Source organism: Acidocella aquatica (genome assembly GCF_030160635.1).
GTDB lineage: Bacteria > Pseudomonadota > Alphaproteobacteria > Acetobacterales > Acetobacteraceae > Acidocella > Acidocella aquatica.
Map to the genome: position 1 here is coordinate 1 of NZ_BSOS01000094.1, position 57,671 is coordinate 57,671.

Genomic DNA, 57,671 nt, shown 5'->3' on the forward strand with positions numbered 1-57,671 from the left:
GCTTATCCCGGCTTCGTGACATTGAAATTGGCGCAAAAATCGTAGAAGGATATGGGTAAAAGAAAGCAGCCCGCAACGGTTACAATACTTCACCGCACGATGCACGATAGCAAATTTGCCCGAATTGCCCTGAATTTACCCCCGGGCGCTTACCTATTGCTTACCCGCAATTTGGCGAGAGCTGGATTGTTCTCATAACCTATTGATTTTATGGCGGACCCGACGCGATTCGAACGCGTGACCTTTGCCTTCGGAGCGGTATCGGAACGAATTTCCGGGGGTATCCGATACTACGATATTGCACTCTAAAGCACTGAATTAACATTAAAAATCTTGATTTCTTTCCGAAATTCCTATCCTCTCATACGCCATGATTTTCCCTCAACTGCTTCCGTGGTGCTTCCGTGGAAAGCGTAACGATTTAGGGCTTTAGGCGGATGAGCAGGCTATCTAATCGTACTATCGCAGCCGTTGAACCGCAATCAAAGGACTATTTTCTTTGGGACGATGATTTGCCCGGTTTTGGCCTTCGCGTGTTCCCTACGGGCAAGCGCAGCTTTCTGGTTCAATATCGAGCGGGCGGACGCACGCGCCGCTATACAATAGGCCCTCATGGGGTCTGGACACCCGAAGCCGCGCGTAAGCAAGCGCAGATTCTGCTCGCTGAGATTGCTCACGGCGAAAACCCAGCCGAACAACGCCTGCTCGATATCAAGGCGATTACTTTAAAGGAGCTTTGCGAGCGCTATCTACAGGATGCGGACAGCGGGCTCATCCAAGGCAAAGGGCGGAGACCTAAGAAGGCGTCGACCATAGTATGCGACAAAAGCCGAATTAACCGGCACATTGTCCCGCTGCTTGGTACCAGGCGGGTGAGAGACGTGACGTCTTCCGAGGTCACGCAGTTCCTCCGTGATGTTGCCCGCGGCAAGACGAAACTGGACGTGAAAACGAAGCGTCGGGGGCGATCCATCGTGCGCGGTGGAATAGGTGCTGCAACACGCACTGTTAGCTTGCTTGGCGGGATTTTTACCTATGCTTTGCAACTCGGCATCATTGACCGCAATCCCGTCCACGGAGTTCGGAAATTCGCTGATCAGAAAAAAAGCCGCCGGCTTAGCGAGGGTGACTACCGGCTGCTCGGCGAGATCATCCGTAAAGCCGCTGAGAAGGAACAACACCAAACCGCCGTGGACATGATTCGCGCCATTGCCTGCACGGGCTGCCGGTTAGGAGAAATTGTAACGTTAAAATGGGCGGATATCGATGTCGAGAATAGTTGCATAAGATTTGGGGATAGCAAGGAAGGTGCCTCCACTCGTCCAGTCGGGCTTCCTGTAATGGACTTCTTCGATCGCTTGCGTCCAGATCGACAGGGCATCTACGTGTTTCCCGGCACACAATCGGGCAAACCGCTCATTGGCTTTCCGAAATACTGGATCGCAATTCTGAAGGACACGGAGCTGTCCAGCATTACGCCGCATGTGCTCCGGCACAGTTTCGCGAGCATCGCCAATGACCTGGGCCTTACAGAGGTTACCATTGCGGCTTTGCTGGGACACTCCCGCGGAACAATCACGAGCCGTTATATTCATAGCGTTGACTCGGCCTTGATCATGGCAGCCGATACGGTAGCGGGCTATATTCAAGGGCTCCTTGATGGCGTGGAGTTCAAACGTCATTCCTATGCCTTTGATCGCGCTTCGCGGCAGGCCGTGCTGGATCGGCTGTTTGACCAACCCAAGAAGGGACAGACGAACGAGGATAGACTGCCCGTTGAGCCAGGGGCAGCGTGAAGGTGATAGACAGTCCTGCCTTTTCAGGTTGGCAGCGGATCTGTGCCGCGATCAAGCAGGGCTAGGTAATCCGAGTAGGCGTAGATTCGACCGCGCTGCCGTCCCGTAGTCTCACGCACGACATCGATCCTGGCGAGATTTTCCAATGCTGTGCTGGCCGTTGGAAAGGAGACGGCGAGCTTCTCGGAGACGGTCTGGATGGTGACGATCGGGCTGGCTTGCATCAATTCGTGGACCCGGAGCGCCGACGGCGCCGCGCGGCCGAGGCCGGCGATCGTCTGGCGATGGGCGTCGAACATGGCGATCAGATCGCGCGCGGTCGCGGCAGCCTGTTCGGCGGTCTCCGCGACGCCGGTCAGGAAGAACTCCATCCAGGTCTCCCACGTCCCGGCCTGCCGGACCTCCTGCAGGAGCCGGTAATAATCGTCGCGTCGGGATTTCAAGAACAGGCTGAGATAGAGGATCGGCTCGCGCAGTACCCCCGCCTCGCACAGGATCAGCGTGATGAGCAGCCTGCCCAGGCGCCCGTTGCCGTCGAGGAAGGGGTGGATGGTCTCGAACTGGACATGGGCCAGGCCCGCCCGGATGAGCGGGGGCAGTGCCGCATCCTCGCTGTGCAGGAAGCGCTCGAGTGCATCGAGGCATTCGTCCAGCCGGTTCGGCGGCGGCGGCACGAACAGGGCGTTGCCGGGCCGGGTTCCGCCGATCCAGTTCTGCGAGCGGCGGAATTCGCCCGGTTGCTTCGCGGCGCCCCGTCCCGATTTGAGCAGGATGGCATGCATTTCGCGGATCAGCCGGAGCGACAGGGGAAATCCGCCCCGCATCCGGGAGACGCCATGCTCGATCGCCGCGACGTAATTCGAGACCTCGGTCACGTCGTCGAGTTCGACCGACGGCGCCTCGTGATTTTCGAATAGCAGCAGGTCTGACAGCGACGATTGCGTCCCCTCGATCTGCGAGGACAGGAGGGCTTCCTTGCGGACGTACATGTAGAGGAACAAAGGCGTCGAGGGCAGGATCGTCGTCACGCCGTCGAGGCGCCCTACCGCGGCGATGGCGCGCTCATAGACCTGCATGAACCGCCCGAGTTCGAGCGGCGGATTCGGCGGCAGCGGGGCAGGTACGTAGGCGCGCACGCGCTCGCCTCCCGCGCTCGTTTCGACATAGGCGCCGAGCCTTTGGTTTTCTCCGTTCGTCACGTGCGATCCTTTAATTAGCGCCACACGTTATTAAAGCATAGCGCCATATATCTTAATAGCGTGCGCCGCTAATTCAAGGCTCCGCAGCGGTCACTTCGCGGTCTAGGATCGCATAGAACGTCTCTGTGACCTCGGGTACCCGGCAATGCTCGACAAGGGCGCCCGACTCAAGCTCGTCGCGGACAACAATTGGAGGCACTACGCGACGCGGGCAAAATGAGAGATCAACTATGGACTATTAAATTAAAATATTGATCTAAATAGGTCATATTTGCCCCATTTTGAAAACACTGAGGAACTGCGGCTGGAGCTTGGTCAAGCCATTCGTGCACGGCGGATCGGACGCGGCTGGTCCCAGGAGAAAGCGGCCTTGTGCGCCGGCATGGGGCTTAGCACCTGGAAGCGGATGGAGGCGCGCGGGCCGAGTCTCGCGGAGAATCTGATCAACGCCGCCCTCGCCCTGCGGTGCGAGGAAGGGCTTGCCCAGCTCTTTCCGGCACCGGCCGCCGCCAACCTCGATGAGCTTTTGCAGCGCCAGGCGGCTACTGCGGGTAAGCCCCGCCAGCGGGCGCCGCGGCGTAAGGCGACGCCGTGAAGCTGGCGCCCGGCAAGCCCCTTTCAGTCGCGCTCGCTTTTGAGCCAAGCGGGGAAACGCTCAGAGCCGCCCGGCTGGCAATGGATGGATGGTATTAACGCCTGAAGGCTGTGGCCCGCTCGGTCACGATCGTGATCACCTTATTTCGCATAGACTTGGCCGAATCAGAACGCCCAACAAAATCCGGCAGAAGCAGCGAGGCCGCGCACTCCAATAATCGAGCTGCAACTTCCGTCAGCGCCGCCTCAGCTTTGCCAGCAGGCAGGCCGATCGAGCGTGCCAGGGCCAGGAAGTCCTGCGGGCTTAACCGGTCGTCCTTGCCATTGAGCTTCAGCGCCATATGGTCGCCGCCAACTCCGGGGAAAACGCGCGTGGTGACGGCATCATAAAGTGGCGCGAACCGAACCGACGTAAATTCCTTGGCTCCTGCGGCCACCGCCTTGAGCATGGCGAGGTTCTTCAGGTGCATGTCGCCGTCGGCGATGAGCCAGGCAAAGAGGGCGCGACGGAACAGGATATCGAGATCCGCCTCAGGCTCGGTGGAGAGCGGCCGCAAGCCCTTGGCCATGCGTTCGATGGTGCCATCATATTTCGCTGTTGCCGGCAGGTCGAGGATTGAGCAGAAATCCTCCAGAGCAAGTCGGCGTTGGTCGTCCGCACCACGCCGGATATCGAAGCGTTCGACAACCAGTGCGGGTGGCATGCCGTTGGGCATTTCAATGAGCGCCGCCGCCGGAACGTCGAAACCCACGGCGCGTCCAAACTCAAGGCAGAGCCATTCCACGATCGGTAGCGCCTCGAACCCTGCGGTACCAGTTGGCTTGAGGATGTGTGTGAATGGCTGGTCGATGGCCGCAACGAGAGTGCCGTCAGCGCCGAGGCTCATTGGCGCCTTGATCTGAACACCCGAGAGGCGAGGCGTCTCCGCATGCGTAAACATACGCGCAAGGTTCTGCTCGAGGGTCTCTTCAATGTCCCCGCGCGCCGGTCCGGCATAGCGTCCTGTAAAGCGGCCTGCATCGGTGAATGCCGCCAGTGGCGTGATGAGGATATCGACCGGCAAGGCCGCCAATTCCTCGAGGCTTTCGACGATGGCGATGTTCGACATATAACGCCGGCCCCGGCGCAACGCATCGCGCTCGTCGCGTTCGTGCAGCACCTTCGCGAGCCAGCCTTCCGGCAGGAGTGATTCGATGAAGGCTGGAAGCTTTCCCGGCGTGGTCTCTCGTACCAGCACCGGCGCGGAGCGCCTTTGCGGCTCCCAACGCCATTCGAAGCCGTCATGCCGCAGCCGGCCAAGTACATCGCCATGCCAGGCAACAAGAAGGCTGAACGCCGCCTTGTTGACCTGAGGTCTGGATAATCCTGGCTGGGCCAGGAGGAAACGCTCCGCCGCCTCGCCTTCGCGGTACCATTCATTTTCGCGTGCGAGCGTCCAGACCGCGTCTGCCACAGCCTGCGGAGAGCCATGCTCTTCAACCAGGCGCACCATCATCTGTGTTCGCATTTCTGTGGTGACAGCGCTGGCATGCTCGCTCCTTAGCCTGAACGCCTCCAGGAAACGTTGACGTGGCGATGAGACATCGACGCGCAACTCACCTAAATCGTCGCCGATAACTGCGCTGGCCGTCGCCGGATGCGGTGGCGCCTGGTTCTGGACGATCTCCAGACTGCGTAGCCGGGTACGTTGATTGCGTTTGCCGCTGATAAAGAGACGTCCATCCGGCGTAGGGGCCAGGAGGACTGCACTGGCGGATGAAAGGTAGGCTGTCGGATAAAGATAATGGGCAATACGGACTGCATGACCAAGGATCGCGGCCTCAGCATTCGCATCGTGATTTACATAGACCCCGCGGACAAGCTGTACCAACTCGCCCGTTTGGGCCAGAAGATGCGCCCGCTTTGCATCGATAGTCTCGCCTACAAGGTGGATGGCCATGGGATTATCTCGCATTTTAGATGCGTGTTAATCCTACCTAAGGCGAGAACAGTCAAGAATTATCGCGCACCTGAAATGCGTGATAATTCTCGCGGCCGGGGGCTCGCGCTCCCAGTGTCGACTTCCCGCCGCATTTGGCACGCCAATCTGGGCGGCTATGGATTAAGGTCTTATATAAACGACCATAAGGCGTTTATGATCGTCAACACGAGACTTTATCATGCGATCAACCGTCACTGACACGCTGCCACCGAGGGTCAAACGTGCGCTCACGAAACTGGGCGCGGACGTCGCGCTCGCCCGCAAGAAGCGCAGTTTGACGGCCGTGATGATGGCCGAACGGATTGGCGTCGTGAAGAGCACCTATCTCAAAGTCGAGAAGGGTGATCCCTCGGTAGCGTTGGGAACCTACGCCATGACCTTCTTCGTTCTGGGCCTTGGCGATGTCCTGGGCGAAATCCTCGACGCGCGGCGTGACGACCAGGGGCTTCTCCTCGACGTCGCGCGTATGCCGAAAAGAGTGCGCCCGCCCAAACCGCCGAGGGCATTATGAAGGACGATCTGCTTCCATATCGGGATGAGGCTCTCGGTCGATACACGGCGCGATGATCAGCAAGCCGGCCTGCTATTTGCGGGAGTTGGGTACAAACACAATTTTTGTACCCAAAAAATTCAGTTGACTTGAGTTGGCTACAAATCATAAGTTTGTACCCAACGGAGCAAAGTCATGGAGCTTCAGAAGCTTTCCACCACACATCAGGTTATGTTTTCGGACCTAATCTCAAAGTCGCTCGACGCCGATTTTGAGGAACGGCTCCCTCTGGGTGGCAGTTTTCAAAAGAAGACGGTCAAGGACCGCGACTATTGGTATTATGTTTCGCCCATGACAAATGGACAGCGGACCAAGAAATACATTGGACCTGTGTCCGATGAGGAAATTTCGTCAAGGGTAAAAAAGTTCAATGAACTGAAAAGTGACTACGGTCAGCGCAGGGATATCGTTCGATCGCTGATAGCTGCCGGCCTTCCATCGCCATCCAGGATCGCGGGTGATTTAGTAGAGGTGCTGGCACAGGCCGGCATTTTCAGGCTTCGAAGCGTATTGGTTGGAAGCGTGGCTTTTCAGACATATTCAGGCTACCTGGGGGTCAAAATCAAAGAGGCATTGTTGACGACAATCGATGTCGACTTCGCCCAATTTCACGCAATCTCCGTAGAGATCGATGATAAGATGCCGCCCATCCTTGAGACCCTCAAGAATGTCGATGAGACCTTTAAGGCCATCCCACATTTGAACGATGCCGGCACGACAAAATACAGAAATGGGGAAGGGATCGATGTCGAGTTCCTGACGCCGAATACCGGATCGGACAAGCACCAGGGCAAGGCAACAGCTATGCCGGCGCTCGGTGGAGTCAGTGCAGAGCCGCTGCGGTTCCTTGACTTCTTGATCCACAAACCAATCCGTTCTGTTCTGCTGCATAGGGCAGGAATTGCCGTAACGGTGCCCGCGCCGGACCGGTACGCCGTACACAAACTCATAGTCTCGGTTTCGAGGCAAAATGATCATGCCGGCGCAGAGAAATCATACAAGGACACCCAACAGGCGTCCGCACTCATCCTCGCACTTGATATGGGGAGGCGATCGGACGAGCTGGGCGAGGCGTGGATGGAAGCCTGGAAGCGTGGCCCAAATTGGCGTGATCGTTTGGAGAAAGGCGTATCGCGTCTTGATCAGGACACCAAAATCATCCTGAAAAAGGCAATTGACAAAGCCTGTGCATTGGAAAGGGTCAACGCAGAGGATTATTATGGGCCAAATACCTTTTTGGCCGCGTGAAGCAGCCGAGCGAATTCAAAGCCGATATACACACAGGCTGTTCCACCCCAACAATTCTCCGCGGAAATCAAGGCCCCAGCCGCCATTTATCCTTTTGTAAATATCAATTATGAACTATTATCTTGAGTATTTTCACATAAAATGTCATAAATGAACCATGTTAAAGACACCAGAGGAACTGCTGTTGGAGCTGGGCCAGGCCATCCGTGCTCGTCGGCTAGGGCGCGGCTGGTCACAAGAGGAAGCCGCGACGCGCGCCGGCATGGGGCTCAGCACCTGGAAGCGCATGGAGGCTCACGGGCCGAGCCTCGTCGAGAACATGATCAACGCCGCCTTTGCCCTGAGCTGTGAGGACGGCCTCAGTCAACTCTTTCCGGCCCCGGCTGCGTCCAATCTTGATGAACTCCTTCAGCGCCAAGCCGCCGCAGTGCGCAAACCCCGCCAACGGGCGCCCAGACGGAAGCCGACGCCATGAAGCTGGCGCCGGGCACGCCTCTTTCCATCGCTCTTGCCTTCGAGCCAGCGAGCAACCCTTTGGCTGCGGGCCGCCTCGCGATGGATGGCGGCCTCGCTCAGCTCGAATGGTCCAGAGAGGTCATTGCCCGCACACTACCGGTATCACCACTCTACCATCCACCCGAACCCGGCCTGATAGCGGCTCGGACCCGATCCTTTGATGGACTGCACGGATTTTTGGCTGATAGCCTTCCCGATGGCTGGGGCTATCTTTTGATGCGCAAACGCCTGGCGAAACTGGGCATTGATATTGCCGCCCTCACGCCCCTAGAGCGCCTGGCGCTCGTCGGAGATCACGGCCGTGGTGCTCTGGTGTTCAAGCCAGCCACGACGCCCGCCGATGATGTTGAAACCCTTGATCTTGACGCCCTGGCGCACGACGCTACCGCGTTGCTGATGGGCGAAGAGAGCCGGTTGGCCGATACCCTGGCAGGTTTGGCGGGTGGCTCCGGCGGTGCCAAGCCCAAGGTGCATGTGGGCTTCGACGGCCAGGGCCACATCTCGGTAGGTCAGGCGGCAATGCCCGCAGGCTACGCCGCCTGGCTGGTGAAATTTCGGGCGCCATCAGACCCCGTCGATATCGGTCCCATTGAGGAAGCGTACGCCTGCATGGCGGAGGCGGCCGGTTTGAGTGTCAGTGCCCACCGTTTGTTGCCGGCCAAATCCGGCCCGGGCTATTTCGCGACAAGGCGGTTCGATCGTCCGGATGGTGGCGCGCGGCTGCACATGGTGTCCTTGGCCGGCGCCATTGAGGCGCCGTCCGACGCGCCATCAAGTTACGACCTCTTTTTGCGCGCGACGCGCGCCATTACGCGGCGGGCGGATGACGTCGCCGCCGCATTCCGGCGGATGGTTTTCAACGTGCTCGCCTGCAATCGTGACGACCATACTCGCCAGCATGCCTACCTCATGGGACTGGCGGGCGAGTGGCGCTTGGCGCCGGCATTCGACCTCACTTACGCGCCGGGCCCTGGCGGCGAGCACTACCTCGACATCGAGGGCGAAGGCCGCCGCCCGACGCGCGCTCAAGTCAAAAGCCTTGGCAAAAGGCATGCGCTCGACGCCAAGCGTGTGGCGGTGATCATCGAAGACGTCACTGCCGCCGTCTCAGATTGGCCAATCCAGGCGAGGAGTGCGGGCGTCTCCAAAGACTCGACGAAAATGGTGCAGGATGCCCTTGCTCGGGTATTGGCGGATTTCGATGCAGTCTAACTCCCATTGTAGAAAATCTCACAGGTCACGTCTATGACGCTGCACAACAGCTTTGGCCGCGACCCATCCGGAGCGGGCCCGTTTCTACTCGCACGCAAGTTCGGCCACAAACTCAAATCCTTCTACCGGGCGATGCGTATAACGCGCCCTATGACCTGGATATTGGGGCCGCAATACCGTGCGGCGATGGATCTCATTGAAATAGACCTGACCTATCTTTGCAATCTAAAATGCAACAACTGCAACCGCTCAAGTGCTCAGGCGCCTGAGGCGCGGCATCTGTCTCTTGATCAGTTGAAGGAGTTTGTTACGAAGTCTTTGCATCAGGGGCGGGGCTGGCGGCGAATCAGGCTTCTGGGCGGAGAGCCGACACTGCATCCGCACTTTCATGAGGCCATCGCCGTGCTTGAACCACTTCGAGCCCGCACACCGGGTCTGCTGATCGAGGTGGTGACCAATGGCTACGGTGACAAGGTCAAGCAAGCGCTGAGGAAACTTCCGCCCCATGTCGCTGTTGAAAATTCTCAAAAATCGGGCCCGATGCAACCGCATTTCGGGGCATTCAATAAGGCGCCGCAGGATAGCTGGTGGCACCGGCTTGTCGATTACAGGAACGGGTGTGAGATTGTACGATCCTGCGGAATGGGTCTGACACCGACCGGGTATTACCATTGCGCCGTGGCTGGAGGCATTGATCGGGTTACCGGCGAGGGGCTCGGCCGCACATCGCTTCCCGCAGCCGATGACGAGATGCGGGACCTTATGGACCGCACTTGCCGCTTGTGTGGCCGCTTCCGCGACGGGCACTTCATCCCGTTCAATTTCCGAAAGCCTCTATTGGTGCAGCAGACTTCGCGAAGTTGGAAGCGCATATATGGCGCATGGCTAAACCGGCAGTCTGCAGCAGGCGGAGAACGGCTTTGACGCCCTATGTTGCCGTGCTGATTGCGACACGACCCAGATGGCAATCACTCATTTCCGTGTCGTTGCCGTCACTTCTGAAGCAGGCATGGCAGCCGCAGGAGGTGGTGATCGTGGCCGATTCCAGGCCACTCTCGCCGATGGAATCTGCATGTATGAAAGAGCAACTCGCGGGGATGCATGTCACATTCCTACGCAACAACCGGTTGGCCGGCGCAGCAGGAAGCTGGAATACCGGCCTTGCAGACATTCGGGCCAGGCGGCCCGATGCATTTGTTGCTATCCTCGATGATGATGACGAATGGGATGAAGATCACCTGGAAAAATGCGTTGATGCCGTTAGGGCCACTGATGGGACTGTGGATGTCGTGATTTCAGGTCTGCGCATACTCAAGGATGGGGAGGAATTACCTCGTTCCGCGCCTCTCAGCCTGTGCGTCGAGGAGTTCTTGACAGGGAATCCTGGTTGGCAGGGTTCAAATACGTTCGTGCGAGCCGAAACGCTGCGCCATGCTGGGGATTTTACCGATGGGCTACAAAGCCTCAATGACCGGGACTTGGCAGTTCGGGTGCTTTCTCTTGATGGCATCCAACTGGGCTTTACCGGGCGCATGACGTCAACGTGGCATCTGTGTCGCGAACCGGATACGCTCTCGAGGGCGGGCGCACCGGAGAAGCGGCGAGGCATAACACAATTTCTTGCGCTGCATGGCCACCGCATGTCACCTCAAGTGAAGGCGGCGTTTGCAGCCCGCTGCCGGCAACTGTTCGGCATAGACACTATGGTAGAAATCTGACCCGCAATGTCTCTCCCGTGATCACCACCCCGCGTGAACGCGCAGTCCGTCTCGCAGACCGGTGTCTTCACTTCGGCCGATTGCCGGAGGGTTTGGCCGAGACTGCTGGAACTGTCGTTGCCATTGCCCTGCACAACCAGGGAGCCGAGCTGCCCCAAGCGATTTTGTCGGTTTTAGAACAAGATATTGCCTCGGAAACGGTGGCGATCTTAGTGCTCGATGATGAATCAACCGACGATTGGCGCGAATGTGCCGCCGGGTTACTGGATCACCCGCATGTAGCGATCGCGCACGGATGCTGCGGTTCGGCAGCGCACACCCGCAATGCCCTTCTCGATCTGGTAGATGAGACATTTCCTCAAGCGCGCTGGGTGGCGCGGCTAGATGCTGATGACCGTTTGGCGACCAAAAGTTCACTGCGCAACATGGTGGAAGCCGGCGATCGCGGCGTCGTCGATTTCGTTCTTGGCAGCAATTATCTACGTCAAGGGAGCGAGATGATCGGCAGCCTGAATCGCGCCGACCCCGAGGTGTTGCTCGATCGCGAGCGCCTGACTTCGTTCGTCAGCGCATTCTGCGCGGGCGAGACAGAGCATGAATTGCCCTCTTGTAACCTCCTGCTCCGCGTCCGCTCCCGGATCCGCTATCCGCTGACGCGCAGCGCCGAGGATCATTGGCTGGTCGCCGGGTTGCTGATGTTCAACGCGGATCGTGGTTGTGTAGTCTCGGAACCTGCCTATGCAGTCTATTCGATTGGTGGCCAAGCAACTCGGCACAACCGAGCTGATAGCGCCTGGAGTCATACCCGCATGCGCCTCAGTAGTGCCGTGCGGCTTTGGCGCGACGTGCTCCAGAGCGGAAATCGTGTACTGGGTTGGGGAAATGAAGGCGTCGTCTGGAAAGAGGCGCAGGAGATTCATAAGCGTTTCTATCCAGGGGTCATGACGGAAGACCAACTCGTCACCATCAAGCAGCTAACAGAAAAAACGCACGGGTCCATCATCCCTTTCAGTATATGCCCAAGCTCTCCTGACGGACCGGTCATCAGCATGGCCAAAATCGCGCTGACAGAAATGTCGGGACTGTTGGCGCCAGAGACGTTACGCGCGTTTCTGGTAGCGGTTTACGATGCAGAGGTTGTTCCCAGTAATATCAAACGGGACAATATCAGACTCAATGAACGCGGAGCGCTTGTCTATATCGATATCGGCCAAGATATTCACCCGCTGTCCGTGTCGCGGTTTCTTGATTGCGCCGCCCGGCTTTACGCCATTACCATTTTGGGCTGGTCTGACTTTGAGCTGGCCCGACGGCGGACTTGGCGCACAGCGCTGGAGGGACTCTCGACACTCGATGGGTTTGCTGAATTCTACCGTAGCCTGATTGTCGGGCTCCATCCGGTCTGTTCTCCCTCCGAGCAGCCCCACACGATGCTGTTCCAACATGATGATGTGACGCTACTGATCAAGAGTTGCCCGCAAGACGAGGCAGTGTTGACTGCGCAGGTCAAACATATTGGTGGCGGGCTGTGCAGTAATGCGAAGTTTGCCCGCCGCATTCTGCTGATCGATCCTTATCCGGGGCCATATCTGCGGCAATATGCTGCGGGCGATCTCAAGCGGTTACTGGAGACGGCTGATGAGCTAAAGAGTGAAGGCTGGCTCGACGATGTATGGGTTGCACCTACGGCCTCGGAAGAAGTGGCCGAGCTATATCAGAGATGGTTCGGCATTACTGAAACTTGTCACAGCCACACGGTTGAGGGGGCACCCCTTTTCTCCCAGCTTTGGGCGTTTGAGCGGATCGATACACGGTTCGTTCTGCAAATGGATATCGATGTGCTCGTCGGCTTAGCTGATGCCAAACATGATGTTGTCTGCGACATGAAAACCCCCTTCGGCACGCAAACAGTGTGGTGTGTTGGTTTCAACATTCCGAAGACGGCGTCTGAATTCCGCGCCTATAAGAGCACCGAGGGCGGATTCGCGCCAGAAATCCGGATGGGAATGCTCGATATGCCCCGTATTCTGACACGCCGGCCATTCGAGAACCCAGTCCAGCTAGAACGGCCTGTACGGATGTGGCATCGTGTGCTCGAGCACGCCCAACAGCACAATGGCATGCAAAGCGTACGGGGCGGCGATCCACGGAGTTTTTACGTTCATCCGCGCAATGAGAATAAGGATTGGTCCAAGCTTGCTATGGTGCGTGACCTCATCGGTCAGGGCATCTACCCGTCCGAGCAGACGGAAAAATGGGATCTCGATATCTCAGCTCAATGGAAATATCAATCTCGTAGTGAGGATATCATCTTCCTGCTACTCGGGCGGAATACCCAGCCTGAGCAGCTTGCCCGCTGCATCCATTCCCTGGCGATGCAGACGTGGCAGGAGTTCGGGATCATCGTGATCGAGGATGCCGGTGACCGGGGAGCGGCCATGCCTGTGCACAATTGGTTAGGGGGATTACGCGCCCGAACGACAATCATCCGTCGGCCAGAGCGGGTCGGGTATATCGCTAACTTTCAACTCGCAGTGCGTGACATCTGCACACGCTCCGACAGTCTAATCGTCGTACTCGACCAGGACGATGCACTGATGCGCGATGACGTGGCATGGCGACTCTGGCATGCTTGGCGTGAAGGTGCGGATCTGATCAACGCACCCATGTTCCGGCCCGACAAGCCGCTCGCACTCTATCCGGTGTGTCATTCGCAACCACGCCGGCGCGGTGGTGGCAATGTGTGGGCCCATCTGCGGGGTTTCCGCAAGGCACTATTTGAACGGATTCCTGAACAGGCACTGACCCCGCCCGGGGGAGTTGATTGCCTCAGCGACTATCTGACGATGGTGCCTATGGCGGAACTAGCAGAGAAGCCGGTGGCGTTGGAGGATGGTTATTATTATCTGCATGATCGCGGTGCCTACTCGCCCGACCGGAAACAGCGCGAAGCGGAGTTGAAGTTGTGGCTTTTCACCCAGATGGAATTGTCTGGCGCATGAGCGCTGCGGCAAATAGGGCCGATTGACAGGCGCGGATGCGTTGGGAAAGTGTATCGATGGTGATGGCGCCACGCTGATCATATAGCCACCAGTTTGGTGTCTCGCGTATGCCGCGCGCCAAATGGAAGCACTTCTCGAGCGCCTCAATATGTGAAGCTTTGGCAGAGATATATTCAGGATCGGCCCGTAGCGGGATGGTCAGAATTTCGGCAACATCGTCCAACCTTCTGGTCTGGCAAGCGGAGGCAAGCGCAGTCAGTAAATCCAGGGATGACAAAGCGTGGGATGAATCCTGAAGTGGCTTCATTGAGGGCTGCATCAGAGGCCAATCCCATGCAGCAGGCGGTGCCGTAAGCCAGCGCGCGAATGTGTGTCGCCGCTCGCCTAACCAATTATGGTACATGGCGGGTGGCGCGGCGCGCGTTTCTACATAACCATCCCGCCGCAGAGATGGGTCAAAATAGATACTGCGGACCTGGACGGCAATGTCGAGTTCCCATAGCGCATGCAGGATGGTGAAGCCGGTGGACGGCCAGCATCCGAGTGCGGCTTCATATATGCGTGCTGTGTGGTGACTCGCGCTGCGCAGCCTGTCCACAAAATCGTCAGGTCCCTCTCCGGTGACTTCGATTTTCGAACCCGCAGTACCGGCACTGCGACAGCTGACTATATCAAGATGCCATTTAACGGCACTTGGCGGCTTGCGCCCGTTAAAGGTGATGCATATGTCGACAGGTTTCACCGAGAGGGAATGGGGAGTTCCATTCCCTGAGACAAGGCATATCAAAGAGTTGACCGAAGCCATTTCGCATCAACCTAACAGTGTTCTTAAAAATGGAAGAATTACCAGAGCCCCCCCAAACGAAGTTCTTCATGCCAGTGCTCGTATAGCTTTGCAAAACGCATCATGATTGCTGTGATGGTTGCAATTCGTTGATCGCTATAATTCTCTGTACAATTATTCGATAGATATCTATTGTCCTTTACTTCTCCGGCTTCATTTCTGACCGGAACGGCCTCTAGCCAGTGCGGCCACTCGTCAACGGAAATGAAAGACGCTCCAAGTATGCTCTTCGAATTAATGCCATAATTACTTTCTTCAGCGATCTGCACGGAAAGTTTTTTTCGAGGTGCAACGTTACCATCGGCACGATTAGCCTCCAAGGGCCAAGCGCGCAGATTACCGATAGAGTTACACCAATCTTTGACACTCTGTGGAATGCTCCACTTACCACTGAAGAAGCTCTGCGGTAGAATGTGGTCGAAGTCCCACGGACGATTCTTGTCATCCATCATTTCTGGTAGGGATGGATCATAGTCCTGGTACCAATTGTGTAACTCAGCTCTTTGGGCGTAAGTCAATACGGTTGACTTGCCTCCCCACAAGGTATCGAGGAAATGTACTGCAGCCCGTTTGACCAGAGAATCGGTGTCCTCCAGATCTTCTTCGTTATTTGTTGTATTGGCGGTATTTCGCCATCCATTATACATGTCACGGTTTGACTTCTCCAGCAGGGGAGAAAATTGGTCGTACCACCAATCCTTGTCGGTCCAGAAGCTTCCTTTGGGGAAATTGACCGTGGCCTTGTCTTGGGTCTGCTTCGTGCGTCCATCTTCACGAAGGAAACGATTGCACAAATCGAAGACAACATTGGGAGCTGGCAATGGTATCATGTTGATATCGGAACGCTCAGAAAGCTGACATGCTGCCTTAAAACGGGTTTGATTGAAGCGATCGAGAAGTTGCTTTTCATTAACATCTTCATCAAGGCTTTTCCAAATGGCTGCACATGCCTTGCTCTTATTGGGAGCGAACCAAGCTATCGCCGTAAGGAAGCCGAGCGTGCGCCGATGGACACTTTCGGAGATTTGTTCGACGCCAATTTTTACAGCATTTAGCCGGTCCAACCAGCGCATCAGGAGCAAAAAGACGTCAGGTGAATGCTGAGCGATATCCACGGCCTGAGCGGGCAAAAGGCGGAAGGCCCTCTCGATTTTGCCGTTTGCCTCCTTAGGGGGCAGGGCCAGAAAATTCCATGCCTTGGTCAAGAGGTCCGCGGCGTTGGTATCAAGAAATTCTTTTAGCTGGCCTCCGAAATCCGTGTGGTTCGGATTGTTCCCCTTCAATAAGTTGCGGAATTCGCTGACGCCGGGCATGGATGGCATTGTGGCGTTGCCGTCTCCAGGCCGCCGGCCATGGCGGGCCAAGACTAGACGAACGCACATTGCAGCTATCCTGGAAGGAAGCGCCGGTAGGTTCGGCAAATTCTGCATCCATTTTGCCACGTCGGGCCATTGGGCTTTGATAAGTGAATAGACCAACTCCTCTCCAGCCAATGGCGTCCCCGCCGCGTTAAGGCGAATGAACAGTAGCTCAATGGCGTCCTTGGCATCTTCAGCAGACGTGGAGCGATGGGGACCATCATCGCCAACTTGCTCAATATCAACTGTAAGAGCAGGTACGCGGTATCGACGCTGACCAAATGAAATTGTATTGAATGCGCCCATGATGCGACGTAATTGTTCATACGATGGTGATGTGGGGCAATCGAATGCCTCTTGCAGGACCTTTTGCTGGGCCTTAAAAGTATTTTGCGCATCCCTTACCAACTTGTTGTCTTCATCTGAAAATTTTTCTTCTTTAGAAAAAAGAGGAAGGGAACCAAGATTATTCCGCAGGGAAGTGCACGCGGCCTCGATAGCGTTGGGATGGGCAAGTACCGCCTGGATCATCGGGGCTACAGGTAAAGGTGCATCCGCATCCCACGGCCACGTCTTCCAGAGCGCGATATCACTCGGCTTGGAAAGCAAGCTATTATGCGCGGCCTGATAAGCGCAAAGTGCCGCTCTGATAGCACTGCTCGAAAGTGTCTCTTGGGGATTGTTTCGGCGGTATCCCCAGGGGTGGGCTCGGGTGAGGACGCGAAAAACGAATTCCAGCGGGCGATTTTTGGGTGGGGTGGAGAGATCAACCCATAACGCGCCTTTTGCCTGGTCATCGCAGCCCGACCAGATATCATAGAAGGCAAGGGCAATGGCAGTGGCTCGCTGCTGACCATCAAGAAGCAAGTGAGTGCCTATTTTTTGCCGCGCGCTCTTTTGTTGATACTTATAACTTTGACGCGACAGTCCGTCATTGGGAGGTGATATAGTGAAGGCACCTATGGGAAAGCCGCGTAGAATAGAGTCCCATAATTCCTCTGTCTGATGAACCTTCCATACTGCTCCTCTTTGTAACGCGGGCAAGTCAGCGACTATTCTGCCCTTTCGAGCGGGCGCTTTGTCAATTTGCCAACCGGCAATTTCGGAAAGATCGAGAAAAAAGGCCGTCGAGGATAAGTAGTTTTGAGTGTCCATGGTCAATTTTTCCTAAATGATCCCTTCAGAGGACCTCTGATCACTTTGATTCTGATTGTCCGGAATGTTTCTTTATTAAAGCCACTTTCCCCAACACCGGAAAATGCACCACCATCGCGGTCACGGGCAGATTCCATGCTGCTTCCAGCACTTCCTTGTAGATTATCAGTTGCGGTAGATAGTGCAGCGCCCGGGCGGCGGGGTCGCGCCCCGGATAGCTCTTGTGGTCAATGAGGGCGAGAGCACCGGAATGCCGGATCAGGCAATCAGTACGGCCGTGCACTTCCTGGCCGCTCTCCAACCGGTATTGCACCGGCCATTCGGGGATGACCTCGGCGTCGGCACCATAATGTTCGCGGATGAAGCGCCAGAAGCGATCAGCTGCCTCCAGGCAATCCTCTGGCGTCAGATCACCCTCCACCTCGGCCAGCATTTTTGCGGCAATGGTCCGGCGCTCGATTGTCTCCCGCGCAGGATCATCAGCGGCCAGGAAACGGTGCAGCGCATCGCCCACCTCGTCGCGCGCCGCGCCGCCGGCATGGCGCAGGCGGGGGCCAAGATCGATGACCTCGATCACTGCGCTCACATCCCCCTCGGCGGTGCTCGGTGTCAGGCGCAGCGGTGGAAAAATGGGGCGCGGTCCGGCAGGCCAGAGCAATGTCGTCACCTTCTTGAGGACGGGCAGCGGGGGCGCTTCCTCGGCCTCCGCAACATCGGCGGCAAACACGGGCAGGCTGACTTCGTTGTAGGTCAGCTCTCCCTGGCCAGCCGGTAATTTCCGAAGCGCCGCCGCCAGACCGGGCGCGTAGCCTTCCAGCCAGCTTGGCATGCCGGGATCGAGTGCCAGCACCAGCACATCGCGCGCGCGGGTCATGCCGACATAGCCAAGCCGCACGTTCTCGCACCCGCTTTGTTTTGCCGCTGCCGCCAGTTCGGGCGAGGCCGCCTCGCGCATCTTCATGGGGATGTCCTTGCTGCGCCCGGCATAAGGCCAGGGCCAGTAGCGGACCCAGCGTCCGGCCAGCGGGGCGGCGGGGTCTAGTTCGCCACCCTCCGTATCAACGCTGACCTTGAACGCCGAAGCGGGATATTCCTTGTCCGTCTGCGCCATCACCACCAGCGGCCATTCCAGCCCCTTGGCCTTGTGGTAGGTGAGCAAGGTGACGGCATCCCCGCCCTGGGAGGCGGGCTGCGAGGGCGCTTCCGGCAGTGCCCCCAACCAGGCGGCGAAGCCACCTACAGTCGCGGCGCGGTGCAGATTGTTGCAGGCATCCTCATAGGCTTTGGCCTCGCCGAACAATGCCTCGATATTCGCCAGGCGCTGCCGGGGCGCAGGCCAGCGCGCCAGCAGCGGCATGATTTCGGCTGCCGACAGCGCCACCTCCAGCGCCGCCGATGGCGGCAGGCCGGCCAAATCCGTTTGCAGGGCGTCAAGCGCAGCCACGCGGGCGTCGGTCAGCTTCTGCTTGGCCAGAAGCTTGTCCAGCCATTCCTCATCGCCGCCTGCCAGATGCGCGACTTGTGCTTCCGCCAGATTGTCGCGCGGGTCGGCCAAGCGGCGCAGACAGGCCAGAGCCAGGCTCACTTCCGGTGTCTCCAGCAACCCGCCTCGTGCTGCCGCTACCTCCACGCCGCGCTGCCCGAGCGCCGCCGCCAATATGGCGACCGATTTGTTATCCCGGCACAGCACCGCCACATCGCCAACGCGCAACAGGCGAGTCTCCCCAGTCTGCGGGTCCTGAATCATTGGCCGCTTGGGTGCTGCCAGCAAGCCGGCGATCTGCGCCGCCAACGCTTCTAGCCGTAATGGAATCGCGCCTTTGGGCAGGCGCCAGACATGCAGCGCAGGCCCAGTTCCCGGCGGATCGGTACGGTGCGGCGTCAGCGCCACAACCTCCGCCGTCATGCCTTGCTGCGCGAAAGTTGGGACAAAAATGCCGTTCACCAGATGCACCAGATCGGGCCGGGAGCGCCGCGAGGTGGAGAGTATGTTCGCCTTGTCCGGCTTGCCGCCCAGGCTGCGCAGTATCGCGTCCATCAGCGCCGGGTCGGTACCGCGGAAGCCATATATCGCCTGCTTCGGGTCTCCAACCCAGACCGCCCGCTTGGCTAGCGCACCCAAGCGCAAAAATAGGGCCAGTTGCAGCGGGCTGGTGTCCTGAAACTCATCCACGAACAGCGTATGCAGGCGCTGCCCCAGCTCGATGCTAATGTCCGCGTTGGTCTCCAGCAGATCGAGCAGCATCGTCTCCTGGTCGGTGAAGTCGATCAGCCCGGCTTTGCGCTTGTATTCGGCATACAGCGCGAGGGCGGACTCTGCCGTCTCGTAGCAGACGCTCAGCATGGTGGTGATGTCCACATGCAGCCGCGGGTGGCGGTCATGCGCCGCCGCAGCCTCGATGACCGCCGCGAAATCGGCTCCGCGCGCCACGGCCGGGCCGAGCGTGGCCAACGCGGCCCAGTCGGCCCAGGTGAGGAAGCGGCCTTCCTGCGGCGCGAAAAGCGGGCGCATGGTGCGGACGGTATCGAGCGCGCCAAGCGTGTTCTTCTTCTCGGCGCCGAGATCCCATTTGGCGGCCACAGCGAGCAAGCGAGTCATGGCCTGCTCCAGCGCCGCATCCAACGCCGCTGCCCCGGCCGGATCGGGCGTTCCCAGCATTCCCAGCACACCGGCCAAAGCGCGGGTCTCGCTCAGGCGCAGCGCCGCTTCATCCAGCCGGTTGGCTCGCGCCGCGCTGACGATCTTGCGTACCGGCTCATGCCAGTCGCCGCCATTGGCCTCGCCGGAGAGACCCAGCCGGAATGCCACCGGGGCGATGCGATCCTCCGCTGTACCGGCGGCGTCGCCAAAGGCGATGGCGAAGGCTTCCGCCTCGCCGGTTTCGTCCAGCACCGTAAGGTCCGGGGAGATGCCGGCCTCGAAGGCGAATTCGGCGAGCAGCCGCCCGCACACGCTGTTCACCGTGCCAAGCAGCGCCTCCTGCATGGCCAGAGCGGTTTCGCCCTGGCGCGCCGCGATTAGCGCCGTCTGCACGCGCAGCTGTAGCTCCGACGCCGCCTTGCGGGTGAAAGTGGTGGCCAGCAGCCCGGCGGGCGGCACGTTGTTGTCCAGTACCTCGCGCTTGATGTCTTGGGTGATTCGCCAGGTCTTGCCAGAGCCGGCCCCGGCGGTGACGATACTGAGAGCGGGTAGGCTCATGCGCTGACTCCCACGCCACAAAGGGTTTGATAGTCGCAGAAGGTGCAGGGAGGCGGGATGTCCAGCTGTGGACCGTCATCCTCGTCATCATCGCCTGCCACACCGGCGGCGATGATGCGGCCGTCTCGCAATTCGGACAGTGCCTCGCGGTAATCAGCCAATGCGGCCTTCCAGCTTGCCGCGAGATCGGCGCCGGGCACCGTTGCGTCCGGGAATGGATAGGAATCCGCTGCCAGCAGCCGGAGCTTGCGCAGCAGATAATACGCCGCCGTGGCTGACTCGCCGCGCCCCGCCACCAGCCAGGCATAGGCTGCCAGCTGCACGGCCGTGTTCTGCTCCAGCTTCTTGCGATACCAGCCGGAGGCCGACCATTTGGCGTCCAGCACCACATGCAACCCATCCGCCGGGCGGTGCAGTAGCACATCGATGCGGCCCTGGAGTCGCCCCAACTTGCCTGGCAGCGGTTTCTCGAAGGCTCGCTCCGTGGCGGCCACCTGTAACCCCGCCTGCTGAATCTGGCTGGTGAGGTCAGCCATGGCCTGGCCGATGCGCCCTTTGGCGCGGGATTGGGTGGCCTGCATCCCGGGCCGTAGCAATGGCGCGGCTTCCTCGGGCAACAGCCGCTCGAACAATGCCTGCGCCTTGGCGGCGGCATCCGTGGGGCTGGTATAGCCGTTGGTGAGAACCTGGCTCATCACCTCATGCAGGAAAGTGCCGGTGAGCTGCTTGGCTTCGGGCAGCGTGGCCGGGCCGCGCGCGTAAAGCTTGGCGGCGTATTGCAGCACCCATTTCAGCTTGCAGCCGAGTAGTGTCTCCATGCCCGAAGCCGATTCCAGGTCCCGTGGGCCGACAAGGCCGGCCGGCACCAGCCAATCCCGGCGCGGGGCAGGCGGTGCTGCTGCTGGCACAATGCGGGAGGGCAGCTTCAGCCCCGCGAATACCCCGCCGGATTGCAGAGACTCCGCCTCCACCCAGGCCCGCCCGAGGCTCTCGCCAAAGCAGCCCTGCAATTCCGCCAGCAGCGGATGCGCGCCGCCTTCCTCCATTGCGCCGCGCGGCGCGGTGATGACCAGGCGGCCAGATGTGAGGGTGACGGCGCGGCGTAGCCCTACACGGGCCCGGGCGGGCGCCAGTGCCTCATCCGACGCCAGGCCGTGCGTCGTCATCCAGCCTTGCTCCGCCATGCGCCAGGGCGAAGCCGCCTGCCCCTCGCCGCCGCCGAGCCACCAGATGGTGGTGTCCGTGGTATCCAGCCGCGCGCCGGGCCGGGCGAAGAAGCGCCAGGGCGCGGCCTCGGCGGAAAGCAGCGTTACCGCGCCGGATGAGGCTGTTTCCAGCATGCGGCCGAGCAGCATGGCGTCCAGCACCGCCACGCCGCTGAGGGTGACTGCCTGCGCCAGAGAAGCGGCTGCTGCGCCTGCCTCGGGCATGTTGCGTTTGATCGCCCAGCCCTGCACCAGCCCACACAAAGTGGTGACGGCGGCGGCGGGAATCCCCTCCTCAGCCGTGAAGCGTTTTGGTGGAATCCAGGCGTCGATGGCCGCCAGCCTTGCCCGCGCCGCCGCATGGCGGGTGGCGCGGTCCAGCCCCCGCGCACGGTCGGCGCGCAGTTTTGCCCGCAGGGTCCGATGCCGCCCGGCACGGTAGTTTACGCCGCCATAGCCTGGGCTTTGTACGATGGCATCCGTGAGAAACCGGCAGGCGCCGCCGAGCGGATGCTGCGGCAGGGCTAAAAATTCCAGGGCGGCGCCAGCGTCGAACGGGTCCGACAACAGCGCCAGCCCGAGGTAGAGCAGTTGTGCGCCGAGATCCGCTCCTTCCAGCGCGGACGGGCGCGGCTGGTGCCGTGCGCGCAGTAGTGTCGGCAGCAGGCTGTCCTCGCCACCCAGCAGGGCCGCGCCGGGCGGCAGGCAGGGGAGCCACGCGGAAAGCAGGTTGGCCGTGGAGGCGGTGTCGCCCGTAAGCAGCGCCACGCTGCCATCGCCCGCCCAGGTGGCCGCCGGGGCGCCTGCAAGAAAGCGCCGCAATGCCGCAAGGTCGCCCTTGGCGGGCGTTTCCGGCGGGGCGTAGGCGGTTACGTTAAGCTGGGTAAGCAGCTTTTGCCAGAGAGGCGGCCAGAGAGTTGCGGGCTCGACTAGGTTAAAGCGCGGCAGAAAGGGCGGCTTGCGCTGGGGCAATACCGCAATGACCTCACGCAGCACATCCGCCACGCCGCACGGCAAGGCCGGCAGGCTGGCGAGGTCCGCAATACGTGGCGGGGTGGTTGCATCCGCCGTGCCGTCCCATCCGGCGAGCAGCAGGGCGTCGCGCAAGGCCAGTACACGGCGGTCGGTGGCCCAGGAATCCACGGTGAAGGATTTTGACCAGAACCGGCCTTCCTGTGTGGCGATGGCGGCATGACAGGCGGCGATGCGGTTGGCCTCGGGCGTGGCGCGCGTATCCAGCCCGAGCCATTGGCCGAGCAAATCGAGGCAGCCGAGCGGTCCCACGATGGCGGTGAAAGGCGGCAGGCCAACCGGCGCGGGGGCGCCATCCAAAGACCAGCCGAGGATGAGGGTGGGGGTCATCTGAAGGGTTGCTCCCGGGGCAGGCGTTTGCTGTTGCGGTAATGCCGATTGGCGCGGAAGGGCGCGTGCGGCACGCCTCTTTCTGTGACTGTCATTCAGCCATTTCCGCTTCCATGCCGCGCCATTCTCTCATCAATTCGACCAATCCATCCGGCTCGCAAATCTTTACCTCCCGCCCCCAAGTGAACAGATGCCACGAAAGTTCCAGCATCCCACCGCACCTGAATTGCACGATCAGCGTACCATCCTCCTGCGGTTCCATCGTCTGGTTTGGATGAAATACCCACTCTGCCGCATCATTCGCCGCGCCCGAGGAGAACCGCAGCACCACATCCTGCGGCGCCTCCTGGAATACCCCGAACGACCGCGCCGCGTAGGACGCCAGATCGAATTCCTGCGCGGGAAAATTTTCCTCCAGCGCCGAGACGTCGCTGATGCGGTCCAGCCGCCAGAGGCGCATTTCCTCGCCGGTCTCGGTATGCGCCACCAGATAGGCCCTCCGCCCATAAAGCACGCCGTAGGGACAGATCACGCGCCGCCCAGGTGCTCGCGGTTCCGCCGGCCGGTAGGTGAGTTCAAGCTTGCGGAAGCCCAGAATGGCGGCGCGGATTTCCGTCATCATGGCGCGGTCGAGTTTCAGCCGCGGGCCGGGATGCGCGGCTGAGCCCTCGGCCCGCATCAGCGCCTCGATATCCGGCTCCGCCTGGCGCAACCTCGCCGGGGGCAGCAGCGCGCGCAGGCTCGCGGCGGCGTCGCGCAGATCCGCGGCACGGGCGCTGTCGCCCTGGGTCGACAGATCGCGCGCCAGCCCTTCCAACGTAGCCAGCGCGCTCGGGGTGGGCGGCACCGGTGGCAGTACCCCTTGCGGCAGACGCCAGCGGCGCACGCGGCTGTCGTCGTCGCTATAGGTCAGGCCGGGGAACAGAATCGTCAGCTGGTCGCGCAGCCGCTCTACCGTGCGCCGCCCCACCTCCAGCTGCGTGGCCATCTCGTCCAACGTCAGCCCCATGCGGGAGCCGGAGAGCAGCAGGACCAGGCGGAGCAGATTCGTACTGGGTTCATAGCGCATTACCGCAGGGTTGCGCGAAACCGGCCGTTTCGCAACCGGCAGTTCAACCATGACGAGCAAACCCGATGCCACGCGGCTTGCCCTCGCGCGCCTCCATCTCGGTTTCCAGCAATGCCACCAGACGATGCTCAGAGGGCGTCTCCCCCAGCACCGCCAGCCGCCGCGAGAGCCGGGTGAAATCCGCCGGGGTCAGCCGGTCCAGCCGCGCCAGACGTTCCGGCGGCTCCATGCCGAACACGTTGCGGAACAGCCGCAGGCTCTGCGCCGGGGCGAGATGGTCGAAATTCACCCGGATGAGGAAGCGGCGCAGGCTGGCGGCGTCCAGCCCCTCGGGCAGATTGGTGGTGCAGGCAAAAGGTTGCGGATGGCTCTCCATCCAGGTGAGCATCTCGTTCACCTGGCTCACCTCCCAGTTGCGCACCGCGCGGCCGCGCCCGGCGAGCAGGGAATCCACTTCGTCAAAGATGAGAAATTTTTGTGACTCCCGCGCCTCGGCAAAGGCGGCGGCGATGTTGCGCTCCGTCTCACCAACAAAACTGCCGAAAATGTCGGAGCCGCGCTTGTGCAGCACGCCCAGCCCCATGGCCTCAGCCAGATGCCGGGCGAAGGCGCTCTTGCCGGTGCCGGGCGGGCCGCTCAGCAGCAGCGAGACAGCACGCGGCGCACCGGGGCGGGCGAGGCGCGCCACCAGAGCCGGCAGGTCCATATCCGCGCGGCTCAGGGCGGGGTCGTACAGCTCCTCGCCGGGCGCGGCCTCCGGTGTGGGCATCTGCCCGTGGCCGATCGCTTTGGCCATGCCGCGCGCCACCAGTCGGGCCGTCTCCGCACGGCCATCCGTCAGCCGGGCTGCCCGCAGGGCGGTGCGCGCCACCGAGGGCGCCGAGGGGATCAGCCGCGCCAGTTCGCCGGCCGTGGCGGCATCCAGCACCACGCCCTCATTGGCGGCCAGCTCCTGCCACAGCTCGGCCCGGCGCGGCGTCTCAGGCAGTTTCACCTCGATGCAGAGGCTCATCCGCCGCAGCACGGCTGGCGTAAACGCATGGATGTCGTTCGCGGCCCAGATCATCGGCACTTTCGCCGTCTCCAGCAGCCGGTGGATAAAAATCTTCGGGTCCGGCTCGCGGTCGCGATAGCTCCCACGGAACAGATCCTCCGCCTCGTCGAACAGATACAGCGCCTGTTCACCGCCATTCACGCGCTGCGCCAACAGCAGATCCGAGAGCCGCTCTCCCCGTGAAGGTTCGCCCCCGTTGCCGTCTGCTTCGCCCACAACATGCAGTTTGAATCCAAGCGCCTCCGCCAGCGCCGCGGAGAACTCCGTTTTGCCGGTGCCGGGCGGGCCGTAGAGCAGGATGTGCACGCCGCGCTCCCCGTCCGCCAAGGCGCGGCCGAGCATGTCGCGCGCCAACTCGCTTTCCCGCCCCAGATGCCGGAACGCCTCCCAGGGCAGTTTGGTGGCAACCGGGGCACCAAGAAGCTGGCTGCGCATATCTTCACCGGTCTCGCCGCAGTTGAAGATCAGGTTGCGCACGCGCCCGGACATATGGATGTCGCCATCCTCGTCGATCCGGATGGCACCGGAGGCACACATCAGCGCGTCGGGCCGAAAGCGCCGCGCCACCTCTTGCTGCGGCATATTGGTCAGAATTGCGAAATTGTCAGTGAAACGGCGGAGAGAGTTGGGCCGTTTGCGGGCCTGGGAAATCAGGTCGAACAGCCGTTCCATGGTGTTGTCGTGCCCATAGCGGAAGATGATGCCAAACAGCGCCGCATCCAGCTCATCAAACCCCAGCGCCGCACTCACCGCCGCGAGACCGGATGCAACAACGCCCTCGGGTGTGGGCTGCTCCAGCTGCAGCATCACCGCGTCGCGTAACCCCTTCCAGCGGCGGCGGCCGACCGTACCGGTAGGGGCGTTGCGCCGGTGCGACATCTCCGGCTGCGAGAACAGCTCATCGTTCAGGTTGAAGCGAGCCCGGTTATGCGCCAGCCAGCGCGTGAAGCTTGCAGCCTCCTCCTGCGCCGAATCCACGCAGCTCATGAAATTGGCAGCGTAACGGAGCAGCGCGGTGGTCTCGCAGGCACAATGCGCGAAGCCGGCAAACTCGGGCTCCTCCAGCTCGTCAAAATCATCGCGGATGCTGTCGAGCATTTTGGCCAGGCTTTTCGTCATAGGCAGCTCCTGTTGGGGCGAGGCATTGAGGTGGGCACAGCCGGGTTATGATCGAGGACGAAAATCACGACGCCATCCTCGCGCTCACGGGAGGTGATGGTAACGTGCTCGCCTTTGATGAGGGCGGTGACGGGGGTCACGCCGCCGGCCGCATGGGTAACAGCAGCGCGGAACACTGCTTGGGTCGCCTGGAAGTCCAGGCGTGGAAGCCGGCGCTGCGCCTCTGGTGTGAGGTGCAGCAGGAACGAGGCATAGGCTCTGAACATCGCAAACTCCTGATATGTCCCGGCCCGGCAGACAGAGTTGTCCTGTCGAGGCTAAGGCCAGAAACCAGAGGGACGCGATGGAATTGAGGAAGAGTGGGTTATGTCATGGGCATATAGATGACATACCTGTACGTCAGATGCGGACGTGGTGCGGACGAAAAAGTCTGAGGTTTGGGCTTTGCCTCATGGCTTGTTCAATTAATTTCCTGCCGAGCACATCGAGTAAGATATTTTGAAGTGAAATCTAAAAATGAGGGATTGCCACCCTGCCGCCCCCACATTTCGGGCACTTAGGAAGTTCCCCGGTTTTCAGGAAAATCTTCTTCCAGAAGGGAAGAGAAAACAGGTGGTGACAGTCAAGGCAGACGTACCATGGCCCCCTTGGCCTCTGAACAACCATGGTCATCTTTTCTCCCATTCTCTAGATCGCTCTGCCGGCCCTACTGATCGGCCTCTTTCGTTTCCACTACATGCTTCTTTATGAACTGCGCCATGCCGTAAAGTGCGAAGCCGCTGACCACGATGGATCCGACGAAATGAAACATTGGAGATTTCCTTCAGCAAGGTGCGGTGCCCGCCGCTGCCGTCGTGCGGGTTACGTCATGCGCAAGAGATGACACGCCAGCACGTCAGATACGGACGTACTCCAGACGCTACGTTTCGGGGCTCGCGCCTTGTTTCATTGCCAGCCATAGCGCCGCCAGGTGGCGCGCATCCGCGGCAGCCCGATGCGTTCTGGGAACGTCGCACGAGATTTTCTCCATTATGGCGAGGCAGTCTACCGCCTCCCACGCCTGTTCGCGCGCCACAATGCCGATGAGGGTATGCGCTTCCACCCGACTGACGGAAAAGCTGGGCTTTACATCAGCGGCCTCAACGATCATCCGCAACCAGTCGCCATCCCAGGCTGGGGCATCCGAGTAAAGGTCGCGGCCGCCAAGCGCCTCATTCATGCGCCGCACAATGTCAGCCGGGGCGCTTCCCTCGGTATAGAGCTGACCGCAATTGATCCCATGAAGGCTCTCGGCTGCCTTGTCCCAGCAGGTTGCAATATGCCATTCCGGAGCCGGCCGAATGAGGTGGGATTCAACCTGAATTTCGCCAGTTTCGGGATCAGCGAAAGCCCAGCCGATCTCGATCGGCACGCCGTCAAGGCCAGAGGCTTCAATATCGTAGAAGACGGGAAGGAGAGACAGAGCGGCGGCTCCTTATTTTATGCTGCGCCAGTATAGCCGCTTCATTGCGATCTCCAAAACGCCGTTCCGCGAGCTCCTGTTGCCCCAGCGTACGACAGCTTGTTATGCTCCAGGGACCGTCCCCACCGGAGCGCGCCTTTCATGAGCACCCTGCCCGACTTCGCCGCGCTGAAAACCAAGCAACGCGCCTTGCGTGAGGGGTTCCACGAGAACCTCAGCCTGCGGGTACACCGTGCCCTCAGCTGGCTCGACCGCGCCGAAAAATGTGCAAATGATGACGACGCCCGCTTCATCTTTCTCTGGATCGCCTTCAACGCCGTCTATTCCGAGGAATGCGGCGAGACCATGCCAAACGCCGCGCGCGGCTTGTTCGAGAGCTATTTCGGCAAGGTCGTCCGCCTGGATACGGAGCGGCGGATCTACGATGCCATCTGGGCGCGCTTCCCCGGCCCCATCCGGATGCTGCTGGAGAACAAATACGTCTACCAGCCGTTCTGGAGCCATCACAACCAGCTCCCGGGCTTTGGCGATTGGGAGGAGCGCTTTGCCGCCGCCAAGCGAAAGCTGTCCCAGGCGCTGGTACGTCAGGATACCAGCGTCGTGCTCAGCACGCTGTTCGACCGGCTGTACGTGCTGCGCAACCAGCTGGTGCATGGCGGTGCCACTTGGAACAGCGGCATAAACCGCGCCCAGGTGCGCGACGGCGCCGCGATTCTGGCATTCCTCATTCCACTGTTTGTGGATTTGATGATGGACAATCCCGGCACGACATGGGGTAAGGCGCATTATCCTGTGGTTGACTGACCACACCTTTGCGTGGCCGGAGAATCCACATTCAGCTCAAGGTGAAATGTGCACATATGACAACTTAAATCCTGTTGATTTTTTAAAACCTTTTGTCCAAAAGGCGCATTTTGCACCCTTCTTAACTTCACATCCAAAGATATTCGACCACCAAAAATCGGTATTTTCATTGTTATTTGTTTGAAGAAATCCTGTTCCATTAACTTGAAACAGAACTGCTGCTCCCTCCATGCGCACGCTGCCATACGCTAAAGATCCTGCGGAGATGAATCCGCGTTCGTTTATTTTACAAAATAAATCGATGGATATTTTGCCTTCTTCGGACTCAAAAATGACGTACCCAAGCTTACCGGAACCGCTGTTATCTAGCGTTATAATGGTATCATCAACAAAACGTCTTTTCGTAACTTTACGAACCTTCCTAATTTCGGACAGTATGTGATGTTCTTGTCCCAGGAGCATTGTTTCTGTATAACCATGCTCTATGTGGTTACTCGCATTCATGACGAAAACAGGTTCACCTCGATTCATACGAATATTAAGCCGCTGAGCAGAGTAAAAAACAAGCGGAAGTAACTTTTTAGTTTCCTTCGATTTCTCTTTTAAATCACTGTCTTCGCGACATTCTTTTGTCGTATATATATCAAAATCATCGTGTTCTTCGGCAAAATGACTCAGCTTAAAGTGTTTTATTTTACTTAAATTATATTCTGAATTCATTTCGAAAAAATATGGGATAAAAAACTCGGGAATTTTTTTATCCAGGAGTTCCGCGCGCTCGATATTTGTTCTTTCAAGGAGGAGGTCTCTTAGATCATTGTTATAAAATTCAAAATAAACTTTATTGACGCGAGAATATTCATCTTCAGAGGATGAAAGAGTTCCGATTGTAAGATCGATGTAAGCCAAATGCGCTCGTCTATCGGGGTATTTGGGCGTCCGCTCGTCTGTCAAACGATCTACGTTGTAGACAAGATGGTCAAGCGCATCCAAATCCCAAAATGCTTTCAAGCATAAGGAATCGTCAATTTCGATCTCACCTCGATCGTCCTCGAATTCAAAGCGAAAATACTTTCTTATGTAGGCTACACCAGCAATCATCTGTGATCCTTAGAGTGCTTGAGAAAAAACGAGTTGGATTTGTGGACTTGTGTCAGGTAACAGACCGCAATCTTGGCCGAGGGTCCTGAAGCACATTTGGGCGTTGCTCTCCTTCATCCGGTTCAAATTCGCCTCCCTCGTCGTTGATTTCGACCGTTTCGATGATTCCGGAATTTTCCTCGGCGATCAATGGTATTTGAAACTCGACGATTTCGGAGGTGGATGAAAATTGTCGTTCCAGATATCCAATCAAATCCGGCAGCTTCATCTCTCGACTCCTGTTGATACGAAAATGGCGCTTTGGCCCACACAGCTAATGATGATCAGTGACGAAACCGAGTTTTGGATATGAGGCGAAGCAACACCTTTCTGACCTCAATAAGGGTGTTTTATCAGCAAGACGCATCGGATGCACCCTCGATTAGTATTTTTTGCCTAAACTTAATAATATATTGATATGCTTGTATTTTTTCTATAAAATTGATCGTCTCTCCCACAATTCTCGTCCGTCAGGCGAGGGAAATATTGAGGAACGGCCGATGCCAAGAGGATCGTGCCCCTTGGCGTGGTGTAGGAACTGAGGGTAAGTAGCCCGCCGGAGCGACCGCCACGAGTCTGGCGTAGGCGGGCTACTTATCCTCAGCGGTGGTCATCGCCGTTCTTCGGTTAAGGTTGGGATGCAACCCACCAACCAAGGACCAAAGGAGATGACAACGATGACCGACCCCACTATGGCGCTTCGCGCGCTGCTGGAAAAGAGTTCCGATACCGAGCTTTTGCGCGAGATGGTTGGCTTTACGGCGCAGCGGCTGATGGAGCTGGAAGCCGAAAGCCTGACCGGCGCACCCTATGGCAAGCGCAGCGACGAGCGGGTGAACCAGCGCAACGGGTTTCGTGACCGCATTTGGGAAACCCGCGCCGGCACCATCGAATTGCGCGTGCCCAAACTACGTCATGGCAGCTATTTCCCGGCTTTCCTGGAGCCCCGCCGGACGGCTGAGAAGGCGCTGACCGCCGTGATCCAGGAAGCATATATCCAAGGTATTTCAACGCGCTCCGTCGATGATCTGGTTAAAGCCATGGGGATGGAAGGCATCAGCAAAAGCCAGGTATCCCGCCTGTGCTGCGAGATCGACGATAAAATCAACAACTTTCTGAACCGCCCGCTGGAGGGCGACTGGCCGTATGTTTGGCTGGACGCCACCTATCTGAAGGTGCGCGAGGCCGGCCGCATTGTCTCGGTTGCCGTCACCATCGCCATCGGCGTGAATGCTGATGGCAGGCGCGAGGTGCTGGGCCTGGCGATCGGCGCTTCGGAGGCCGAGACGTTTTGGACGGAATTCCTGCGCGGCCTGGCGCATCGCGGCTTGCGCGGCGTCAAACTCGTGATCTCCGACGCCCATACCGGCTTGAAAGCCGCGATCGCCAAGGTGCTGCACGCCACCTGGCAGCGGTGCCGGGTGCATATGATGCGCAACCTACTGGCCCATGCCGGCCGCCAGGGCCGCGGCGTCGTCGCCGCCTTCGTTGGCACCGCCTTCGCCCAGGACGATGCCGCCAGCGCAAAGGCACAATGGCGCCAGGTGGCCGACCAATTGCGCCCCAAAGCCGCCAAGCTCGCCGCCATGATGGATGAAATGGAGGAAGATGTGTTGGCCTACATGGGATTCCCCAAGGAGCACCGTACCAAAATCCACAGCACAAACCCCATCGAGCGGCTCAATGGCGAAATCAAACGCCGCACGGATGTTGTCGGCATCTTCCCGAACGAAGCCGCAATACGCCGCCTCGTCGGGGCAATCCTGCTCGAACAGAATGATGAATGGGCGGTGCAGCGCGGACGCTACATGACGCTGGAAACAATCGCCGGTTTGTGCGATGAACCCATCATCAAGCTGCCCGCCGTGGCAGCCTGATAAGCCCGGCCAACCCAGCCGGAGAACGCGATGATGTAGCCAATTCTACACCACGCCATGGGGCACGATCGCCAAGAGTAATTTCGGTTCTGATGCAGTGGGTAGCCTGACCCGCGCGCTAGGCTTCCTGAGAGTTAGAGGGTAGCGCCGGTTTTCATGACGGATCGTGATCGCGAGAGAGGCTCGCGGTGCCCGTCGTGGAGATTTTTTCAATGAACACTATTTCTTCACGTATCCCGATTACTGCCGGGTCCGCGTCTCCTGCGCCGCGCCCGGCGGGTTTCAAGGTCGATATATCCCGCGGCGAGCGGATCGGCCGAGTCTCTTCCGAGTGGTTCTCGCGCCCAGACGACGAGCGGTATTTGTCCCTGTCGGACCTATACGAGTCCGTATGCGCTCGCACGAAGCGGGCGACGGCACGGACCGTGGAGAGCAGGACCGTTCGCGTCGAGGCGAGGCGGGACGATGCCGAGCAACTGGCACTGATCGTACCCGGGCGGGACGGCCCGGTTGCCCCGACTCATTGGAGCTTTGGCCAATTGTGTAGTCTGGTCGGCGCGCCAGCAGGATATTTGCGGGATTTGCCGGCGCCGTTGGCAGCGATCAACCTGCAGCACGGTCTGCTGTCGCACCGGGGCGAGTTGGTGAAAACGCTGGAGGCCGAGGACGGGCGGGTCGAGTTGCGCGCCGTTACTGGCCCGGACTATGGCCGCATCTGGGACCACGAGTTGGTCGGGGCAGTGATGAAAATTGCCGGTGATGGAACAGGCGACACGCGCTGGAAGGTCCCAGGCGTGCTCGACTGGGCGACGATGACGCATAACCCACTCGTGGACGTGAGCAAGGACACGACCACCCTCTATGCCAGCGACCGCGATGTGTTCTTGTTCCTGGTCGACGACACCCACCCCATCGAAGCTGGCCGGTTGCCTAATGGTGATCCCGATCTCTATTTCCGGGGCTTCTATTGCTGGAACAGTGAGGTTGGTTCGAAGACACTGGGTATCGCGTCTTTCTATCTCCGCGCCGTCTGCATGAATCGAAACCTCTGGGGTGTGGAGGATTTTCAGGAGATCAGCATCCGGCATAGCAAATTTGCCGCGCAGCGCTTTGCACACGAAGCCTCGCCAGCGCTTACAAGTTTCGCCAACTCTTCCCCCGCACCGTTCATTGCTGGTGTGAAGGCGGCGCGCGAACAAATCGTCGCCCGCAAGGACGAAGATCGCGAGGCCTTTTTGCGCAAACGCGGGTTCAGCAAATCCGAGACCACAAAAGTTATCAACGCGGTTCTGAGTGAGGAAGGCCATCCACCAGAAAGCGTGTTCGACTTCGTGCAAGGCATCACGGCCCTTGCGCGAACCAAGCCACATCAGGATGCCCGGTTGGAACTGGAAAGTAAGGCGAAGGTTCTACTGGAGCGCGTGGGCTGATCAATTCTCTGGGAATGTTCAAAGCCGTGGAGCCGCTTTTGCGGTTTCACGGCTTTCTTTTTGAGGGGGCGCCAAGAGTCAGAGGGCGGTCCGAAAATTCGTGACGGGATGGAGGTCGAGAGAGTGTCTCCGGCCGCCCGTCGCGGAGTTTTTCCCATGGCTAAATCTGTTCAGAAAATCATCCTCAGCGCCTCTCGTGACATTCCGTTCGATAGGCTTGTACTCAGTCAAGCCAATGTTCGGCGTGTGAAGGCTGGCGTCTCGATCGAGGAGCTCGCTGCCGATATTGCGCGGCGCACGCTGCTGCAAAGCCTGACCGTCCGCCCGGTCCTCGACGAAAACGGCACCGAGACCGGCATGTTCGAGATTCCCGCCGGTGGGCGGCGTTACCGGGCGCTGGAATTACTAGTGCGGCAAAAGCGCCTGGCCAAGACCGCGTCGATCCCCTGCGTCGTCCGCACCGAAGGCATCGCCGAGGAGGACAGCCTGGCGGAAAATGTGCAGCGCGCGCCGCTGCATCCGCTGGATCAGTTCCGGGCGTTTAAGGCGCTGCGCGAGAAGGGCCAGAGCGAAGAGGAGATCGCGGCGGTGTTCTTTGTCGCGGTCTCGGTGGTGAAGCAGCGGCTACGGCTGGCTGCGGTCTCGCCTCGGCTGCTGGAGGTATATGCCGAAGACGAGATGACGCTGGAGCAGCTCATGGCCTTCTCGGTCAGCTCGGACCATCAGCGCCAGGAGCAAGTGTGGGAGGCCGTGCAGCGCTCATACAACAAGGAGCCGTATCAAATCCGCCGCTTGCTGACCGAAGGCGCGGTGCGTGCTTCGGACAAGCGGGCGCAATATGCCGGTGAGGAGTATGTCGCGGCGGGTGGGGCGATCATGCGTGATCTATTCCAGCAGGACGATGGCGGCTGGCTGCAGGATGCCGGACTGTTGGCGCGCGTGGTGGCGGAGAGACTGGAGCGTGACGGCGAGGCTCTCCGCGCCGAGGGCTGGAAATGGGTCCAGGTGGCTACCGAGTTCCCGTATGGGCACAATTATGGGCTGCGGCGGATTCCTGGCGCGCGTCGGCCGCTGACCGAGGAGGAGATCGCCCAGGTTGAGGCATTGCGCACCGAGGCCGAGCGGCTCGAGGAAGACGCGGCCCAGGCGGACGAGGTGCCGGAGGATGTTGATCAACGGCTCACCGAGATTGAGACGGAGATCAACGCTTTGACTCAGCGCCCGCCGGTCTATGACCCGCCGGAAATCGCCCAGGCGGGGGTGTTCGTCAGCATCGATGGCAGTGGCAAGCTGCGGGTCGAGCGTGGCTATGTCCGCCCCGAGGATGAACCGCCCGTAGTTGAGGAAGCCGACGAGGCCGCCATGGCCGCTGTAGATGGCGCCCGGGCGCAAGGTGGCGAAGGGGGCGACCCTGCCGAGAGCGATGACGCAGAAACCGGAACCACGGACAGCCGCCTCATCGTCGCGCACGTCGGCGATGCGGCTGAGTCGGAGGAGGAGGAGGGCATCAAGCCCTTGTCCGACCGGCTGATGACGGAACTGACCGCTTATCGAACCCTGGCCTTGCGCGAGGCGCTGGGGAATGAGCCCGGCATCGCCTATCTCGCCGTGCTGCACGCACTGAGCCTGAAACTGTTCTACCGGTACGGCCTGGAGTCCTGCCTGGAGGTCGAGCCCAAGAGCGTGATGTTCGGCGCCCAAGCGCCGGGCCTTGCCGACACGCCGCTGGCCGCGCGGATCGATGCGCGGCATCGGCATTGGGCCGAGCAACTGCCGGAGGATTCCGGTGAACTTTGGGATGTTCTCGGCGGCTTTGACACGGATAGCCGCGACGCCCTGTTCGCCCATTGCGTCTCACTCACGATCAACGCGGTGGTGGAACCCTATAACCGGCGCCCGAAGGCGATTGCTCATGCGGATCGTCTGGCCCAAGCCGTCTCGCTCGACTTGGCCGCGGCCGGGTGGACGGCAACGGTCGACAGTTACCTTGGCCGCATTTCAAAGGCGCGCATTCTTGAAGCGGTTCGGGAGGCGAACGGGCAGACTGCCGCCGAACGCATCGCCCAACTCAAAAAGGGGGAGATGGCGGCCGAAGCCGAGGCCTTGCTCGGCGGCACCGGCTGGTTGCCGGAACCGCTCCGTATGCCCGGCGTGCAAACGGCGCCCGCAGCGGATGAAACGGCTATCGGCGATCTCCCGGTTGAGCCCGATACTGATCATTCGGCCAGCGAGGCCGAGGCGATCGCAGCCGAATAATTTTGCTCCGACGGCGGCATGGAGGGGCTCGCGGGCGATCGCGGGCCCCTCTTGCTGTGAAAGGCTGACCATGGGCAACAGCGTGGATGACCTGGCGCGGCAGCTGGCGCGCAATGCCGAAGCGGTGTGCCGGTGTTATCTATCCAATGGCCGCCGTTCTGGCCGATACTGGGTGGTCGGCGACGTCATGAACACCCCAGGCCGCTCGATGTATGTCCGCTTGACTGGCCCGGAAGCTGGCAAGGGTGCCGCCGGAAAATGGACTGACGCATCAACCGGCGAGCATGGAGATTTGCTCGACATCATCGGCAGGCATCACGGCCTCAGCCATTTCCCCGATATTGCTGCCGAGGCTTGGCGGTTTCTCGGGACGCCGAGAGAGTGCACACAACTGGAGCCTCGTGCCCATTCCGCGTTGGCTCAGACCTCGGCAGGATCTCCAGAATCGGCACGCCGCCTGTTCGCAATGTCAAAGCCGATTGCCGGCACAATTGCAGAGACGTATCTGCACGGACGCGGCATTACGGCTTTGCACGAAATCGGCAGCCTCCGCTTCCATCCATGCTGCTATTATCGTCCGCACCCAGAATCGTCCCCCGAAGCCTGGCCAGCAATGATCGCCGCCATCACCGATCTCGACGGCACGATGACCGGAGTTCATCGTACTTGGCTCGACCCATCGGGGCACGACAAAGCATCCGTCGACACGCCACGCCGGGCGATGGGTCATCTCCTCGGCAACGGCGTCCGCTTCGGCACTTCCTCCGATGTCATGGCGGCAGGCGAAGGGATCGAAACCATGCTGTCGCTGCGTTGCGTGCTGCCAAGCCTGCCCGTGGTCGCCGCACTCTCCGCCAATCACCTTGCTGCCCTCCTGTTCCCGGCAACGCTGCGCCGCCTCTATGTCGCGCGAGACAATGACGCGGCTGGCGACGCAGCATTCACGGCTCTGGCCGAGCGGGCGCAGGCAGTTGGGATCGAGACGCTGTCCCTGTCTCCGGCTCTGCAGGATTTCAACGACGATCTCCGGCACCTCGGCCTTACCGAACTTCGGGCAGCACTTCGGGTGCAGCTCACCCCTGACGATGTACCGCGATTCATAGCTGCGGTGGAGAATACCGATCCGGGATAATGGCGACAGGTCTCATCGGCATGAGCCGCTGGGTCGGGATGGTGCCCGCGTGTCGGAGAGGGCCGGGCCCACGGCCTTCTAGAGGGCGATCGGACGGCAAGCGGCCCGGCCCCGCAACGGCTCCAGGCGGCTATTTTCCGCCGCGCCCCAAGAGGGGGCGCTTTGCATCGCGAGACAAAATAGCCGCCTTGCGCCGTCCTCCGCTGCGCTTCGGCCGCCGTCGCTACGCTCGGCGGTGCAGGCCCGGCCCGCCCGCCGTCAGGTGATCGCCACGAAGGCCGCGATGGGCGCGGCCAATCCGAGACGAGGCATCACCATGGCAACCCACCGCGACAATCCCGATTTCGAGCCCCCACACGCATCATCCGCCACCGACCACCTCCTCACCGAACTCCAGCTCTATGGCCATCGCCCCTTCCAGGACGAGCCCGACCCCAGGCCGCTCCCCGAACCCGAAATCATCGGCGGCGCCGTCGCTGACATCTTTGACGCCCTGGTCGCCACGCTGGGCGACACGCGCCTGGAGCCCGACCTCGAAGACCTGCTCTGGTCCACGGTCAACCTCTTCCACCGCGCCGCCGACCGCGTGCAACGCGTCCTGGACGACAACGAGGATGCCCAGAAGCGCAGCCAGAAGGAACAGGATGGCTCGGAAATCCGCTCGGTGGAGTTGGAGCGTCTGGTGGCCGAGGGCATCACGCTCATCGAACGCCGTAACAGCATGGAATTCTTTCGTGACCAGGCCGCCGACCAGTTCGAACGCCAGACGGGCTCAGCCTGGCGTCCGCGCGCCGGGTCGATGGTCAACCACCGCACGCTGACCTCGGCGATGATCGACAGCCGCGATTTTATCGCGGCCAAACGCCGGGCCGAAACCGAGGTGCTGTTGCCTCCCGGCGCAAAAATCGCCTTCACCGGCGGGGCCGACTTCAACGATCATCATGCCATCTGGAACCGGCTCGACAAGGTGCATGCCAAGCACCCGGACATGGTGCTGCTGCATGGTGGCAGCCCAAAAGGTGCCGAACGCATCGCCGCCTGCTGGGCCGACAGCCGCAAGGTGTCGCAAATCGCCTTCAAGCCCGACTGGACCCGCCACACCAAAGCCGCACCGTTCAAGCGCAACGACCAGATGCTGAATGTCCTGCCAATCGGCGTCATCGTCTTCCCCGGCTCCGGCATCTCCGCCAACCTGGCCGATAAGGCTAAAAAGCTCGGGATCCCGGTCTGGATTTTTAGGGAGGGGGGGTGATTAGCACCCCTCATATCCGCCCGATCTGATCAGGGCTTCTTAGCCGTCTTCTTGCCGGTACCGGTCGCCGGAGGAGCCGTAGCGGCTCCCCCGAACAGGCGCTTGTCCCACCAAATAGGCTGATGAAGACCATGCGTGATTCTATGGGCCTCGGGGTGGCTATCATTGATCAGAATATTCATCTCCATGCGCGCCACAAGGCTTGGCACAATCATGATCAGTGACCTCTGTGACGTTTGCCACGCGGTGCCGTAGGCTTTGGAGACAAGGCAATCCTCGGCATCCCAGCCCGGATGATGGGCAGGAGAAAACACTTCATAAGTCACGCCGGGTGGAATCTGAATTTCGATGAAATGTTGGTTGACCGGCATATGCCCATTTCCATGGACCAGCTTTTCGAGCATCGCCGTGCTGTAATGCTCGCTGCTGTAGATCAGCGGCGTGATCGCACTGTTCCACCGTCCCGGCCATAATTTCGAACCAGTCGAATCGTAGATGGGATAAACCCCAGCCGGGTCCCCGATGCGATATGACGTCAAAATCCGATCAAGAATCTGCGCAGTCACACAGCCGATCCGTATTGCAGGCGGCCTAAAATGCCCTCGACGACGGGCCGCCCCAGCTCGTTTTCAAGCACGACATCCACCGGGCGCCGGCCTTGAAGAAGGGGATGCGCCTCGAACATGAACCGCCGTGCCGCTGCCTCGTCTCCCCAAACGCTCACGGCCATGGTCCAAACGCTGGCCAGCCTGGCGAGGCGCGTGCCTTCCTCGGCGGAAAGCCGGCTTGCCGTATCTTGCTTGGCAGCCGCCCAGGTCTTTCGGCGCCGGGCAAGGGTCGAGCGCGTTACAATCCGGAAGGCGAATTTGTTGTCCGCAGGAGCAACCGCATGAACAACCCGGTCCAACGCGGCGAGTGGCAGCCCGTGCTCTACAGCTGCCATCAAACTCAAAGGATCAGAGGCCTTGATACCAAGGACCGACGAAATCGGATCAGCTACCGCCAACATTTCAATACTCCCGGTCGTCTCATGTGAGGCATAATTTATGCTCATATGGGACGGACGTCAAGGACGACGTGGTCCGATCGCATGGCCGCTCTGGCTCTGGACGGATAAGCGGCATATGGTCGGCAAGCACTACTCCCGCCCACCGGAGCCCGAAATGGCAAACAAAATTGGCCGCAATGACCCTTGCACCTGCGGCAGTGGCAAGAAATCCAAGCATTGTTGCGGCAGCGCGATGGGAAACGTCAAAGCCGCCGAACCGGCAGGCCATGAGCGCGCGATTGAGCGGGCAATCGACTGGTTGATGAACAAGCATCGCAAGGCTGCTTTTGCGGCCCTGGATGACCTTCTTTTCGGGGGGCTCAGTGACGAAGAGGCGGATAGGTTGCGCCATCTCGACCCGGAGACTTTGCAGAACATTCAGATCAACGTGATGGAATGGCTGCTCGCCGAGGGTGATATCCTGGCGCATGGCACCCGCAAGCGTGTTGCAGATTGCCTGCTGGGCCCCGGTGGCGCCTTGTTCACCGTTGGAGAGCGGACCTTCATCGAGCAATTGGCGGCGCGACCGCTGCACCTCTACATCGTGACCGACACCATCCCAGGCCGCCAGATCACGCTGTGCGATGCGCTGGACGCCAGAAAGCGGCCCATCACCGTGCAGGAAAAATCAGGTAGCCAAACGCTCACGGCCGGCACGTATCTTGGATGCCGTGTGTTGGCGTTCGACAACCGCCTTGAATTATCAGGCGCCGTGTACCCATTTTCCCAACTCATGGGCCCAGAGGCCGTGAAATACATCAAGAACCGCTTGAAAGATTTCAAAAATCATCCTGAAGAAGCGAGCGCATTCATTGGCCTCGCGCTGCAACGCAAATGGCTGGAGCAGTACGTAGTGCCGATGACGATGCCGACCATGATGGATGCCTATTCCGGCGAGCCCATCTTGTTGATCACTGACCATTACCGTGTTGAAGACTGGGAAAAGCTGGCCAAAATTCTGGACCTGCAAACGGATGTCGAGGGAGATCAGAAATCCGGCTGGACGCGGTTTATCGACTGCGAGGATGGTGAACGCCGGAACCTGGCCGCAATCAACATCGAGCCCACACCGAATAGAATTTCCATATTCTACAAGACGCGGAATTACGCCGATAAAGGCCGGCCCTGGTTTGATGCTCTCACCGATGGCGCCGTCAAATTCCTGATGCAGGAAATCTCGGATTTGACGGGGGCGATGGTGGGCAGATCACCAGCCAGACGGGAACCTCAAGAGATCGGCCAAGAAGATCTACCGCCCGAGCTGATTACGGAAGCCATCGCCAAGGCGCTGCATCGCGCTTATGCGCACTGGGCCGATGAGCCGATTCCAGCGTTGAGTGGCAAAACACCGAGACAAGCCATGAAAACGCCCGCTGGATCTGAACGCGTGAAGGGCCTTATCCGCAGCTATGAGGCGGATGAAAAAGAACAAGCTGCCCAGCAAAACCGTGCCCCGGCCTCGTTTGATTTCTTGTGGCAGGAAATTGGCGTTTCCCCATAATAGTCGAGCCGCATACAGGCTTTAGCGAGAGAATTTCGAAAGTTTTGATTCTTTGCCGTGAAAAATCGTGATAGGTTGGCGGCTGTGCCGTGGAGGTGGTGGAGGAACGCCCGTCCGATCCTTTGTCCGGAGGCTTTCACCATGCTCGCACTTGGAGTCATTTTCAGCTTTTTCGGTCTCGGCATCTTCTGCTGGCTGCTGTTCACCCTCGCGATATACGCGCTCCCCTTCTTCGCGGGCCTCACCGTCGCCTTTGCGGCCTTCCATAGCGGCGCAGGCGTGATTGGCGCGTTCCTCGTCGGCTGCTTCGCCGGTGGGGCGACGCTGGCGCTCGGCCAGATCGCGTTCGCGACGATCCGCTCCCCTCTCATACGGTGTGCAATCGCCTTATTTTACGCCCTACCGGCCACCATCGCGGGCTACCATGCCACACTTGGGCTCGCTCAGATCGGGGTGCCGTCAGCAGCTTGGCAGGAGGCCTTCGCCATCGTCGGCGCAGTGAGCATCGGATGCACGGCCTGGGTCCGCCTGGCCATGTTTACCCCGCCGAATATTGGTCAAGGCTTCGCCGTTGGCGCGGCCCCATTGTCCTTGGCCGACGCCACCAGAAGCCGCTGATCCCGGCCTTACCCTCCGACAGGCTGGTGACGGGGGCTAGGCGCTGGCCGTAGCATACCGAGAATGCGGCGGTCGTCGCTGAGCTCTCGTGGGCAGCAGGATCAAGCTGACCGAGACATATCCCTCTCGCAGGGGCATCGTTGTTTGCCCGTCACCGGCTCAATGCACCAACCCTTTTACACGCAGTCGTTTCCATTTCTTCGCCTGGAATGCCGGACCTCTTGTGCAAAGCATCCAACCTCCGCCACGTCTTCTCCCAGCGCATAATTTTCAACGCGCGGACCACACGGCCTCTCCATGGCTTGATCTGGCCGAAGGCCGGCTTCGCCTCGATCGCCTAGCCGCAACGGCGGCGCCAAACTTTCTTCCCCTGGGCGTGCCGCCCATTCCTCGCGAGGCAAGAAAGTTTTGCGCCCGCCGTCCTCCGCTGCGCTGCGGCTCGCAAGCGAGTGCGTCGTCGATCGCCTCCGGCACAACGATCGCCATCGAGGCCGCGGTGGTCGCGGGCTCGAAATCAGCAAGGAGAAGTGACATGGCTAACATTGGTTCTTTCAAGAAATCCGGCACCGAATACCAGGGCGAGATCGTCACCCTGAGCGTCCAGACCAAGGGGGTCCGCATTGTCCCCGAGGCCACCCGCTCCACCGACAACGCCCCCAGCCATCGGATCTACGTTGGTCGGGCTGAGATCGGGGCCGCCTGGTCGAAGCGCTCCAGCGAGGGCCGCGACTATCTCTCGGTCAAGCTGGATGACCCGAGCTTCAACGCCCCCATCTTCGCCAACCTGTTCGAGGACGAAGGCGGCGAGGGCTACACGCTCATCTGGTCCCGCGCCCGCAAGGCCAACGGAGAGTAAGCCGGCCAACGACAAAGCCCCGCCCGATCATCCGGGCGGGGCTTTTTTGTGCCCGCGGCGGCCAGAGGTCGGACAAAAAGAGGTGTCTGCCTGACCGCAGAGGCGCAAACCCGTAAATCCGCAAAGCCTCGTTTCCGGCCCCACGGCGTTGCGCCTCTGCGGTCAGGCAGACGGGGCTCCGCGCCAAAGACGCTGCGCGATTGCTACCTACTTTTCACTTCCCGCACGAATACCTAATATATTAGGTGGTACTATATTAGGGAAGACGGCGACGTCCCCGCATGAGTTTGCGAGGGATCGTTGCCGGGAACCTACGAAGATTGCGCCATGTCAAAGGCATGTCGCAAGAGGAGTTGGCCGACCGTGCAGACATCGACCGCAACTACGTTGGAAAGCTGGAGCGCGAGGAGAACGCCGCCACCGTCGACATGCTGGAAAAACTTGCCGTCGTTCTTGAGATTGACCCAGCCGAATTTTTGCAGCGAAAGGGAACTCCTGCAGACGCGACAGAGCCGAGCGCGGATAAATGACTACCGCATAGAAGAGCGCTCCGGCCAGCGCAGACAAGAGGCAGGTTACAACCCTCGGTATATATCCCGAGTTCATTTTTCTGCTTATCGAAAATCAGTAATTCGTGAGTTCCATTTGAAAACCTCAAACAATCACGTATCATGATGAAAATTTATGGAACGCCCTACATGACCGTGCCCCCGTTCGAGGATCGTCCTCCTGAGGCGCCAAAGCTGACAGCATATGACGAACGTCATCTTGTCACCTATCTTCGGCTACTGGATGCAGCCGAGGAAGGCGCAGACTGGCAGGAAGTCGTGGCCATTGTTTTTGGGTTGAACCCCGTGAAGGAGCCTGCGCGCGCCAAAATCGTCCACGACAGCCATCTGGCCCGGGCACGCTGGATGACCGAATTCGGCTACCGTGATCTGCTGCGACCGCCATCCACCGAGCCGTAGAGGCGTAAATCCGTCTTTCAGCGGATACGGATTCTTGTGGTTTGGTTAAGGCAACTTGAATAAATTGAAACTTTTCTGGTGACGGTTTTCAACCTAAAGCGTTATTCCTTGCCCTCGACTTAGGGCGCTGCAGCGGGGAATTCGTGTGGCACGGAAACCTGACTGGCGGTCATCAATTGATGCCGCTGAATTGAGCCAGTTAGACCGGTCGGGCTTTGCCTGGGAATTCCTTCGGCGCAACCAAGCCTTCCGCGATGATTACGCTCGAATCACCGATCATATTGCCACCGAGACTGACGACGACATAAATGCCGCGGCGAAAATCGCGCGGCATTGGGGGTTGGTTTGTCGCACCGGACCCGACATTGCCGGCAAGCAGGGTAACGGTCTTCTGGCACCCAGAAATTGTCCCGACGGCTGTCGTTCTGGGCCATATGCCAAAGTCTTTTGTAGGGGCCCGCCTCCTCAGCACGGAACTCCTGGCGGGGGCCGTCGCCCATCATCAGAGTCATGACGGCCTGCATATTCTTCTGCCGGGCGGCCATCACATCTGGCTTCTTGAGCACAGCGCTGGCCAGCCCATGGCCGCGGTTATTCCGCTTGATGACGATTTCCTGCTCCGTGTCGCTGGCGCTCTTCGCCTTCGTCACCACCTCAATGGCGAGCCGGTGGGGCCAATGCCCCGACCGTTGCAACTGACGCCGCGCCATCGCAAGCGTTTGATCCAGATGTTACACGCCCTGGACGGCCGCTTGTCAGAGGCAAGTTATAGGGAAATCGCGTCCGTCATCTTTGGGCCAGACGCCGTCCGTGAAATAGGATGGAAAACCCTGCCGGTCCGTGCTCAGACGATTCGCTTGGTCAAAGACGCTGTTGGCATGATGAACCGGGGCTATCTTCAGTTTCTACGTGGCCGGTGACATGCTTGGGCTCGCACGGGTGGAAATCTGTCGGTCTGGTTCAGAAACGGGGGAAGCGAATACCAGACATTCTGCTTGTGGCGCGCAGGGGCCGATACCGCTTCACCACTCAATGCGGCCTGAACGAGTAAAGCGAACATATGAACCGGATATTTATACCGGCCAACATATCAATACTGCCTACTTTTATAAATCCTGCAAAATTCTGATTTTTGTACCACGCGGCACGATAGGACCCATCCCGTAAGCGATTCAGTTTAGATCACGAACAATGCACTCCACAGCGGCCAGCGCAGTCAAGGCCGTTGCCCGATCGCAAATTTCGCGAAGACGCTGAGCGCGGCCTGGATGGATGAGGTTACGAAAATTCATAGCTAAATTGGCTAGTTGCTCGGTATTATTTTTGATCAGATCGAGAGATTTGGCGACCGTTATATATTCTCGAAGATACCAATCTTCTGGTGCCCCCTTGGGCTTCTGTACTAAATTTGACAAGCCAGGTGCGTTTGTAATCGCCCACAAAAGCAAAGCCTCCGCAGCAGCTCCTGCTAGGACGGTTGCTGCTTTCCATTCTCCGTTGTGCAACGCACTTGTTGCGGTGCTAATATCCAATCGAATGTTATCACGGAAGACGTCATCCGTAATGAAACCCAACTCGACCGTTGCATGCGATGGACTTTGATCAGGGCACTTTGTCAGGACATGTCGAAGTATCTGCAGAACGTTTTTCCCGTCGATGTCGGCGATTCCAATGTCACGAGATGCGTTCTGCTGCCAGAAGGCAACTGAGTTTCTGATAGTCTCGACCCCACGAACAAGGTCATTGTAGTCGTTCCCGCTGATCGTCAACAGTTCCGTTGGAAGCTCGTCGATCAAGCGTACGATGCCAGTTAGACCCGCTACGGAGGTATGGCTCACACTTAGACGTCCCGCTTGGAGCTTTTTCAGATTTTGGTCTACAAATGCAACAATCTGAGACGGGACTACTCGAGCCATAAAGTGTTCCTTTCGTTGTCCAGAAAGCAAGGATGGGCGGAGCGTAGCGCAACCCCTCGCGTCGTGCCACGTCTTCGTCGGTTGATGGCTTCAGCTGAGTTCCACCCATCAATTATGCAGGCGGGTGGCGGCTTTCGGGATTGATCACGCAGCGGCCTACGCCCGACTTGGCTCGAAACCCACGATTTACGCTGCGGCAGCAAGCACTGGATGGGTGAGCGCAGTAACCCATCGATCTATTGCAGCTTCGCAAAAAGGGATGGATGGCGCTGCGCTCACCCATCCCTGTTTCGACCTATCAAATTAAACAGCTTCGGCAAAATCGGGGCGGTTCAATCATATGGTGTCAATGCCGCTGGCGTTACATCTATAACGCCAGCTATGTCGGTTTTCGTTAGACCTGCGGTTCGAAGGATGTGAATGAGGTTTTTCCCGTCGTCGGAAATTCTTCCGCCAGAGGTTTTAGCCACTTCGACTATCCTGTCTAGGATTGCTGCTTTTTCTTCCAACTCTTTGATTTGATGCTGAATTGGACTGGTTTTTTTATTCCTTTTTGCCGGTTTGACTGCCACGACACTTTCCTTTTACAATTGCCCGTTACAGCGTTTAGATTAACTAAATCAAAAAGTCAAATTATTTTAAAGATTATCGCTTTTGTAGGGTCAGATAACAATTCGATGTGCAGGTCATCTGACAATTGTTCTAAAAGCTCTTGTTGGTTATTCCTTCGACTTACTGAACCGACCTCGGGTTTGTCCGAGGTTCTATGGCTTGATGCTGCTTGTTTAGTATATTTTAGACTTTATGTAACGGTCGCGGCGTCTGCTTCCCGCCAATCCAGTCGATTACTGCTCACCGATGAATGGCTGCTATGGAGAAATGGGCCCGCTTGGCCGAACAGCCATAATGAGGCGCGTTGTCGCTGGCACAGGTCAACGTTAAACGTCCGCTCCTGAGATCAACTCCCGGGCCAGCCTATGCCTGACTTGCCTCGATTGCGGTAGTACGAACCGCCTCAGAATCGCCCACCTGTGGCAGTGCTGGGGGTACGGTCTCGTGGCCCTCCCACTTCGTCATCCCCACCACCCATCCTACCCCGCCAATTTGACCTTCCCCGCTCGGCAACCGCCAGCGGCGACACGGAAGATCACGGAGGTTCGACCATGCCCGATCCGATGGCCGGTATGCCGCCACGCTACCTGCGCACACCCGAAGCCGCGCGTTTCCTCGGCCTCTCCGGCCGCACACTGGAGAAGCACCGCACCTACGGCACCGGCCCCCGATACCGGAAGATCGGCGGGCGCGTCGTCTACGCGCTTGATGATTTGCAAAGCTGGGTCTCGACCGGCGCCAAGCAGTCGACCTCCGACCCCGGCATTGGCACCGTCTTCCCCGCCAAGCGCATCGTGTCGGCAGCGCCCGCGCACGGCACCGCCGGCCAGCGCCGGAGCTGATCCTTGGCAAAGGACCCGCACACCGCGCCGCCGCCGGCCCGGCGGCTCACGCCCGAGCGCGAGCAGCTCGAACTGTTCCAGGCCCTGCCGGGCGATCTGGCTCCCCGCGATGTGCAAGACCTCATGGCCTATCCCTTCTTCAGCCTGGGAAAATCCAAGCGCCTGGCGCCGATTGATTTCCGGGCGGGCGCCATCACCATCCGCGTGGAAGCCGTGCCGGAATACGGCATGGCCACCATCTGGGACGCCGACATCCTGATCTGGGCCGCATCCCAGATCGTCGAGGCGCGCGACGCCGGGCTGAAAACCTCCCGGCTGATGGCGGCCACACCATACGAAATACTAACCTTCACCGGCCGTGGTACCAGCGCTCGGGATTATGACCGCCTGAAGGCCGCCCTCGACCGGCTGCAGAGCACAACGGTCGCCACATCCATCCGCCAGACGACCGAGCGCCGCCGGCACCGCTTCTCCTGGATCAACGAGTGGAAAGAAACCACCGATAATCACGGCCGCCCCCTCGGCGTCCAGCTCATCCTGCCCGACTGGTTCTACGCCGCCGTGCTCGACAACGCGCTCGTGCTCACCATCGATCCCGCCTATTTCTCCCTGAGCGGCGGGCTGGAGCGCTGGCTCTACCGCATTGTACGCAAGCATGGCGGACGGCAGTCCGAGGGCTGGCAATTCGACACCGCCCATCTGCACGCCAAATCCGGCAGTCTCTCGCCGCTGAAACATTTTGCCTATGACCTGCGCGACATCGTGCGCCGCCAGCCACTGCCCGGCTACCGGCTTGTCATTGAGCGCCTTCGCCACGGCGGGGAACGATTCAGCTTCACCCCAACCCCCGTCAGCTTCCGCAGCAATACGGCTCGGCCTCCGCTGCTGGTTCGATCTGGGGATAAGCTGTGAATCCGCTCGTGCTATCGGGGACCGAACCTATCGTGCCATCAGGGACCGGATCCTCGTGCTATCAGGGACCAAAATCCTCAAAAACTCAAGCAATTCTGCGGCTCTTCGAGCGCCTTAACTTATCTAACTCAGATTCCTTCGGAATCTGTCTAACGGACCCGGCGTTATCCACATTGGGGGATAACTGCATGAACGAGCCACCAGTGAAGGGGGAGGTGCGGTCATGATCGTGGCCTTCCTCAACCAAAAGGGTGGCGTCGGCAAAACCACCCTGGCGCTCCACCTGGCTGGCGCCTGGGCCCGGCAACGCAAGCGCGTCACCGTCATTGACGCCGATCCGCAGGGTTCAGCCCTGGACTGGTCCGAGCAAAGAGCAAGGGAGAAAGGCCCGAGGCTCTTCGGCGTCATCGGCCTCGCCCGTGATACGCTGCACCGTGAAGCGCCAGAAATTGCGCGCAACGTCGACCACGTCGTCATCGACGGCCCGCCGCGTATCGCGGGCTTGATGCGCTCGGCCTTGCTTGCCGCCGACCTCGTCCTCGTCCCGGCCCAACCATCTCCCTTCGACGGCTGGGCCTCTGGCGAGGTGCTGCATCTCATCCGCGAAGCGCGTATCTTCCGCCCTGAACTCCGCGCCCGTTTCGTGCTGAACCGCTGCGCCGCGCGCACGATCATCGCCCGCGAAACAGCGGAGGCGCTGGCCGAGCACGATCCTCCCGTGCTCGGCGCACGCATCGGCCAGCGCGTGGCGTTTGCCGATGCCGCGCGTACCGGCCAGCTTGTCTTTGAGGTAGATTCCGGCGGCGCGGCGGCGTGCGAAATCATGGCCCTCGTTGCCGAAATTGAAAGCCTCGTGCGATGACGCGCCGAAATCCGAAGCGCGGCTTTGTCACGCGGCCAACCGACCCGGATGCCTGGATACGCGCGCCAGAACCGCAAGCGGAGCGTAATGGCGATCCCGGCTTTACCGCGCGGCTGACCATCGATGTCACGGCAGCACTTCGGGGGCGCATCAAAATCATCGCTTTCCAGCGCGGCATCACGGTTGCCGACATGCTGCGCGATCTGCTTGCCCGCGAGTTTCCCGAAGATGGCGGAGTTGCGCCATGAACGATCTCACCATGGTCGAGCTGACCTGGATCGAACAACGCGTCGAACGCTGGATCCGCTTTGGCCGAACTGTGGAGGACCGCATCAGTGACCGCCGCCGCCGGATGGTTGGTTTCGCGCCGGGCAACATCTTCGCCTTCGTCCGCTGGGCGTCGAACGATTACGGCACCATCGTCTCACGCATCGACATTCTGCGTGCCGTGGCGCCGGGAGAATCCTGCTCGACTGTGCCCTATGTGCAGCCCGGCGGTGAGATTTTGCTCCGCCTCTCTGGCTGGCCAAAAGTCGAAGCCGCGCTGCGCGCCATCGACGATGCTGAACGCCTCGGCATCGCCCCCCAAGACGCCTCACCCGAGCATTGGCAGCACGTCCATAACCGGCTCACGGCGGGCGAGGCGTCACGCCCTTACACAATGAAGCAGCATCGCGCCTGGCTGCTGCGCAGGCGCGTGCAAGCATGAAAGCCCGCAGAAACATCGTGTCGGCGATGCTGCTCGGCACGTCGATGCTGGCGTTCTCCTGGTGCGCCCGCCCAACGCCGTGGCTGCTCTGGAACGCCAGCGCCAGCGTACCCGTCGGGCTCTACTCCGTGCATCCGGTTGGGCCGTTGCGTGTGGGTCAGTTACTCATCGTCAGGCCACCAGCACCGCTCGCACGTTTTCTGGCGGCGCGCCGATATCTGCCGATGGGCGTGCCGCTCATCAAGCATATCGCCGCATTGCCGGGACAGGTGGTGTGCAGGCGCGGACGCGTGATTACCGTGGACGGCACGGTTGAGGCCGAGGCGCTGGACCGTGACACCCGCGGCAGACCGCTACCGGTTTGGCAAGGCTGCCAGAAGATCGCGCCGCACGAGATTTTTCTGCTGAACATCGGCGTGCCCGACAGCCTAGATGGCCGTTATTTCGGGCCGCTTCCTGACATGACGATCATCGGCCGCGCGACTCCACTCTGGATTCCGAGGAGGCCACAATGATGCGGGTCTTGGGTATGAAGCGCGCCAATTCTCAGGCCGGCGAGAAGCGTGAACGGTGGCGAAACATTAGGCCGGTTCCGGTCTTGATGCTGGCCATTGGCGCGCTTTTGGTGTCAGCCCCCGTCTCGTCGGTTGCGCAAACGCCACCGCCAGTGAGTGGTGCCGAAGCGAATTCAGCCCCTGATCCCTTCGCGGCATTTATCGGAGAAGCCTCGCAGCGTTTCAACGTCCCCACGCTCTGGCTGCGCGCCGTCATGCAGGTGGAGAGTGCTGGCTATGCACAAGCGAAGTCACCAAGGGGCGCCATGGGCCTCATGCAGATCATGCCCGACACATACGCCCAACTGCGCCAGGAATACGGCCTGGGCGCTGATCCATTTGACCCGCACGACAACATCATGGCGGGTGCCGCGTATCTGCGTGAGATGTATGACCTCTACGGCGCACCGGGATTTTTGGCGGCATATAATGCCGGGCCGGGTCGCTATGACGATCATCTCGTGACGGGCCAGCCGTTGCCTGAAGAAACGCAATTTTATCTCTCCCGGCTTGAGCCGCTAATCGGCGGTGTGCAAGTCGGGCGCATCATTGGTACGCCTGATCCGCTCACCTGGATGAACGCGCCACTATTCATCGGCGGCAACACGAATGCCGAAATCTACGTCAATCCGCGCAGTAATAAGGTTGCTTTCTATGTCGCCGCTCATGTTCCGGTACCTTCATTCACCGGCGCCACAAATGCGAATGTCGCCGCATTGTTCTCGCAGTCAGAGGGCTTGTTCGTATCCGTGACTCATGGCGGCCTGCCGCAATGAGGCAGATCGCGGTCGCTCGTGGCATGGCGGGAAATATCGCGTGTTCAGGGCGTGGACTTCGGGCGTCCCGGAAACCAGCCAGCCGATTGCAAGATAAAAGCACCGCCGTCGGGCGGGGTGCATGTGGTTGGTTTTATTGCGTTTTCAGCGCCGTCGGTCATGCAGCCAAGGTGGCGCTACAGGCAAAAACACCAGGAACATCCTCATTAAATGCGCCGTCGCTCGGTTTTTACCCCCATCGGAAAGCACAATGATGAGCAACCACGACGACAATCTGCATGTCCGGCCAGGACGCATCGGCCATGGCCGCAGCGGTCAGCCAAAGAGCTTCGTCGGCGAGGTCATGCAGGCTGCCAGAAAAGCCGGTCATACAGGGCGCGGCTTCGGACAACGGCGGTCCACTGGCAGCGGCTCACGTTTTGGCCGAGGCCGGGCGGCGTCCCTCGCTCAATCCCTGCGTTCACCTGTGCGGCGCGTGGCGATCAAGGCTCGTGTCGTCCGCCACATCGGCACAAAATTCCGCTCGGCACCGCTGGCCCAACACGTCGGCTACCTTGAACGCGAAGGCGTCACCCGCGATGGCGTGCGAGGGCGCATGTTTCATGCGAGCGCGGAGAACGCCGACGTGAAGGCGTTTGCGGAACGGTGCGAGGACGACCGCCACCATTTTAGGTTCATGGTCTCGCCTGAGGACGCCGGTGAGATGGAAGATCTACGAACCTTCACCCGAGAGCTGATGGCCGATGCCGAACGCGACCTCGGAACCCGCCTCGACTGGGTCGCGGTCGACCACTGGAACACCGACAACCCGCACATCCATGTCCTGGTGCGTGGGCGGGCCGATGACGGCCAGGATCTAGTCATCAGCCGCGACTACATCGGCCGGAGCTTTCGTGGCCGCGCCGAGGAACGCGTCAGTCTGGAACTGGGGCCACGCACTGAACGCGAAATCAGCGCGGCGCTCCAGAAGGAGGTCGAGGCAGAACGCTGGACCGGCCTCGACCGCGCGCTGCGCGATCTTGCCGACGATAGTGGCAGCGTCGCCGACCTCCGCCCGGCCGCGACCGGCCCTGACCCAGAGCTACGCCGGCTACTTGTTGGCAGGGCGATGAAATTGGAACGCCTGGGTCTGGCCGAGTCGGTTGGCCCCGGCTGCTGGGCGCTCAAGCCGGGCATTGAGCAAACGCTGCGTGACCTGTCGATCCGGGGCGACGTCATCAAGACCATGCATCGGGCCATGGCCACGGGTGACCGCGCCCCGGACGTGACGGGCTTCGCCATCCATGGTGAGGACGCCGCCGACCCGGTGCTGGGCAAGCTCGTGGAGCGTGGGCTGCATGACGAACTGCAGGGCAGCGCCTATGCCATCATCGAGGGCACCGATGGTCGCACCCATCATCTGCGCTTTGCCAACATCGACATGACAGGCGACGCGCATCCGGGCGCCATCGTCGAACTGCGTGCGTGGGAGGATGCCAAGGGCAAGCGGCGCCTATCCTTGGCCACGCGGTTGGATATCACCCTGGAAGCGCAGGTGACGGCGACGGGCGCCACTTGGCTCGACCGGCAGCTTGTCGCCAGCGATCCCGTGCCAACGGCTGGTGGTTTCGGCGCCGAAATCCGCGACGCCATGGCGCGCCGCGCGGATCATCTGGTGGGGGAAGGACTTGCTCGTCGCCAGGGTGAGCGCATTTTATTCCCGCGCGGTCTGATCGAGACGCTGCGCCAGCGCGAGTTGGCCGCCACGGTTGAGCGGCTGGGCGCAGAGACCGGGCTTACGCACGCCCCATCCGGGGTGGGCGACTATGTCACCGGCATCTATCGCCAGCGCGTGACGCTGGCCTCCGGCCGCTTTGCCATGATCGACGACGGCCTCGGCTTCCAGCTCGTGCCCTGGCGCCCGGCGCTGGAGCAAAAACTCGGTCAGCATGTGTCCGGCACCGTTCTGCCAGGCGGCGGCGTAGATTGGAGTTTTGGTCGGCAAAGGGGACTAGGAATTTAATTCAACGAGTGCGCGATTTGGTTGCCGCACCAGCGATCACCTTGTCCGTTGCCGCCTTCAGATAGTTGCTGAGTTTGACGAACGACTCGAATTCCCGGCATGCCCGTTGTTCGATCGCCTCTATTCCGACAGCGGTCGCGTGACGCAGGGCTACCAGCTTGGCCGCTTCGCGAGCATCAACGGCTTTCACTTCAGGTCACCTTGCAGATCCGCGATCAACTCAGGATGCCGGTCCAACAGCGTGATCAGCTGGATCGTCGGCCCACTAGGTTCAATCAACCCGCGCTCATATTTGTCGAATGCGCTCGGCCCGACCCGGAATACGGCACCAGCCGCGCGCTGCGACAATTTCAGCTTTGCCCGCACACGCTTGATGGTCGTTGGCGACGGGACGCCGTCCACGCGCTCTTTCATGGTGCGAAGCGCCGCATCCGCTGCCGCCATGTCATTTCCGACATGCACGCCGTCTCCCTCGCCGTCAGGATAATAGCCCGGCAAGTCTACGGTCAGGGCAAGTCCCTTATATGCCACCGCAAACGGCCGTACGCCGCGCGTCAGCAATTCCCCGGTTTCCGGAGACGTCATCGAGGACGGTAACTCTCGTGTCTGGGCCGACATCCTATTTCTCCTTGAACGACATCACAGTGAATTCGGTGACGACGTCAGCCTGAAACTTTACGTACAAAACCAAACCGCGGGCCGGGACATGATAAACATCCTGCCACACGCGATGATCCCTGATCGTGGTCATGGACTTAAAAAACATCTTCCGATTCATGCCCTGGATCACCTCAGCAATACCGGCGCGGTCGAAGCCCAAACCAATTGCGTCACGAAACGCCGATGTCGTGATCGCCAGCGTTTCCACCGCGCCAAGGACAGTCCTCACGGCGGCCAAATCATAGGTCGGGCGGCGCTTTTCCACGGCTCTGTATACCACCTTAATGGTGGCAAGGCAAGACTGAAGATAAATGCACCGGCAAACAGCCGCCGCCGAATGCTGCGATTTTCCAGCCATTTCTGCGACCCATGGCCGTTCAGTCTTGTCATCGAAGAGGAGGCCTGCCGAACTGCCCCGTTCCCTTTGATGGAAAGGCGATGTCAGGCACCAAAATCCTTTGGCTTCAGGTCATCATCGTGTTCGGCATCGTCATCCTGGCGATCTGGGCCGCGACCGAATGGACCGCCTGGCAGCTCGGCTTTCAGCCGGAACTGGGCGTCGCGTGGTGGCACCTCGCGGGCACGCCAATTTACCTGCCCCCGGCATTTTTCTGGTGGTGGTTCGCCTATGACGCCTATGCCCCGGACGTCTTCCTTCACGGCGCGTACATCGCGGCCTCCGGGACCGTCATCGCCATTATCGCCGCCATCGCCATGTCAGTCTGGCGGGCGCGGGAGGCAAAGCGGGTCATCACCTACGGCTCGGCCCGCTGGGCAACTCGGGAGGAAGCCCGAGCAGCTGGGCTGCTCAAGCCAGACGGCGTGCTGCTCGGCAAGCTGGGGCGCGACTATCTGCGCCATGACGGCCCCGAGCACGTGCTGTGCTTCGCGCCGACCCGCTCGGGTAAGGGCGTGGGCCTGGTGGTGCCGTCGCTACTGGCCTGGCCGGAGAGCGCCATCGTGCACGACATCAAGGGCGAAAACTGGACGCTGACGGCTGGGTTCCGCGCCCGCTTCGGCCGCGTGCTGCTGTTTGACCCAACCAACGCCGACTCAGCGGCCTATAATCCGCTGCTAGAGGTCCGCCGCGGCGAATGGGAAGTCCGCGACGTGCAAAACGTCGCTGACGTGCTGGTCGACCCCGAAGGCTCCCTGGACAAGCGAAACCATTGGGAAAAGACCAGCCACAGCCTGCTCGTCGGTTCGATCCTGCACGTCCTCTACGCCGAGCCGGACAAAACCCTCGCAGGCGTGGCCAAATTCCTCTCCGACCCCAGGCGCTCAATCGAATCCACTTTGCACGCGATGATGCAAACGCGGCATCTTGGCGAGGCCGGCACGCACCCCGTCGTTGCCAGCGCCGCGCGGGAGCTGCTGAATAAATCCGACAACGAGCGCTCCGGCGTGCTCTCCACCGCGATGTCCTTCCTCGGCCTCTACCGCGACCCAGTCATCGCCAAGGTGACGCGCTGCTGCGACTGGCGCATCGCCAATCTGGTCGAGGATACACGCCCAACGACGCTATACCTCGTCGTGCCCCCATCCGATATCAGCCGCACCAAGCCGCTCATCCGCCTGATCCTCAACCAGATCGGCCGGCGCTTGACCGAGGAACTGACACCGAAGAACCGGCGCCACCGCGTGCTGCTCATGCTCGACGAATTTCCCGCCCTGGGACGGCTGGATTTCTTCGAGTCGGCACTGGCCTTCATGGCCGGCTACGGGCTGAAGGCGTTCCTGATCGCGCAAAGCCTCAACCAGATCGAAAAGGCCTATGGCCTGAACAATTCCATCCTCGACAATTGCCATGTCCGCATCAGCTTTGCGACCAACGACGAGCGCACCGCCAAGCGGGTGTCCGACGCGCTGGGCACCGCCACCGAAATGCGCGCGATGCGCAACTATGCCGGCAACCGCCTCTCGCCCTGGCTCGGCCATCTCATGGTATCGCGCCAGGAGACGGCGCGACCGCTCCTGACGCCTGGCGAAATTATGCAACTCCCACCCTGCGACGAGATCGTCATGATGTCCGGCACCTATCCAATCCGCGCGAAGAAGGCGCGCTACTTCGAGGACCGGCGGTTTGCCGAGCGGGTTCTCCCGCCGCCAGTGCTTGGGCTGGGGAATACCAAGGCGCGGCCTGACGACTGGAGCAATCTCCCTCCACCGCCCAAGGTGATGGTCAACCCCACAGCCGCGGAAACGGGAGCCGAAGCCGATGCCAGAAGGCCGCCACGCAAGGCTGACGGCGATCCTGCTAATGCGGGCATCCGCCGACAGCCCGAGCTTCCCGAGCATGAGGACATCGAACCGGCGAGGCCGGCCCCCGCATTGGAATTCACCTTTGGAGAAGATCTGGACCAGGAGGATGAGGAAGCCGGTCGCCTGTCCGAGTTGCGCCGCCAGATGGGCGACCTCGCCCGGCGGGCATCGCTCGATCCAGGCGATGATCTTGGGCTGTGAGATAACAAGATGCGCATCAAACACACCTTCCGCCTGCCGCCAGCCCTCTCCGCCCAGCTCGCTGACTATGCCGGACGCAAGCGCATGTCTCAGGCACTAATCGTTGAAGCCGCCCTGGCATCGTTTCTCTCGCCCGATGGGTCAGAGCGCCTGGAAGCCGCCATCAGCCGAAGGCTCGATCGGCACACCAGGCAACTGGAGAGGCTGGAGCATCACGTCAACATTTCCAATGAGGCTCTGGCGCTGTTCGTTCGCTTTTGGCTGACAGCGACACCGCCACTGCCGGACGCAAACCTCACCGCCGCCCAAGCCAGCGGGCACGCACGGTATCGAGGTTTTGTCGAAGCTCTGGGACGGAGAATAGAAAAGGGACAAAGTTTGGCGGCGGAGATTTATGAAGAACCCAACCAAATTCTTAAAACGACTGATAAATTTTAGTTAGAAAACTTTAAACGGTCCTTGCGGCCAGGTGCAACATCGGGATCTCCACTTTCGTGATTGGATCAATCTAATTTTCCGCACTATCATCATATGGTGCTGCTGCACACACTTCTAAATTCTCTTTTTTCTAGCCGAACTTCCTTGCGATGTACTTCGATGCTGTCTCGAGTTCCGGAAACATAGATTGATCATTAAAGCCAAACACATCAAGCTCCTTCGCTAATGAGGGCTTGTCAACCGCCTTAATCACTAATTTTTGAATAGAATAGTTACTGTGTTTTTCGAGCGGTTTATGGCTTAGGCCAAACAAAACAAAAGCACCGTTTTGCGCAATTATTCGCTTGTTGTTCTGCTTCGGTCGAACTAATAACCTCCGTTTCAAATCTTTCGGATTTATAATTGGCAAAAAATATGGTTTCTCCGCCTTTATGAAGTGCAGTAGCCGTTTAGATTCTTCCAGATCGTTGAAGTCGCCGATCGACAATGACGCTTTGTCTCTCAAAACATTACGTTCTCTTGGGCTCATATAAACGAGGTTGGAAATACAGCTTATAGTGTCACTATCGAAAAATTTATTATCTGATGCCTTAAAGCCTATCGTCAAGACGTGCCCATCACTTTTCTCGTGCGAATTGACACAGAAATAGAGAGCTACAAGAGGATTCCAAGTGACATCCAGAAGGCGTGTGGGCAGCGAAAAATGCTGCATTCGAACAAGCCGATCAAGCATTGTGGTGTCGCTTTGAAAACTCTCTGGTTGTGACGCCAAAAGTGTCCGAAAGATGGCATTCTCAGAGCTGTACAGCTTTTTATTGCGAAATAGCGATGTCTCTGTTTTCCATGTGACATCGGCATGACCACGATAAACGACGCTGCCGACCTTATGTGGCGCCAGTTCCTGAATGATCTGGGTAAAATCGGAAAGTCGCCTTATCCGAGGCTGTTCATTGTCTTTAAAAAAGAAAAAGAAGACACTTTCCTCCCTAAAACCTCGATCAATTTCCACATCTTCTGGACGCGGCTATATCGACGACGCTCTAAACGAACCACGCTTCTGTAAGATATGACAGCCTGTGTTGTTTTTGGCAATTACACAACGACATCGAATGATGGCTCAAAGCTGAAGGTCAGCATTGTTGCGATCTTGGCCCGGATCAATTCCGCCGTTTCCCTGTCTTCCTACGCCAGCCCCCTATACCCCTCACAACGTTATTGCCCCACCCAGTTTCTTGTCTTTTCTTAACATCCGCTGTCCTGGGTCGCTAGACGCGGTCCCGGTGAACGGGGATAGAGATGATGCTTCACGGCTTACGGTCAGAGGGGATTTCACGCGGCGCGCGCATGCTGCGCACCGCGCTCGGTCCGGCAATTGCCGTCTTCCTCGAAGACCCCACCATCGTGGAAGTGATGCTCAACCCCGACGGCCGGCTGTGGATCGACCGGCTGTCCGGCGGGCTGGAAAACACCGGCCAACAAATGTCTGCCGCCGATGGCGAGCGTATCGTCCGCCTTGTCGCCCACCATGTCGGCGCTGAAGTTCATCCCGGCGCCCCGCGTGTCTCCTCCGAACTCCCGGAAACAGGTGAGCGGTTCGAGGGCCTGCTCCCGCCCGTGGTCGCGGCGCCCGCCTTTGCCATCCGCAAACCTGCCGTCGCCGTTTTCACGCTGGAAGATTACGTCATCGCCGGCATCATGACCGCAGACCAAGCGTCGATGATGCGCATCGCAGTTGCCGACCGGCACAATATCCTGGTCGCCGGCGGCACCTCCACGGGCAAGACCACGCTGGCCAACGCACTACTCGCCGAAGTGGCCAAAACCGCCGATCGCGTCGTGCTAATCGAGGACACGCGTGAACTGCAATGCGCGGCTCCCAACCTGGTCGCCCTGCGCACCAAAGACGGCGTCGCCTCGTTATCCGACCTTGTCCGCTCCTCACTCCGCCTACGGCCGGACCGCATCCCTATAGGCGAGGTGCGCGGTGCCGAGGCCCTCGACCTCCTGAAAGCCTGGGGCACCGGCCATCCCGGCGGCATCGGCACCATCCACGCTGGTTCGGCGCTCGGTGCGCTGCGCCGTCTCGAACAACTCATCCAGGAAGCCGTCATCACCGTCCCGCGCGCGATGATTGCTGAGACGATCAACGTCATTGCGGTGCTGGCCGGACGCGGTACGCAACGCCGCCTCGCCGACCTCGCTTTGGTCCACGGCCTCTCGAGCGCCGGTGATTACGTCCTGACCTCCGCCGTTTCCGCCCCCGACAACCTCAAGCCCATAGGAGTCCGCCCGTGATAAACCTGCTTTCCAATCGGCTGCGCCGTCCGTTCGGCGTCATGTCCGGCCTGCTCATCAGCCTCCTCCTCGTAGCCCCCGCATACGCCGCGGGCTCGAACATG

At 59.8% G+C, this 57,671-nt stretch carries 54 protein-coding genes (1 of these 54 running past the window's edge); 34 read left to right on the plus strand and 20 right to left on the minus strand.

Features of this window, described 5'->3' with window-relative positions; genetic code table 11:
- The first annotated feature begins 437 nt into the window (after positions 1–437).
- A complete protein-coding gene (locus QQJ84_RS16895; RefSeq protein WP_284259487.1) occupies positions 438–1,796 on the plus strand; it encodes a tyrosine-type recombinase/integrase in 1,359 nt (452 codons plus the stop codon).
- A 23-nt stretch (positions 1,797–1,819) separates the two neighbouring features.
- On the opposite strand, the gene QQJ84_RS16900 is transcribed toward QQJ84_RS16895, so the two are convergent.
- Positions 1,820–2,995, minus strand: a complete 1,176-nt coding sequence (locus QQJ84_RS16900) for a Fic family protein (protein WP_284259488.1) — start codon at positions 2,993–2,995, stop codon at positions 1,820–1,822.
- A 271-nt stretch (positions 2,996–3,266) separates the two neighbouring features.
- Here QQJ84_RS16900 and QQJ84_RS16905 point away from each other — a divergent pair, with 271 nt between their 5' ends.
- Positions 3,267–3,590, plus strand: coding sequence for a helix-turn-helix domain-containing protein (locus QQJ84_RS16905; protein ID WP_284259489.1), 324 nt, complete (start codon positions 3,267–3,269; stop codon positions 3,588–3,590).
- A gap of 94 nt (positions 3,591–3,684) precedes the next feature.
- Here QQJ84_RS16905 and QQJ84_RS16910 read toward each other — a convergent pair whose 3' ends face one another.
- The gene (locus tag QQJ84_RS16910) at positions 3,685–5,529 is read right to left on the minus strand and encodes a HipA domain-containing protein (protein WP_284259490.1); all 1,845 of its coding nucleotides are present in this window, start codon (positions 5,527–5,529) and stop codon (positions 3,685–3,687) included.
- Positions 5,530–5,749: 220 nt separating this feature from the next.
- On the opposite strand from QQJ84_RS16910, the gene QQJ84_RS16915 reads away from it, so the two are divergent.
- The 7 genes from QQJ84_RS16915 (at position 5,750) to QQJ84_RS16945 (ending at position 13,817) form a co-directional block, all read left to right on the plus strand.
- Complete coding sequence (locus tag QQJ84_RS16915; protein ID WP_284259491.1) at positions 5,750–6,082, plus strand: helix-turn-helix domain-containing protein; 333 nt, start codon at positions 5,750–5,752, stop codon at positions 6,080–6,082.
- Positions 6,083–6,256: 174 nt separating this feature from the next.
- Complete coding sequence (locus QQJ84_RS16920; RefSeq protein ID WP_284259492.1) at positions 6,257–7,369, plus strand: nucleotidyltransferase family protein; 1,113 nt, start codon at positions 6,257–6,259, stop codon at positions 7,367–7,369.
- Between the two features lie 157 nt (positions 7,370–7,526).
- Positions 7,527–7,844 (plus strand): helix-turn-helix domain-containing protein, encoded by a 318-nt coding sequence (locus QQJ84_RS16925; RefSeq protein ID WP_284259493.1) that lies wholly within the window; start codon positions 7,527–7,529, stop codon positions 7,842–7,844.
- Positions 7,841–9,097 carry a type II toxin-antitoxin system HipA family toxin gene (locus tag QQJ84_RS16930; protein WP_284259495.1) on the plus strand — a complete coding sequence of 419 codons (1,257 nt, stop codon included), beginning with the start codon at positions 7,841–7,843 and terminating at the stop codon, positions 9,095–9,097. Before QQJ84_RS16925 ends, QQJ84_RS16930 begins: the two co-directional genes overlap by 4 nt.
- A gap of 33 nt (positions 9,098–9,130) precedes the next feature.
- A complete protein-coding gene (locus tag QQJ84_RS16935; RefSeq protein WP_284259496.1) occupies positions 9,131–10,021 on the plus strand; it encodes a radical SAM protein in 891 nt (296 codons plus the stop codon).
- Positions 10,018–10,815, plus strand: coding sequence for a glycosyltransferase (locus QQJ84_RS16940; RefSeq protein ID WP_284259497.1), 798 nt, complete (start codon positions 10,018–10,020; stop codon positions 10,813–10,815). The genes QQJ84_RS16935 and QQJ84_RS16940 overlap by 4 nt, the downstream gene beginning before the upstream one ends.
- 92 nt (positions 10,816–10,907) lie before the next feature.
- Positions 10,908–13,817 (plus strand): glycosyltransferase family 2 protein, encoded by a 2,910-nt coding sequence (locus QQJ84_RS16945; protein WP_284259498.1) that lies wholly within the window; start codon positions 10,908–10,910, stop codon positions 13,815–13,817.
- On the opposite strand, the gene QQJ84_RS16950 is transcribed toward QQJ84_RS16945, so the two are convergent.
- From QQJ84_RS16950 to QQJ84_RS16985, 8 genes are all read right to left on the minus strand, one after another.
- Positions 13,789–14,622: a hypothetical protein gene (locus QQJ84_RS16950; RefSeq protein WP_284259499.1), complete on the minus strand. Its 834-nt coding sequence runs from the start codon at positions 14,620–14,622 to the stop codon at positions 13,789–13,791. The two genes, QQJ84_RS16945 and QQJ84_RS16950, sit on opposite strands and share 29 nt — an antisense overlap.
- Positions 14,623–14,660: 38 nt before the next feature.
- Positions 14,661–17,174, minus strand: coding sequence for a DUF262 domain-containing protein (locus QQJ84_RS16955; RefSeq protein WP_284259500.1), 2,514 nt, complete (start codon positions 17,172–17,174; stop codon positions 14,661–14,663).
- A 40-nt stretch (positions 17,175–17,214) separates the two neighbouring features.
- Positions 17,215–20,373: a UvrD-helicase domain-containing protein gene (locus QQJ84_RS16960; RefSeq protein WP_284259501.1), complete on the minus strand. Its 3,159-nt coding sequence runs from the start codon at positions 20,371–20,373 to the stop codon at positions 17,215–17,217.
- Complete coding sequence (locus tag QQJ84_RS16965) at positions 20,370–22,940, minus strand: PD-(D/E)XK nuclease family protein (RefSeq protein WP_284259502.1); 2,571 nt, start codon at positions 22,938–22,940, stop codon at positions 20,370–20,372. The genes QQJ84_RS16960 and QQJ84_RS16965 overlap by 4 nt, the downstream gene beginning before the upstream one ends.
- Before the next feature lie 91 nt (positions 22,941–23,031).
- On the minus strand, positions 23,032–24,081 hold the full coding sequence (locus tag QQJ84_RS16970; RefSeq protein ID WP_284259503.1) for a helix-turn-helix transcriptional regulator: 1,050 nt from the start codon (positions 24,079–24,081) through the stop codon (positions 23,032–23,034).
- Complete coding sequence (locus QQJ84_RS16975) at positions 24,053–26,182, minus strand: AAA family ATPase (protein WP_284259504.1); 2,130 nt, start codon at positions 26,180–26,182, stop codon at positions 24,053–24,055. Before QQJ84_RS16975 ends, QQJ84_RS16970 begins: the two co-directional genes overlap by 29 nt.
- Positions 26,179–26,448, minus strand: coding sequence for a hypothetical protein (locus QQJ84_RS16980; RefSeq protein WP_284259505.1), 270 nt, complete (start codon positions 26,446–26,448; stop codon positions 26,179–26,181). The genes QQJ84_RS16975 and QQJ84_RS16980 overlap by 4 nt, the downstream gene beginning before the upstream one ends.
- Before the next feature lie 653 nt (positions 26,449–27,101).
- Complete coding sequence (locus QQJ84_RS16985) at positions 27,102–27,593, minus strand: hypothetical protein (RefSeq protein ID WP_284259506.1); 492 nt, start codon at positions 27,591–27,593, stop codon at positions 27,102–27,104.
- Positions 27,594–27,785: 192 nt separating this feature from the next.
- Here QQJ84_RS16985 and QQJ84_RS16990 point away from each other — a divergent pair, with 192 nt between their 5' ends.
- Entirely contained in the window at positions 27,786–28,448 is a 663-nt protein-coding gene (locus QQJ84_RS16990) for a HEPN domain-containing protein (RefSeq protein ID WP_284259507.1), read from the plus strand.
- Between the two features lie 36 nt (positions 28,449–28,484).
- On the opposite strand, the gene QQJ84_RS16995 is transcribed toward QQJ84_RS16990, so the two are convergent.
- Both QQJ84_RS16995 and QQJ84_RS17000 read right to left on the minus strand, forming a co-directional pair.
- Complete coding sequence (locus QQJ84_RS16995) at positions 28,485–29,549, minus strand: hypothetical protein (RefSeq protein ID WP_284259509.1); 1,065 nt, start codon at positions 29,547–29,549, stop codon at positions 28,485–28,487.
- A gap of 52 nt (positions 29,550–29,601) precedes the next feature.
- Positions 29,602–29,817 carry a hypothetical protein gene (locus QQJ84_RS17000; RefSeq protein WP_284259510.1) on the minus strand — a complete coding sequence of 72 codons (216 nt, stop codon included), beginning with the start codon at positions 29,815–29,817 and terminating at the stop codon, positions 29,602–29,604.
- 448 nt (positions 29,818–30,265) lie between these two features.
- Between QQJ84_RS17000 and QQJ84_RS17005 the strand changes: the two genes are divergently transcribed.
- From QQJ84_RS17005 to QQJ84_RS17025, 5 genes are all read left to right on the plus strand, one after another.
- Positions 30,266–31,465, plus strand: coding sequence for an IS256 family transposase (locus QQJ84_RS17005; RefSeq protein ID WP_284259511.1), 1,200 nt, complete (start codon positions 30,266–30,268; stop codon positions 31,463–31,465).
- A gap of 212 nt (positions 31,466–31,677) precedes the next feature.
- The gene (locus tag QQJ84_RS17010; protein ID WP_284259512.1) at positions 31,678–32,895 is read left to right on the plus strand and encodes a DUF932 domain-containing protein; all 1,218 of its coding nucleotides are present in this window, start codon (positions 31,678–31,680) and stop codon (positions 32,893–32,895) included.
- 156 nt (positions 32,896–33,051) lie between these two features.
- A complete protein-coding gene (locus QQJ84_RS17015; protein WP_284259513.1) occupies positions 33,052–35,151 on the plus strand; it encodes a ParB/RepB/Spo0J family partition protein in 2,100 nt (699 codons plus the stop codon).
- 70 nt (positions 35,152–35,221) lie between these two features.
- On the plus strand, positions 35,222–36,283 hold the full coding sequence (locus QQJ84_RS17020; RefSeq protein WP_284259514.1) for a DUF7146 domain-containing protein: 1,062 nt from the start codon (positions 35,222–35,224) through the stop codon (positions 36,281–36,283).
- Positions 36,284–36,599: 316 nt separating this feature from the next.
- On the plus strand, positions 36,600–37,535 hold the full coding sequence (locus QQJ84_RS17025; RefSeq protein WP_284259515.1) for a DUF2493 domain-containing protein: 936 nt from the start codon (positions 36,600–36,602) through the stop codon (positions 37,533–37,535).
- Positions 37,536–37,564: 29 nt separating this feature from the next.
- On the opposite strand, the gene QQJ84_RS17030 is transcribed toward QQJ84_RS17025, so the two are convergent.
- Complete coding sequence (locus QQJ84_RS17030; protein WP_284259516.1) at positions 37,565–38,101, minus strand: RES family NAD+ phosphorylase; 537 nt, start codon at positions 38,099–38,101, stop codon at positions 37,565–37,567.
- The gene (locus tag QQJ84_RS17035) at positions 38,098–38,544 is read right to left on the minus strand and encodes an antitoxin Xre/MbcA/ParS toxin-binding domain-containing protein (RefSeq protein ID WP_284259517.1); all 447 of its coding nucleotides are present in this window, start codon (positions 38,542–38,544) and stop codon (positions 38,098–38,100) included. The genes QQJ84_RS17030 and QQJ84_RS17035 overlap by 4 nt, the downstream gene beginning before the upstream one ends.
- A gap of 154 nt (positions 38,545–38,698) precedes the next feature.
- Between QQJ84_RS17035 and QQJ84_RS17040 the strand changes: the two genes are divergently transcribed.
- From QQJ84_RS17040 to QQJ84_RS19530, 7 genes are all read left to right on the plus strand, one after another.
- Positions 38,699–40,084 (plus strand): SEC-C metal-binding domain-containing protein, encoded by a 1,386-nt coding sequence (locus QQJ84_RS17040; protein WP_284259518.1) that lies wholly within the window; start codon positions 38,699–38,701, stop codon positions 40,082–40,084.
- Between the two features lie 141 nt (positions 40,085–40,225).
- A complete protein-coding gene (locus QQJ84_RS17045) occupies positions 40,226–40,702 on the plus strand; it encodes a hypothetical protein (protein WP_284259519.1) in 477 nt (158 codons plus the stop codon).
- Between the two features lie 532 nt (positions 40,703–41,234).
- Positions 41,235–41,558: a DUF736 domain-containing protein gene (locus QQJ84_RS17050; RefSeq protein ID WP_284259520.1), complete on the plus strand. Its 324-nt coding sequence runs from the start codon at positions 41,235–41,237 to the stop codon at positions 41,556–41,558.
- A 320-nt stretch (positions 41,559–41,878) separates the two neighbouring features.
- Positions 41,879–42,088: a helix-turn-helix domain-containing protein gene (locus QQJ84_RS17055; RefSeq protein WP_284259521.1), complete on the plus strand. Its 210-nt coding sequence runs from the start codon at positions 41,879–41,881 to the stop codon at positions 42,086–42,088.
- A gap of 168 nt (positions 42,089–42,256) precedes the next feature.
- A complete protein-coding gene (locus QQJ84_RS17060) occupies positions 42,257–42,526 on the plus strand; it encodes a DNA -binding domain-containing protein (protein WP_284259674.1) in 270 nt (89 codons plus the stop codon).
- A gap of 145 nt (positions 42,527–42,671) precedes the next feature.
- On the plus strand, positions 42,672–43,040 hold the full coding sequence (locus QQJ84_RS19525) for a transcriptional regulator domain-containing protein (RefSeq protein WP_408862239.1): 369 nt from the start codon (positions 42,672–42,674) through the stop codon (positions 43,038–43,040).
- 67 nt (positions 43,041–43,107) lie between these two features.
- On the plus strand, positions 43,108–43,446 hold the full coding sequence (locus QQJ84_RS19530; protein WP_408862240.1) for a DUF2285 domain-containing protein: 339 nt from the start codon (positions 43,108–43,110) through the stop codon (positions 43,444–43,446).
- Between the two features lie 252 nt (positions 43,447–43,698).
- Here the strand turns inward: QQJ84_RS19530 and QQJ84_RS17070 are convergent, their stop codons facing one another.
- Positions 43,699–44,322 (minus strand): hypothetical protein, encoded by a 624-nt coding sequence (locus QQJ84_RS17070; RefSeq protein WP_284259523.1) that lies wholly within the window; start codon positions 44,320–44,322, stop codon positions 43,699–43,701.
- Between the two features lie 452 nt (positions 44,323–44,774).
- A complete protein-coding gene (locus QQJ84_RS17075; RefSeq protein ID WP_284259524.1) occupies positions 44,775–45,014 on the minus strand; it encodes a hypothetical protein in 240 nt (79 codons plus the stop codon).
- Between the two features lie 591 nt (positions 45,015–45,605).
- Here QQJ84_RS17075 and QQJ84_RS17080 point away from each other — a divergent pair.
- The 8 genes from QQJ84_RS17080 (at position 45,606) to QQJ84_RS17115 (ending at position 51,711) form a co-directional block, all read left to right on the plus strand.
- Entirely contained in the window at positions 45,606–45,896 is a 291-nt protein-coding gene (locus QQJ84_RS17080; protein WP_284259525.1) for a helix-turn-helix transcriptional regulator, read from the plus strand.
- 3 nt (positions 45,897–45,899) lie between these two features.
- Complete coding sequence (locus QQJ84_RS17085; protein ID WP_284259526.1) at positions 45,900–46,808, plus strand: replication initiator protein A; 909 nt, start codon at positions 45,900–45,902, stop codon at positions 46,806–46,808.
- Positions 46,809–47,031: 223 nt separating this feature from the next.
- On the plus strand, positions 47,032–47,670 hold the full coding sequence (gene parA / locus QQJ84_RS17090; protein WP_284259527.1) for a ParA family partition ATPase: 639 nt from the start codon (positions 47,032–47,034) through the stop codon (positions 47,668–47,670).
- On the plus strand, positions 47,667–47,918 hold the full coding sequence (locus tag QQJ84_RS17095) for a hypothetical protein (RefSeq protein ID WP_284259528.1): 252 nt from the start codon (positions 47,667–47,669) through the stop codon (positions 47,916–47,918). The genes parA and QQJ84_RS17095 overlap by 4 nt, the downstream gene beginning before the upstream one ends.
- Positions 47,915–48,379 carry a DUF2840 domain-containing protein gene (locus QQJ84_RS17100; RefSeq protein ID WP_284259529.1) on the plus strand — a complete coding sequence of 155 codons (465 nt, stop codon included), beginning with the start codon at positions 47,915–47,917 and terminating at the stop codon, positions 48,377–48,379. Before QQJ84_RS17095 ends, QQJ84_RS17100 begins: the two co-directional genes overlap by 4 nt.
- Entirely contained in the window at positions 48,376–48,894 is a 519-nt protein-coding gene (locus QQJ84_RS17105; protein ID WP_348522691.1) for a S26 family signal peptidase, read from the plus strand. Before QQJ84_RS17100 ends, QQJ84_RS17105 begins: the two co-directional genes overlap by 4 nt.
- On the plus strand, positions 48,891–49,709 hold the full coding sequence (locus QQJ84_RS17110; RefSeq protein ID WP_284259530.1) for a lytic transglycosylase domain-containing protein: 819 nt from the start codon (positions 48,891–48,893) through the stop codon (positions 49,707–49,709). Before QQJ84_RS17105 ends, QQJ84_RS17110 begins: the two co-directional genes overlap by 4 nt.
- A gap of 253 nt (positions 49,710–49,962) precedes the next feature.
- Complete coding sequence (locus QQJ84_RS17115) at positions 49,963–51,711, plus strand: relaxase/mobilization nuclease domain-containing protein (RefSeq protein ID WP_284259676.1); 1,749 nt, start codon at positions 49,963–49,965, stop codon at positions 51,709–51,711.
- A gap of 1 nt (position 51,712) precedes the next feature.
- On the opposite strand, the gene QQJ84_RS17120 is transcribed toward QQJ84_RS17115, so the two are convergent.
- Genes QQJ84_RS17120 through QQJ84_RS17130 form a run of 3 tightly spaced genes read right to left on the minus strand, consistent with a single transcriptional unit; the run spans position 51,713 to position 52,729 of the window.
- On the minus strand, positions 51,713–51,901 hold the full coding sequence (locus QQJ84_RS17120) for a hypothetical protein (RefSeq protein WP_284259531.1): 189 nt from the start codon (positions 51,899–51,901) through the stop codon (positions 51,713–51,715).
- Positions 51,898–52,329, minus strand: coding sequence for a type II toxin-antitoxin system MqsA family antitoxin (locus QQJ84_RS17125; RefSeq protein WP_284259532.1), 432 nt, complete (start codon positions 52,327–52,329; stop codon positions 51,898–51,900). The genes QQJ84_RS17120 and QQJ84_RS17125 overlap by 4 nt, the downstream gene beginning before the upstream one ends.
- 1 nt (position 52,330) lies before the next feature.
- The gene (locus QQJ84_RS17130; RefSeq protein ID WP_284259533.1) at positions 52,331–52,729 is read right to left on the minus strand and encodes a type II toxin-antitoxin system MqsR family toxin; all 399 of its coding nucleotides are present in this window, start codon (positions 52,727–52,729) and stop codon (positions 52,331–52,333) included.
- A gap of 80 nt (positions 52,730–52,809) precedes the next feature.
- On the opposite strand from QQJ84_RS17130, the gene QQJ84_RS17135 reads away from it, so the two are divergent.
- Positions 52,810–54,834 (plus strand): conjugal transfer protein TraG, encoded by a 2,025-nt coding sequence (locus QQJ84_RS17135; RefSeq protein WP_284259534.1) that lies wholly within the window; start codon positions 52,810–52,812, stop codon positions 54,832–54,834.
- Positions 54,835–54,843: 9 nt separating this feature from the next.
- On the plus strand, positions 54,844–55,272 hold the full coding sequence (locus tag QQJ84_RS17140; protein ID WP_284259535.1) for a CopG family transcriptional regulator: 429 nt from the start codon (positions 54,844–54,846) through the stop codon (positions 55,270–55,272).
- A 130-nt stretch (positions 55,273–55,402) separates the two neighbouring features.
- Here QQJ84_RS17140 and QQJ84_RS17145 read toward each other — a convergent pair whose 3' ends face one another.
- Positions 55,403–56,281 carry an FRG domain-containing protein gene (locus tag QQJ84_RS17145; RefSeq protein WP_284259536.1) on the minus strand — a complete coding sequence of 293 codons (879 nt, stop codon included), beginning with the start codon at positions 56,279–56,281 and terminating at the stop codon, positions 55,403–55,405.
- A 287-nt stretch (positions 56,282–56,568) separates the two neighbouring features.
- Here QQJ84_RS17145 and trbB point away from each other — a divergent pair, with 287 nt between their 5' ends.
- Positions 56,569–57,567 carry a P-type conjugative transfer ATPase TrbB gene (trbB, locus tag QQJ84_RS17150; protein ID WP_284259537.1) on the plus strand — a complete coding sequence of 333 codons (999 nt, stop codon included), beginning with the start codon at positions 56,569–56,571 and terminating at the stop codon, positions 57,565–57,567.
- Between the two features lie 20 nt (positions 57,568–57,587).
- Positions 57,588–57,671, plus strand: the 5' end (the start) of a protein-coding gene (locus tag QQJ84_RS17155; RefSeq protein WP_408862241.1) for a TrbC/VirB2 family protein. The gene runs 225 nt beyond the window's last position; 84 of the gene's 309 nt are visible here — the first part of the coding sequence; its start codon is at positions 57,588–57,590; its stop codon lies beyond the right edge, outside the window.

Coding starts and splice junctions, on each gene's coding strand:
- QQJ84_RS16895 (WP_284259487.1), top strand. CDS start 438: ATGAGCAGGCTATCTAATCGTACTATCGCAGCCGTTGAACCGCAATCA.
- QQJ84_RS16910 (WP_284259490.1), bottom strand. CDS start 5,529: ATGGCCATCCACCTTGTAGGCGAGACTATCGATGCAAAGCGGGCGCAT.
- QQJ84_RS16915 (WP_284259491.1), top strand. CDS start 5,750: ATGCGATCAACCGTCACTGACACGCTGCCACCGAGGGTCAAACGTGCG.
- QQJ84_RS16920 (WP_284259492.1), top strand. CDS start 6,257: ATGGAGCTTCAGAAGCTTTCCACCACACATCAGGTTATGTTTTCGGAC.
- QQJ84_RS16925 (WP_284259493.1), top strand. CDS start 7,527: ATGTTAAAGACACCAGAGGAACTGCTGTTGGAGCTGGGCCAGGCCATC.
- QQJ84_RS16930 (WP_284259495.1), top strand. CDS start 7,841: ATGAAGCTGGCGCCGGGCACGCCTCTTTCCATCGCTCTTGCCTTCGAG.
- QQJ84_RS16935 (WP_284259496.1), top strand. CDS start 9,131: ATGACGCTGCACAACAGCTTTGGCCGCGACCCATCCGGAGCGGGCCCG.
- QQJ84_RS16950 (WP_284259499.1), bottom strand. CDS start 14,622: ATGGCTTCGGTCAACTCTTTGATATGCCTTGTCTCAGGGAATGGAACT.
- QQJ84_RS16955 (WP_284259500.1), bottom strand. CDS start 17,174: ATGGACACTCAAAACTACTTATCCTCGACGGCCTTTTTTCTCGATCTT.
- QQJ84_RS16960 (WP_284259501.1), bottom strand. CDS start 20,373: ATGAGCCTACCCGCTCTCAGTATCGTCACCGCCGGGGCCGGCTCTGGC.
- QQJ84_RS16965 (WP_284259502.1), bottom strand. CDS start 22,940: ATGACCCCCACCCTCATCCTCGGCTGGTCTTTGGATGGCGCCCCCGCG.
- QQJ84_RS16975 (WP_284259504.1), bottom strand. CDS start 26,182: ATGACGAAAAGCCTGGCCAAAATGCTCGACAGCATCCGCGATGATTTT.
- QQJ84_RS16980 (WP_284259505.1), bottom strand. CDS start 26,448: ATGTTCAGAGCCTATGCCTCGTTCCTGCTGCACCTCACACCAGAGGCG.
- QQJ84_RS16990 (WP_284259507.1), top strand. CDS start 27,786: ATGAGCACCCTGCCCGACTTCGCCGCGCTGAAAACCAAGCAACGCGCC.
- QQJ84_RS16995 (WP_284259509.1), bottom strand. CDS start 29,549: ATGATTGCTGGTGTAGCCTACATAAGAAAGTATTTTCGCTTTGAATTC.
- QQJ84_RS17000 (WP_284259510.1), bottom strand. CDS start 29,817: ATGAAGCTGCCGGATTTGATTGGATATCTGGAACGACAATTTTCATCC.
- QQJ84_RS17005 (WP_284259511.1), top strand. CDS start 30,266: ATGACCGACCCCACTATGGCGCTTCGCGCGCTGCTGGAAAAGAGTTCC.
- QQJ84_RS17010 (WP_284259512.1), top strand. CDS start 31,678: ATGAACACTATTTCTTCACGTATCCCGATTACTGCCGGGTCCGCGTCT.
- QQJ84_RS17015 (WP_284259513.1), top strand. CDS start 33,052: ATGGCTAAATCTGTTCAGAAAATCATCCTCAGCGCCTCTCGTGACATT.
- QQJ84_RS17020 (WP_284259514.1), top strand. CDS start 35,222: ATGGGCAACAGCGTGGATGACCTGGCGCGGCAGCTGGCGCGCAATGCC.
- QQJ84_RS17025 (WP_284259515.1), top strand. CDS start 36,600: ATGGCAACCCACCGCGACAATCCCGATTTCGAGCCCCCACACGCATCA.
- QQJ84_RS17035 (WP_284259517.1), bottom strand. CDS start 38,544: ATGTTGGCGGTAGCTGATCCGATTTCGTCGGTCCTTGGTATCAAGGCC.
- QQJ84_RS17040 (WP_284259518.1), top strand. CDS start 38,699: ATGGCAAACAAAATTGGCCGCAATGACCCTTGCACCTGCGGCAGTGGC.
- QQJ84_RS17045 (WP_284259519.1), top strand. CDS start 40,226: ATGCTCGCACTTGGAGTCATTTTCAGCTTTTTCGGTCTCGGCATCTTC.
- QQJ84_RS17050 (WP_284259520.1), top strand. CDS start 41,235: ATGGCTAACATTGGTTCTTTCAAGAAATCCGGCACCGAATACCAGGGC.
- QQJ84_RS17060 (WP_284259674.1), top strand. CDS start 42,257: ATGACCGTGCCCCCGTTCGAGGATCGTCCTCCTGAGGCGCCAAAGCTG.
- QQJ84_RS19530 (WP_408862240.1), top strand. CDS start 43,108: ATGGCCGCGGTTATTCCGCTTGATGACGATTTCCTGCTCCGTGTCGCT.
- QQJ84_RS17080 (WP_284259525.1), top strand. CDS start 45,606: ATGCCCGATCCGATGGCCGGTATGCCGCCACGCTACCTGCGCACACCC.
- parA (WP_284259527.1), top strand. CDS start 47,032: ATGATCGTGGCCTTCCTCAACCAAAAGGGTGGCGTCGGCAAAACCACC.
- QQJ84_RS17095 (WP_284259528.1), top strand. CDS start 47,667: ATGACGCGCCGAAATCCGAAGCGCGGCTTTGTCACGCGGCCAACCGAC.
- QQJ84_RS17100 (WP_284259529.1), top strand. CDS start 47,915: ATGAACGATCTCACCATGGTCGAGCTGACCTGGATCGAACAACGCGTC.
- QQJ84_RS17105 (WP_348522691.1), top strand. CDS start 48,376: ATGAAAGCCCGCAGAAACATCGTGTCGGCGATGCTGCTCGGCACGTCG.
- QQJ84_RS17110 (WP_284259530.1), top strand. CDS start 48,891: ATGATGCGGGTCTTGGGTATGAAGCGCGCCAATTCTCAGGCCGGCGAG.
- QQJ84_RS17115 (WP_284259676.1), top strand. CDS start 49,963: ATGAGCAACCACGACGACAATCTGCATGTCCGGCCAGGACGCATCGGC.
- QQJ84_RS17125 (WP_284259532.1), bottom strand. CDS start 52,329: ATGTCGGCCCAGACACGAGAGTTACCGTCCTCGATGACGTCTCCGGAA.
- QQJ84_RS17130 (WP_284259533.1), bottom strand. CDS start 52,729: ATGGCTGGAAAATCGCAGCATTCGGCGGCGGCTGTTTGCCGGTGCATT.
- QQJ84_RS17135 (WP_284259534.1), top strand. CDS start 52,810: ATGTCAGGCACCAAAATCCTTTGGCTTCAGGTCATCATCGTGTTCGGC.
- QQJ84_RS17140 (WP_284259535.1), top strand. CDS start 54,844: ATGCGCATCAAACACACCTTCCGCCTGCCGCCAGCCCTCTCCGCCCAG.
- trbB (WP_284259537.1), top strand. CDS start 56,569: ATGATGCTTCACGGCTTACGGTCAGAGGGGATTTCACGCGGCGCGCGC.